This window comes from Fusobacterium ulcerans ATCC 49185 (assembly GCF_900683735.1).
Lineage (GTDB): Bacteria > Fusobacteriota > Fusobacteriia > Fusobacteriales > Fusobacteriaceae > Fusobacterium_A > Fusobacterium_A ulcerans_A.
In genome coordinates this window covers 2,018,506-2,076,176 of the sequence record NZ_LR215979.1, presented here as the reverse complement: position 1 = coordinate 2,076,176, position 57,671 = coordinate 2,018,506, and the positions used below count along the sequence as shown (strand labels likewise).

Here is a 57,671-nt window from a genome sequence, read left to right as displayed (position 1 = left end):
ATTACTCCTGAAATAATTCCAAAAATCATACCAAGAGTTAAATCATTTATGTAAGGTTTAAGTATAAGAAAAGCTAAAGTAGCTCCAATAGGTTCTGCTATTCCTGATAAAAAAGTATATTTGAAAGCTTTCATTTTACTTCCAGTGGCAAAATAAATAGGCATTGCTACAGAGATTCCTTCTGGAATATTGTGCATAGCTATAGCCAATGCAATAGAAATTCCCAAAGTCATATTTTCATAACCAGCCATAAATGTTGCTATCCCTTCTGGAAAGTTATGCAGTCCAATTGCAAGAGTAGAAACAAAACCTACTCTAAAAAGATTTTCATGCTGTTTTCCATCTCCATGAGGTTCATCTTCATGAGGAACAAATTTATCCAAAAGAGCTGCTAATAATACTCCAACAAGAAGAAAAACTACTCCTAATACTACTCCCATTTTTTCTCCAGCATAAGCTGCTAATAAAATATTAGCATTGGGCATAAGATCAGTAAATGATACACTTACCATTACTCCACCAGCAAATCCGAGTGATATAGTCACTAGCTTTTCACTTTTTTTATTAGTTATAAATATTATGAAAGCCCCAAGCAGTGTTGACATCCCAGCTAAGAAAGATAAAATCAATGCTCTTATCGCTGCTACATCTTCAAACATTTATTCACTTCCTTTCTTTAAATTATGAGATTTTATATATATTACAAAAAATATCTCCTAATTCCTTTATAAATTATTTTTCATTTTTTAAAAGTTCATAACTGCTTGAAATAGTTGGCATCTTTAATACATCAAGCATTCTTTCAAGAAGGACTCCTTCCCTATTTGGATATTTAAAGCCATAGCTTGCTAAAATACATTGAGTAATAAATTGCACCCCTCTTTCTATAGCAATAGGAAGACTGTCTCCTTGAAGAAGGCTTCCTATAACAACGCTTGTATAAGCATCTCCAGTACCAGGATAAGAAGCAGGAATGTATTTACAGCTTACTTTCCAAAAAACATTATTTTCTCTGTCATAAGCTACAACATTTGTTTTTCTGTCAGTAGAATGAGAATCTTCGTCTGGAACACTTGTGGCTATTACTATTTTAGGACCCAGTGCTGCAAGTTCTATAAGCCATTCTTTTATTTCAGCCTCACTTATTTCCTTCTTATATTCTTTATCTAAAAGAAAAGTAACTTCTGTAAAATTAGGAGTGATTATATCAGCCTTTCCAATAAGTTTTTTCATTTCTTCTACCATTTCTTTTCCCATTGTTCCATATAGTCTTCCATTATCTCCTAATACAGGGTCTATAACAGTAAGATTATTTTTATGACCAAAGAAATCAACAAAATCAGCAACTATTTTTATTTGCCTGGGTGAACCTAAAAATCCAGAATATATACAATCAAATTCAAGTCCAAGTTTTTTCCAATGTGCTATGTGCTGCTCCATGTAATCTGTAAGATCAAGAAAACTGAAACCTTCAAAGCCTCCAGTATGAGTAGAAAGTACTGCTGTAGGAACAGGGCATACCTGTAACTTCATACTTGAAAGTATAGGGATGATGCTTGTTAATGAAGATCTTCCATAACCAGAAAGGTCATGAATAGCTGCTACTTTTTTTACTATATTATCCATTTTATTCCCCTTTTATTTTAGTCTGTATGTTTTTATTCCTTTATAGTCTATTACATTAATTTTAGAATCATTTTCTAATTTTATAAATATATTTTTAATATTTTCTTCATTTCTTGAACTCATAAAACTTTCAACTTCAAATTGATTCATGGGATGTCTTCTTATTATGCTTAGAATAGCTTCATAATTATCTGCTATTTCACTAAAAAAACTTCCAGAGCTCAACATATCAATAGATATACCTCTAAGTTCATGAACAGCATACTCCATATCTTCCTTACTTACAGTTTTTACATAATCTTCAGCAGGAGGTCTTACAGGAGTATTGAGATATAATCTATCATATTTTATTCTTTTTAGTAATTCCTTAAAAGAAGCAATAGATTTTTTATTACAATTAATTCCATCAATCAGCATTATTTCAAGCCATAATTGTCCCTTGTATTCATGGGAAAATTTAATCAAACCATTTAATTCGTCTTCAAATTGTATATATCCTAAAGGTCTGTCAATTTTTTTTGCAGTTTCCTGATTATAACCATCAAGAGAAGGAAGGACTATGTCAGCTTCATAAAGTTCTTCTCTTACTTTAGAGTCATGTAGAAGAGCACCATTAGTAATAACAGCTACAGGTTTATCAGTAAAACTTTTAATTTTTTTTATAAGATCCCCAAGTCTTGAATAAAGAGTAGGTTCACCTTCACCAACAATAGTAATAACATCAAATTTATCAGAATCTTTCAAATAGATTTTAAACTCTTTTATAATTTCTTCAAGTTTAAAAAATTCCCTTCTATCTCCAATCATTTTGTCAGTTCTTCCAAGTTGACAGTAAATACATGAATAATTACACGTTTTACGAGGGATAGGACTTATTCCTAGAGAATTTCCAAGCCTTCGTGAAGGAACAGGACCAAAAATATATTTCATAGTTTCCATATTCTTTTCCTCCCAAATGATTAAAATTTAAGATTATTATATCTTAAATAAAAAAAATATTTCCATAATTATTATACAATATTTTGCTGAAATAAGCTATAAGAGAGTAAAAAAAGCCATTTATGATATATTTTTATTTATTTTATTTTTATTCCAATAATTAAAGCTATATCCATAGTTTGAGTTATACTAAGCTGCATACCTCGCAATTCACTATAATTATCAGATACTCTTATATTTTCTATTACACAATTGGAAAAGTCAATTCCCTTCAAAGGTGTTTTAAAAAAATCAGCATTAGAAAAATTTACATTGTTTAATTTAATTTTTTTCATTTTCATTTCAGAAAGAAATCCATAATTAAAAAAACTATCTTTAATATTCATATTTTCCCAAAGAGAATTAGAATAATTTCCATAAAAAAAAGAACTTTTATTTATATCAATATTTTTAAATATACTTTGGCTAAAATCACAGCTATCTCCATTGCAGCCACTTATGGTATTGGATTTCCAATAAGAAGAAATAAATTTACATTTTTTAAAACTGCACTTAGTCATTTCTATGTGAGAAAAGGATGAGTTTGTAAAATCACAATTTTCAAATTTACATTCTTGAAAAATGCAATTCTCAAAATCTATTCTTCTTAATTTCATATCAGAAATAGACTCTTGAAAATATTCTCCACAAACTGATGTTTCTTCTTCAATAGCTTTTAATATATCCTGCTCTAGCATAATAACTCCTTTTCTATTAATAGATTTATTCAATTTATTATACCATAAAAAAAGAGACTGACCAGAGGCCAGTCTCAAAAATACTTAGATATTTAAATCTTTATTATTTTTTTTCAGAAGCAAAGTCCATAGAAGCAAGTCTGTTATATTGTCTCCATCTTCTTTGAGCTTCAAATTTATTTAATTCAAATAGTTCTTTAGCGTGAGCTGGGTTAGCTTTAGAAAGAGTAGCATATCTTACTTCTCCTAATAAGTACTCTTCATATTTATCCCAGTTAGGTTCTTTAGAATCTATTTGTAATGGATTTTTACCTTCTGCTTCAAGAGCTGGATTGTATCTGAATATTGGCCAGTATCCACATTCAGTAGCAAGTTTCATCTCATTTTGAACTTTAGACATACCTTTCTTTAATCCATGGTTAATACATGGAGAGTAAGCTATGATTAGAGATGGTCCATTGTATGCTTCAGCTTCTTTAAGAGCTTTTAGGTATTGTTGTTGGTTTGCACCCATACAAACTTGTGCAACATAAATATGTCCATAAGACATAGCTATAGCAGCAAGGTCTTTTTTCTTAACTGATTTACCAGCAGCAGCGAATTTTGCAATTGCTCCTGTAGGTGTTGATTTAGAAGCTTGTCCTCCAGTATTAGAGTAAACTTCTGTATCTAGTACTACTATGTTTATATCTTCTTTAGAAGCTAAAACGTGGTCAACTCCACCATAACCGATGTCATATGCCCAACCGTCTCCTCCGAAGATCCATTGAGATTTTTTGATTAAATATTGTTTTAAACTTAAGATCTCTTTACAGATTTCACAGTCTTTTCCTTCAAGAGCAGCAATTATTTTAGCAGAAACTTCTTGAGTTTTAGCAGCTGATGATCTGTTTGCAATCCATTCTTTGAATAGTTCAGCAACTTCTGCTGGAACTTTATCCATGCTTTCTTCCATTATGTTTTGAAGTCTGTCTCTCATAGTTTCAACAGCTACATGCATTCCCATTCCGAACTCAGCATTATCTTCAAATAGAGAAGAAGCCCATGAAGGTCCATGTCCATTTTTATTAGTTGTATATGGAGTAGCAGGAGCAGATCCACTGTATATTGAAGAACATCCAGTAGCATTAGCTATCATCATTCTATCTCCAAATAATTGAGTAATTGCTTTAAGGTATGGAGTTTCTCCACATCCTGGACAAGCACCATGGAATTCGAATAATGGTTGAGCAAATTGAGATCCTTTTACAGTATCTTTAGACATTAAGTCACTTCTATATTCAACATTATTGAACATATATCCAGCTTTTCTGTCTTCTCCAGCTTCTAGAGAATCAGCAATAGGTTTCATAACTAGAGCTTTTTCTTTAGCAGGACATGTATTAGCACAAGATCCACATCCAGTACAATCTAGAGCAGAAACTTGCATTCTATATTCAAATCCTTCTAATCCTTTTCCAATTGGTTTTATAGTTTTTAATTCAACTGGAGAAGCTGCTTTTTCTTCAGCAGTCATTAAGAATGGTCTTAAAACTGCATGAGGACATACATATGAACATTGGTTACATTGGATACAGTTTTCAGCAATCCATACAGGAACATGAACTGCAATTCCTCTTTTTTCAAAAGCAGAAGTTCCGTTTTCAAAAGTACCATCTTCATATCCATCAAATGCAGATACTGGTAAATCATATCCTTTTATAGCATTAATTGGTTTAGCAATTTTTTCTACAAATTTCTCAGTTTTAGTCATTTCGCTGCTGCAAGTTCCACAACAACAATTTTCATGTTCGTGTCCTGAACAATCACAAGTAACATCAAGATCAGCCCAAGCTGGATCTACTGGAACTTCAACTAATCCTTCTGCTCCTTTATCAATAGCGCTATAGTTCATTTGAACAATATCGTCACCTTTTTTAGCATAAGATTTTTTAGCATAGTCTTTCATATATTGTTGAGCTTCTTCAAATGGAATAATATCAGCTAATTTGAAGAAAGCAGCTTGCATGATTGTATTAGTTCTTTGTCCTAATCCAATTTCTTCAGCTAGAGCAGTAGCATTGATTATGAATAATCTAGCTCCATTTTTAGCTAAATCTCTTTTAACTTTAGCTGGGATTTCTTTTATAGCTTCTTCTGGAGTCCAGATACAGTTGATCAAGAAAGATCCACCTTTTCTGATTCCTGAAGTCATATCATATAGATGTAAGTAAGCTGGTACTGAACAAGCAACAAAACTTGGGTTAGAAATTAGGTAACTTGCTTTTATAGGAGTTTTTCCAAATCTTAAGTGAGATCTAGTAACCCCTCCTGATTTTTTAGAGTCATATGCGAAGTATCCTTGAGCATATAAATCAGTTTTGTCTCCAATGATTTTGATAGAGTTTTTATTAGCTCCAACTGTACCATCAGCTCCAAGTCCAAAGAATAAACATTCTTTAACATCTGGGCTAGTAACAGATATAGGTGCTCCAACTTCTAGTGAAGTGAAAGTAACGTCATCAACGATACCAACAGTAAATTTATTTTTAGGTTGATCTAATTTTAAGTTTTCAAATACTGCAACTACTTGGGCAGGAGTAGTATCTTTAGAAGATAGTCCATATCTTCCTCCAACGATTATTGGAGCATTTTCTTTTCCATAGAAAATAGATTGGATATCTTGTAATAAAGGTTCTCCAACTGATCCAGGTTCTTTAGTTCTATCTAATACAGCTATTTTCTTAACTGTTTTAGGTAATACATCAAAGAAGTATTTTTCAGAGAATGGTCTGAATAAGTGTACAGAAACTAATCCAACTTTTTCTCCTTTAGCATTTAAATAATCAATTGTTTCTTCAGATATAGGGCAGATAGATCCCATAGCAATGATGATTCTTTCTGCATCTGGAGCTCCGTAGTAATTAAAAGGCTTATAATCTCTTCCAGTTACTTTAGAGATTTCAGCCATGTAGTGAGCAACTACATCAGGTACTGCATCATAGAATTTATTTTGAGCTTCTCTAGCTTGGAAATAAATATCATCATTTTCAGCAGTTCCTCTAGTTACTGGATGCTCAGGGTTAAGAGCTCTTTCTCTGAAAGCTTGAACTTCCTTCATATCTATTAAGTTTTTGAAAACTTCATAGTCCATAACTTCTACTTTTTGAATTTCATGAGAAGTTCTGAATCCATCAAAGAAGTGCATGAAAGGAATTCTTGTTTTAATAGCTGCTAAGTGAGCTACTCCTGCAAGGTCCATAACTTCTTGAACTGAGTTAGTTGCTAACATAGCAAATCCAGTTTGTCTAGCAGCATATATATCTTGGTGATCTCCAAAGATAGATAATGCTTGAGCTGATAGTGCTCTTGCTGATACATGGATAACTCCTGGAAGAAGTTCTCCAGCTATTTTATACATGTTAGGTATTTTTAGTAATAATCCTTGAGAAGCAGTATAAGTTGTTGTTAGTGCCCCTGCCTGTAAAGATCCATGTACAGTTCCAGCAGCTCCTGCTTCTGATTGCATTTCTACTACTTTTACTGGTACTCCGAAAATATTTTTCATTCCTTTTGAAGCCCATTCATCTGTGTACTCTGCCATTGGAGATGATGGAGTGATTGGGTAGATTCCTGCTACTTCTGTGAACGCATATGAAGCGTACGCAGCAGCTTGGTTACCGTCCATAGTCTGCATTTTTTTAACCATTACAATATCCTCCTATAATTTTAAAGTATTTTAAAAAAATTACTCTACTATATATTTTAAATCATTATTAAAATTTGTCAATTATAAATTCACTTTTTTTGATATTTTTTAACAAATTATTTTCCAGAAACAATTTTATAAGTATCTCTAGCTATTACAAGCTCTTCATTTGTAGGTATTTTATAAACTAAAACTTTAGAATCTTCAGTAGAAAGTTTTACATTTCCTTTTTTTCTAACTGAGTTAACTTCTTTGTCAATTTTTGCTCCCATGAATTCAAGTCCACTGATAACAGCTTCTCTTATTCCAGCAGCATTTTCTCCAATTCCTCCAGCGAAACAGATTGCGTCTACTCCACCCATAGCAGCAGCATAAGCTCCTACATAAGATTTAATTTTGTAAATAAACATTTCTTCAGCAAGTATAGCTCTTTCATCTCCTTCAGCTACACCATTTTCCATATCTCTGCAGTCAGAAGATTTTCCATAGATTCCCAATATTCCAGATTCTTTGTTTAATCTGTTATCCATTTCTTTATCAGTTAATCCTCTTTTGTTTTTGATAAATAGAACTGCAGCTGGGTCAATATCTCCACATCTAGTTCCCATCATAAGACCTTGCAATGGAGTAAGTCCCATTGAAGTATCAACACATTTTCCATCTACTACAGCTGACATAGATGCTCCGTTTCCTAGGTGGCAAACGATGATTTTTGAGTGTTCAGGATTTCCCATGATTTCTCTCATTGTTTCAGAAACATAAAGATGAGATGTTCCATGGAATCCATATTTTCTAACTTTTAATTCTTTATAATCTTCATATGGCAAAGCATACATATATGCTTTAGCTGGCATTGTTTGGTGGAATGCAGTATCGAAAACTCCTACATTAGGTTTACCAGGCATAAGAGCCATACAAGTTCTTACACCCATTAAGTTAGCTGGGTTGTGTAATGGTGCAAGGTCATTGTTTTCTTCAACAGCTTTCATAACATCTTCATTTAATAATACAGATGAAGCAAATGTTTCCCCACCATGTACCATTCTATGTCCAATAGCTCCAACTTCTTCAACAGAAGCGATAACTCCATGTTCTTTGTCAACTATAGCATCAATTACTAATTCTAATGCTTCTTTATGAGTAGGCATAGGTTTTTTTATTTCAATTTCAAAATCTTTAGCAGGTACTTCATATTCCATTCTAGAACCATCGATTCCGATTCTCTCACAAAGTCCTTTTGCAAATACTTCTTTAGTTTCAGGATTCATTAATTGATATTTTAATGATGAACTTCCACAGTTTATTACTAAAACTTTCATTATACGTTTAACCTCCAAGATTATATTTTTTATTATTATTCAGCTGCTTGAACTGCTGTAATTGCTACTAGGTTTACGATGTCATCTACTGAACATCCTCTTGATAAGTCATTGATAGGAGATGCAAGTCCTTGAATTAATGGACCATAAGCATTAGCACCAGCTAATCTTTGAACTAATTTGTATCCAATGTTTCCAGCTGCAAGGTTAGGGAAAACTAATATGTTAGCACTTCCAGCAACTTTAGACTCTGGACATTTTTTCATTGCCACTGATTTAACGATAGCAGCATCAGCTTGTATCTCAGCTTCATAAGGGAATGTAACTCCTCTTTCTTTTAAGATATTTCCAGCTTCTTTTACTACATCGATATCAGGGTGGTTTGCAGAACCTTTAGTTGAGAAAGTCATCAAAGCAACTTTTCCTTCCATTCCTACTACGTTTTTAGCAGTAATAACTGATGCTTCAGCGATATCTGCTAATTGTTCAGAAGTTGGAACTGGGATAACTGAACAATCTCCAAATAGTAAAACTTCTCCATAAGTTTCTTGTCTTTCTGTAAGTTCCATAACAAACATAGAAGAAACAGTTTTTATTCCAGGTTTAGTTCCTATGATTTGTAATCCAGCTCTTAATACATCAGCTGTAGGGGAATCTGATCCAGATACCATAGCATCAGCATCTTTCATTTTTACCATCATAGCTCCATAGAAGTTAGGATCAGTTGACATGATTTCTTTAGCTTTTTCAAAAGTCATTCCTTTTTTTGCTCTTAATTCAGCAAATTTAGTTGCATATTCGTCTAATTTTGGAGAATTAGCGATTTCGATTATTTCTACACCTTTTAAAGATATTCCTAAGTCATTAGCAACTCTTTCCATATCCTCTCTGATTCCTAAAACTACAGGTTTAGCTACTCCTAATTCAACTATTTTAGCTGCAGCAGTAACTACTCTTTCATCTTTTCCTTCTGGTAATACAACTGTTTTACCAACTGTTCTTGCTTTTTCTCTTATTTTAACTAAAAAACTCAAAACAATCACTTCCTTAATATTATTTATTTTTAGATTTTTATCTTTTCATGTTCACAGGACAAACTTATCCCTCAAGTGTTAAATATATACTAACAAATTTTAACTATAATTACAATTGTTTTCGAAAAACATTTACAAAATAAAAGTATAATATTAGTCAAATATAGCTTGTATATATTCTTTTGCATCAAACTTCCTTAAATCTTCAATCTTTTCGCCTACTCCAATAAACTTAATTGGTTTTTTAATCTCTTCAGATATACTGAACACAATCCCCCCTTTAGCAGTTCCGTCTAATTTAGTTATTATGAAACCAGTTAAATCAGTTACTTCATTGAAAACTTTTGCTTGTGAAAGTCCATTCTGACCAGTGGTACCATCTATTACTAGAATAGATTCATAATGCTGATCACCTAATTTTTTCTTAATGATATTATGAATTTTTTCTAATTCTTTCATTAAGTTGTTTTTATTATGAAGCCTTCCAGCAGTGTCTATAATAGCTATATCTGCTCCTCTTGATTCAGCAGCAGCAAGTGTATCAAAGACAACAGCCCCAGGATCAGAACCTTGTGTACTTTTAACTATTTCAGCACCAGACCTTTTTGCCCATTCTTCAAGCTGTTCAATTGCAGCAGCTCTAAATGTATCTCCAGCACCTAAAATAACTTTTTTGCCATCTTTTATAAATTTAGCAGCCAGTTTACCAATTGTAGTAGTTTTTCCTACTCCATTTACACCAACTACAAGAATGACATTTAATTTACCCTCTTCTATAATAATATCGTTTCCATCTTTAACAAGGAAACCTTCCATAACCTCTTTTAAGATAGGATAAATATCTTTAGGATCTTTTATTCCTCTCTTTTTTACCTCTTTTTCTAAAGCACCAACTATTTTTACTGTCATATCCATACCAATATCTGATTGAATAAGAATATCTTCCAATTCTTCATACATTTCAAAATCTATTACACTTCTTCCTAATATGAAAGACTTTAATTTTCCAAATAATCCTTCTCTAGATTTGAAAAGTTTATCTTTGAGTGAAGTAAAAAAACCTTTGTTCTCCTCTTCTTTCCTTGTTTCTGAAACAGTTTCTTCCAATTCTTCAAGTATAGGCTCAGTTAAATTTTTCTCTTTTTCTTCAGGGGTAGATTCAATTATTTCTTCTTCTATTTCAACTTCTGTTTTTTCTTTATTTTCTTCAAGAATTTCAGAGATTTCAACACCAGCAACAGTGACATTACTCTTTTCTTCCTCATTTTTATCTTTTTTAAAAAGTTTGCTGAAAAAACCCATTTATTATGTCCTCCTAAAAATAACTTCTTTTCATTAATTTTACCATACTTTATACAGTTTTTCAATTTAAAAGAGTGAAAATGAATCCAGATATGAGCATTTTTCTCTCTTTGCACAGTGAAATAAAAAAATAACACTGACTAGAAAATTTTTAATTTCATAGAACAGTGTTATTTTAAATATTATAATTTAGTTAATATATCTCTTACAGCTAATATTCCCATTACAGCAGCTATATTTAATCCACTTCCATAACCAGAACTATCTCCAGCAGCATAAAGTCCTTTTATACTTGTTTCCATATCTTTAGTTATTTCTATTCTTGTACTTCTGAATTTTATTTCAGGGAAATAAAGCAGAAGATCACCTGAGGCAAATCCAGGAGTAATTTTATCAAGAACTTCAATAAATTCCATTATATTATCCAGAAGTCTTTGAGGACATGCTAAAGCTATATCTCCAGCTACATAATCTTCAGTAGTAGGAAGAATATTTAATCTTGAAAGTTTTTCATCAGTAGATCTTCTTCCAGCTTTTAAATCTATATAAGATTGAACTAAAAGTTTACCACCAGTAAGCATAGATGACATTTTAGCTATTGCAGTTGCATATTCAAATGGCTGATTAAATGGTTCTGTAAATTTTTTAGTGCACAGTAAAGCTAGATTTGTATTAGTAGATTTCCTATCTTTATAGGCATGTCCATTGGCAAGAACAAAGTCATCTTCATATTTTTCAGCAGCAATAAATCCACTAGGGTTGCTACAGAAAGTTCTCATTTTATCTCTGTAGTTTCTAGAGTAATAAATCATTTTTGCTTCATAGAAGTTTTCATTGATTTCTTTCATAATAATATCAGGAATTTCAGCTCTTACTCCAATATCAATAGCACCATTTTCATATTTTATATTATGCTCTTTGCATAGGTCCATCATCTTTTGGGCACCACTTCTTCCCATTCCAATGACCACATTATCAGAATAATATTCCTCTTTTTTTCCTTTATGAGTTACAGTTACTCCTTTGATTTTTCCATTCTCAATAATAAGGCTATCTATTTCTCTTTCAGTAGCAAATTCTATACCTTTTTCAATTAAATAATCTATGAGCTGAGTGTATAACTTTCTTGAACCATCAGTTCCAAGATGCATAGTAGGTGTATCAACAAGCTGAATTCCATTTTCAATACATCCTCTTTTTATTTTTTCCATAACTGAATTATAATTCATTCCTGCTGGTTTTTCATTAAATCCAAATTTTCTATATATGTTTACTACATATTGAATAGTATCATTAACTATTTTTTTTCCTGTTACATTATGTACATCTCCTCCAACTCTATAATCCATGTTGAATTTTGAGTCAGAAAAAGCTCCAGCACCACTCACTCCATAAATTATTGAACAAGTAGGGCAATTTACACATTTCCCTAGAGTTTCTTTTGGACATACCCTTTGTTTGAGCATTTTTCCTTTATCAATAATAAGAATCTTAGCTCCCTCTTTTTTTTCAGCAGCTTCATAAGCACCAAATACTCCAGATTGTCCACCACCTAAAAAGATAATGTCATATTTCACTATTTTAACCTCCAGCATAATTCTTTTTTAATGTTCACACCAGTTCATGTTTTGTGAAAAAACATTGAATGGCAAGTTAGCATGGATTTCTCCTGTACGACCAGAATAGTCGTAATTCCATCCACCTATATTTGTTCCATTCCTAAAGTCATTTGTATTGTAAATCTCATTACTGCCATTTACTCTTTCATTTTCAGGAGTTTTAGGAATACTATTTCTCCCATATATTTCTGCAAAAGAAATAATTTCTCCAGTAGGAGCTTTAAAGTCTAAGATTTTAAGATTATCTTTTGCTCCATCTTTAGTAAGATCAGGATAATCTTTAGTTAAAATATAATATTTTTCAAGAGCTACTCTAAGTTCTCTTAAATTTTTTAGAGTAGCTTCTGCTTTCCTTGCTTCCTTCAAATCATTGATATTATAGATACCTATCAGTATTATTACTGCTATTCCTAAAATAACAGTACCAGTTCCTAACATTACTTTCCAATCAATATTTTTTTTCATTGCTGTTCCTTATCTTTTTGGTTTAATAAAAGCATCTCTTACAATTATTCCAGCTTCTTTAGGAAGGGTAACTTCGATTTCTAAAGGACCTCTTTTTACTGATATCCATCCCAATCCTTTAAATACTAACTCTTCTCCAGCCTGCACTTTTATTTTTTTCTTTATCATTTCCAATTTTTTATATTGCTCTCTGCAATTATCACATGGAGGATAAAGAAGATCTTTTCTGTCAGAAGTTAAAAGTTCTTTCAATTTCTCTGTATTTGTTTCGTGGAAAGTTACATCTTTTGCAGCATAAAGAGAGAAGATAGGCATAGTAGCATCTTCATTCAACACTTTAAACCATAGTAATTCTCCAATTAAAAGAGCTCTGCCTTTTTTCACTTTAAATGTTTTTCTAGAAATCTCACCTGAAGGAACCATTTTTAGATTGCATTCTTCACACACTAAATCTGAAATACGTCCCTCTGGAATAAGTCCAGGAGTATCTACTAATATAATATCTGTATGAGGAATTTGATTTTTTACACTTTTAAGTGTAGTTCCTGGATATTTAGAAACAGTTACTTTTTTAGCTCCTAAAAGTTTATTTACAATACTGGATTTTCCTACATTAGTAACTCCAAGAACTATTGCTTCCACTCCATCAGGATAAAAATGCTTTATTTTTTTGAATATACCATTAATTCCATAACCATTTTTACTGCTTACAATTGCAATATCAAGAGGGGCTATTCCTTCTTCTGCCAATCTATTTTTTACCCAGTCAGATACTTCAGAAGGATGTTTATCATCAGGGATAAGGTCCAGTTTATTAATAACTACTATAGAGTCCATCTCTCTTAAAACATCAAGTATTTCATCATCAAAAGAACCTTCGAAATCTATTATATCAAATACAGCTATAGCTAATTTAGAATACTGCATAGCTTCTTGTACTTCTTTTCTGTAATCATCTTTGTTTAATCTTACAGGCATATATTTACCATAATTTTTTATTTTAAAACATCTTTGGCAGTAATGATCGCCATTTTCTTGAAGTTTTCCTTCAGGCAAGTATCCATTTTTATTTACATCTTCACTTTGTAATTCTATTCCACACCCAACACATTTTTTGCCCATACACATCTCTCCTTAACTTAATACATCATAAACTATATTCAAATTTGTATAAATACACATTTCCCCAGCTATTTCCATAGCTTCAACTGCTATTTCTTCAGCAGACATTTCTTTATTGTTTCTTATGAGAGCTCTGGCAGCAGCATAAGCATAGTTTCCACCACTTCCAATAGCAGCTACATCTCCATCAGGCTCTATTACATCACCATTACCTGAAAGAATCAGTATCATATTTTTATCAGCTACAATAAGCATAGCATCTAAAACTCTTAAAGCTTTATCTGTTCTCCAATCCTTTGCAAGTTCAACAGAGGCTTTTTTTAAATTTCCTCCAAACTCATCTAATTTATTTTCAAATTTATCCATTAGTGCAAAAGCATCAGCAGCAGCTCCTGCAAATCCAGCTAAAACTTCATAATCACCTATTTTGCGTATTTTTTTTGCATTGCCTTTGAAAACTACCTCTCCAAAAGTGACTTGTCCATCACCTGCAACAGCAACTTTTCCATCTTTTTTTACTGCTATAATTGTAGTAGCTCTTATCATAATGTTTCACTCCTCTAACTTTGATTTATAAAGTCAAATGGTATTTTGTATAAAATTTCCTGATATATTTTTGTACTCTCTATTGTAACATGTCCCATAAGTTCTTGCAAAAAATTAAGACTCATTCCTTTAGCCAATAACTGTACAGCAAAAGTATGCCTGAAGCTGTAAGGACTGATTTCCCTTGTAATACCAGCCTTTGCAGCATATCTGTCAACAATTCTTCTTAATGATCTGTCACTCAATCTACTGGCAGAACCATTGACGAAGAGAATGCTCGAATTATATTTTTCTCCATATTTTTCTTTCTTTGCTTCAACATATCTTTTAAAGTATTCCCTAGTTCTCTGACTAAAAAATACAGTTCTATTAGCTTTACCATTGGAAACTAAAAGAGTTCTGTTATCAAGATCAAAAACCTGTTCTCCTATTCCAAGCATTTCAGTAGAAGTTATACCACTTGAATAAAGTAACTCAAGTATTAATCTATCTCTCAATCCATTTGTATTATTTATATCTATTACATCTCTAAGTTTATTTATTTCTTCTAAAGTAAGGATATCTGGTTTCTCCGCTTCAAAAGAGGGAGAATTAATTACTTCAATGGGATTATTTTTAATAATATTATTTTTCATTAAATATTTAAAAAACGATCTTAAAGATGAAAGTTTTCTATTAATCGACCTTTTTCCTACTTCATTTTTTTGAAGTTCAATAATAAGTCCTCTAAGCATAACAGGAGTTATTTTAGAGGCTTCTTCAGTTTTTTCTATATTTTTTAGATATTCACTAAGTTGAGAAAGATCTTTTTTTAGAGATTTTATAGTATTAAGGCTTTTATTTTCTCCAAATTCAGCATAGTACAAAAAATCTTTTATATTTTTTTCTAAGTTTTCCATCTTTCCTCCCTGTATATCTGACATCCTCTTATATTATAACTTATATTGAGAAATATTTCTACGCTAGTTCTTTTATTTTACTTTCTAGGTGATCTAAGGCTATTTTAGAAATAGCATTATATCTTTCTTTTTTATCTCTTATTCTTACTCCATCAAGAGATCTTATAATTCCAAAGTTAGGTCCCATAGGCTGAAAATTCTTTTTCTCTTCAGTAACATATTTTATCATTGCACCAATAGCACTTCTATCATCTAAGATAAAAGGATCTTTTCCTAATAATCTATGGGCTATATTGATGGCAGCCATGGCACCAGTAGATATAGAAGAAACATAACCTTCACTTCCTGTTATCTGACCAGCAAAGTAAATATTATCTCTTGTTTTCAGCTTCAATGTTTCATCTAATAACCTTGATGAATCTATAAATGTATTTCTATGCATAACCCCATATCTTATGAAATCAGCATTTTCAAGTCCAGGAATCATAGAGAAAACTCTTTTTTGTTCTCCCCATTTGAGATTTGTTTGGAATCCTACAATGTTATATAGTTTTCCTTCTTTATCATCTTGTCTAAGCTGTACAACAGCATAATCCATTTTATCAGTTTTAGGATTAATAAGACCTTTAGGTTTTAATGGACCAAATACAAGAGTTCTTTCTCCTGTCATTGCTATTCTTTCTACAGGCATACATGCTTCAAAAAGTTTTTCCTCTTCAAAAGTTTTTAGGGGAGCTCTTTCAGCTGTTATTAAAGCATTATAAAAAGCATAGTATTCCTCTTTATTCATAGGGCAGTTGATATATTCTCCTTCTCCTTTTCCATAACGAGATTGACGATAAGCTTTTTCCATATCAATAGATTCCAAAGTAACAATGGGAGCAGCTGCATCATAAAAATAAAGATGATCGCTATGAGTAAGTTCAGCTATTTTTTGAGATAATACTTCAGAAGTAAGAGGTCCAGAAGCAATGAGAACTATCTGGTCTTCAGGTATTTCAGTGAATTCTTCTTCAATTACTTCTATATTTTCCATACTTTTTAAATATTCAGTTATTTCTATTGAAAATCCATCTCTATCTACAGCTAAAGCCTGGCCAGCAGGAACTCTGTTTTTATCAGCTATTTTTATGAGAAGAGAATCAAGTTTTCTCAATTCTTCTTTCATAAGTCCAGAAGCATTGGCAAGATTGTCACCACCTAGAGAATTACTGCAAACAAGTTCAGCAAAATATTTATTTTTATGTGCTTCTGTCATTTTTTTAGATTTCATTTCGTAAAGTTTTACTTTTATTCCTCTTTTAGCCAGCTGATATGCAGCTTCACAGCCAGCTAATCCAGCTCCGACTATGATGACTTCTTTATTATTCATTGTATCTCCTCTAAAATTTATTTCCAAACTCAAAGAGCTCACCCCTAGGGGTGAGTTCTTCTATTTTTTGTTTTCTATTTTTTTTATATTTTTGCATTCAGGGTATCCTGTACAAGCAAGAAATTTTCCCCATCTTCCTCTGTTTATTTTAAATGGTCTTCCACATTTTTCACATTTACCAGCAGCTTTAAGTATTTTTTCTTCTTCATCAGTAATTTTTTTAAGTTCAGCTTTAAGTTGTACTATTCCATCTTTTTCTATTATCTGATTATTGGCCAGCATTTTTCTGATTTCAGTTGGAAGAGGAGTTCTTATATTATCTTCAGCAAATTTTTCACTTTCAAGATAACTTCCAAATCTACCAAATTTTAAAAGATACATAGCTCCACTATCTGTATATACATCTGTAGGTCTTCCTTTTTTAGCTTTTACTATTTCTTCTACTTTTTCTTTAACAAATATTTTACCATTTTTTATATCTTCAGCAGGTATTTCTACTCCTTTGAGAGATATTTTTTCTTTGCAATCTTCAGACTCATTAGGACATGCAAGATATCTTCCAAATCTTCCAGTTTTAAGAATCATATTGCCTTTTCCACACTGACATGGAACATCAGATTCAATTATTCTTGACATCTCTTCTTCAACTGTAATTTTAAATTTATCTATGTAATGTTTAAGCTCTTTGTAGAATACTGAAAGAAGATTTACCCAATCTTTTTCTCCATCAGCAACTTCATCAAGCTGGTTTTCAAGTTCAGCAGTGAATTTAACATTCATTATATTAGGGAAATTTTCATCTAATTTATCTTTTATCTCATATCCTAATGCAGTAGGACTAAAACTTTTACCTTCAACTACAACATATTCTCTTTTCTTTAGAGTTTCAATGATAGTAGCATATGTAGAAGGTCTTCCAATTCCTTCAGCTTCCAGTTTTTTAACCAGAGAAGATTCAGTGAATCTTGAAGGTGGTTTAGTAAAGTCTTCTTTAATAAGAAGTTTTTCTAACTTAAGAATATCTCCTTCTTTTATAGTAGGGAATTCTCCAAGAGGAAGATCTTCCTCTTCTTTAAATATTTTATAATATCCATCAAATATTATTTTATTTATAGTTCCTCTAAAATCGAACTTTTCATAATTGCATATTATTTCAAACTGCTCATATTTCATAGGAGCAAGTTGTGATATAAGGAATCTGTCCCAGATAAGCTTATATAGTTTATGTTGGTCTTTATCTAAAGTACTTTTCAGACTATCAGGAGTAAGAATAATATCTGTAGGTCTGATAGCTTCATGAGCATCTTGTATTTTTTGCTTGCTTTTAACAGTTTTTTGTACTCCAAGATATTCTTTTCCAAAATTTTCAAGTATATAGTTTTTTGCCATCTCTACAGCATCTTCAGATATTCTTGTAGAGTCAGTTCTCATATATGTTATAAGTCCTTTATGATTTCCATCTATATCAATACCCTCATATAAGCCTTGAGCTACTCTCATAGTTTTAGAAGCTGAAAAACCAAGATAAGATGAAGCTAACTGCTGAAGTGTACTTGTTTTTAAAGGCAGAGGAGAATTTTTACTTTTCTTAGAAACCTTAGCTTCAATTACAGTAAAATCTTTTTTCTCCACTTTTTTAATTTCTTTAACAACATTTTCATCAGTAAGTCTTTCAAATTTTTTATTGTCTACTCTATAGAGAGAAAGCTTTAATTTATTTAAAAACTCTCCTTTTACTTCCCAAAATTTAACTGGAATGAATTTTTTAATTTCATCTTCTAAATCACAGATAAGCTTTAAGGCAACTGACTGAACTCTTCCAGCAGAAGTATTTGAAGAAATACTTTTCCATAGGAGTGAGCTTATACCATATCCCACTAATCTATCAAGTATTCTTCTAGCTTGTTGAGCATTTACTTTATCCATATCAATTTTTCTGGCATGAGATATAGAATCTTTAATAGCTGTTTCAGTTATTTCATTAAATTCTATTCTGTTACTGTCTTTTTCATCAAGCTTTAAAGCATGAGCTATGTGCCAGGCGATAGCTTCCCCTTCTCTATCTGGGTCGGAAGCAAGATATATCTTATCAGATTTTTTTGCAAGATCTTTTAAATTTTTTATTACATCTCCTTTTCCTTTTATTGTAGAATAAGAAGGTTGGAAATTATTATCCACATCTACACCAAGTTTACTCTTAGGAAGATCTCTCACATGACCAAAAGAAGCAACTACATGGAACTTTTTTCCTAGGATTTTTTCTATTGTTTTAGCCTTAGCTGGGGATTCAACTATAACTAAATTCTTTTTAACCAAATTCTTCACCCCTATCTAAATTCAAATTTTTGTTTACTATATTTCCGTTTCATTTTACTAAAAAATAATAAAAAAAGCAACAAACAATTATATTTTAGTTTTTTCTCCTGTATTTTCCACCAGGAATACTTACTATGATATGCTTTATTTCAAGGTCCATAAGTATAGATAAAATCTCACTTGCCTTGAATGAGGACTCTAAAATAAGTTCGTCTAAATTTTTTTCTTTTTCAAGTAAAGAAAATATTTTTTCTTCATAAGAAGTAAGATCTAAATTACTATTTTTATTATTTTTTATTTTCCATCCATATTCTACAATTATATCTTTTACATCTGTGGTAAGTTTTGCCTGACTGTTTTTTATTAAATTGTTACATCCTTCAGAGGAAGGAGAGAAAATATCTCCTGGAACAGCAAATACTTCTCTTCCTTCTTCTAAAGCTAATTCAGCTGTAATCAAACTGCCACCTTTTTTCTGACTTTCTATTACAAGAATTCCTTTGGATAATCCTACTATTATTCTATTTCTCATAGGGAAATTGTATCCAATAGGTTCTGTTCCAAGAGGATATTCACTGATTATTAATCCATATTTTTCTATTTGTTCCCATAATATTCTATTTTCTTTTGGATAGATAATATCAAGTCCGCTACCAACTACTGCAATAGTTTTACCAGATTTATCTAAGGTTCTTTTATGACAAATACTGTCTATTCCAAGAGCTAGTCCACTTACAGTGGTAATTCCGTTTTCAATAAGATCTTCAGTCATTTTTTCACATGTTATTCTTCCATAAGTGGTAGCTTTCCTTGTACCTACAACTCCTATTCTTCTATTTTTCAAAAGAGAAATATCTCCTTTATAATAGAGAAAAACAGGAGGCTGACTTATATTTTTTAGTTCTTCTGGATAATTTTGACTTTTTAAACTTAATACTTTTACTTTATTTTTCTTTAAATTTTCTATTTCTTTATCAAGAGATAGAGTTTTAGAGTTAATAATTTTTTTATACTCTCCATCATCAATATTAAAATATTTTTTTAGTTGAAATTCATCTAATTTAAATATATCCAAGTATTCCTTAAAAGCTGACATTAAATTACGGATAACACTGTCCTTGACACCTGCTGCCCTTAATTTATACCATTCCAACAAGATCACCTCTATTTTATTTTTGCGTAAACTTTTACCAGAAGTTCTCTTATTATTTTAGAACCAGGGTATAAACTTCTTCCTTTTTCAAGAATATTTCTTGCATCTGTATATTTTTCAGTTGCCATATAGATATCTCCCATACCAGCATATACATATTCATCTTGTCTATAATTTAAATATTGTCTAAAGTCATTTAAAGCACTATCGTAATTTTGAAGATTCCTATTAGCTATTCCTCTTCCAAGATAAGCTTCATAAAAAGAAGAATCTATATTTAAAGTATCATTATATAATGAGATAGCCTCTTCATTTCTTCCAAGAAATCTTGCAGTAGTAGCTGCTCCAAAGACATTTCTTATATCAGTTTTATCCATAGAAAAGATTTTTCTTGCACGATCATATTGATTCATTCTAAAATATTGATTTGCAAGTTGGAAGATTACTTCTGTATTTCCATTTACAGATTCAATATAATTTTTTAGTTCTTCCTCAAATTGATTATTTAGCCTTTTTAACCTTCCTCTATCTCTTTCAGCCTCCATTTTAGTATCTATATTTCTCAGGGCTTCATTTCTATATTCGTATATAGGTGTGACTTCCTCTGAAAAAGCTAAAGATGCTGATAAGAGAATAAATATACTAATAAGTATCTTTTTCATTTTTTATCTCCTTTACAATTCCTTTTATTAAACCATCAGTCATTTTAATATCAATTTCATCATCTATTAATAAATTACTGACTTTTTTTATTGAAGTTCCATTTTTAGTAACAACACTGTAACCTCTTTTTAAAGTTTCAAGAGGATTTAAATTGACTATCTTGTTTATTCTGTTATTTAAATTATTTTGAAGATTTTGTATATGATATTCAAATGCTTTTTTCAAAAGAGTTTCTTTTTCCATTACTTCCTGATTTTTTTCTTCTATATTTCTTCTAAAATTTTTTATGTAGTAATTATTCTCTCGCTTTTCTAATTCTCTTTTTAAAATTTCTATATAATTTTTCATAAGAGATTTTAAATATCTGTTTCTATCTTCAATAGATTCTAAAGTTTTTTTTCGTTCAGGAACTGAAAGTTCTACAGCTTGAGTGGGAGTAGCAGCTCTGGCATCAGCTGTAAGATCACTGAGGAGATAATCTATTTCATGGCCTACAGCAGAAATAATAGGTTTTTCAGAATTATAAAAAGCAAGAGCTACTTCTTTTTCATTAAAGGACCACAGATCTTCTATGCTTCCTCCACCTCTTCCAGCTATTATTAAATCAATTTCCTCTATTTTGTTTAATGCTTTAATTCCTTTTATGATTTCTTCCTTTGCTCCAATTCCTTGTACTTTGGCAGGATAAACGTAAATATTTATTGTATTATCTCTTTTCTTGATAGTCTTTATTATATCTTGTATAGCTGCTCCAGTATAAGCAGTAACTACCCCAATATTTTTAGGAAATTTTGGGAGAGGTTTTTTATGAGAAAGGTCAAAATAACCTTGATCAGCCATCTCTTTTTTTAGATTTTCAAGCTTGGCAAAAAGTTCACCTAACTCATTTTTTTTCTCAATATGTCTTACAAGTATTTGAAAATCTCCTCTATTTTCATAGAAACCAACATCTCCAAATATTTTTACAGAATCTCCATCTTTTAAATCCTCTGTAATTCTTTTAAATTTATATTTGAAAGCAGCACATTTTACCTGAGCTTCTTTATCTTTTAAATTGAAATACAAATGGCCACTTTTATAATAAGTTACACCTGACATTTCTCCTTCAAGAAAAAATTCTCTTAAGTCACTGTTTTCTTCCAAATAGTTTTTTACTTTTTTATTAAATTCACTTACACTATAGGTTCTTTCTTCAAACATTAAAAACTCCTTGGCTAAAAATCTAATAATAGTTTTTTAAGTTTAGTCATTTCATCTCTTTTTATAATTGCATTTTCAAAATCTAACTCTTTAGAAAGCTTTGCTATTTGTTTTTGAAGTTTTATTATCTCTTTTTCAATGTCTTTTCTAGAGGTAAATATTTTTTTATCCTTGCCTTCAGTTTCATTGATATCCAATCCATAATCAAGATTAATTAAATCTTCGCTGATTTCTTTAACAATAGTCTTAGGGTCTATATTATGAAATACATTATATTCATGCTGTATCTTTCTTCTTCTGTTAGTTTCATCAATAGCTTGTTTCATTGAATCAGTCATTACATCTCCATATAGTATAACACGTCCTTCTATATTTCTGGCTGCTCTACCTATTGTTTGTACCAATGATCTTCTACTTCTCAGAAAACCTTCTTTATCGGCCTCTAGTATTGCCACAAGGGAAACTTCAGGAATATCCAATCCTTCTCTTAATAGATTAATCCCAACTAAAGCATCAAATTCTCCTTTTCTCAGTCCTTTTATTATATCTATTCTTTCTAGCGTGTCTATATCAGAGTGCATATATTTAACTCTTACACCAAATCCAAGATAGTATTCAGTAAGTTCTTCTGCCATTTTTTTAGTAAGAGTAGTAACTAAAACTCTTTCTTTTCTTTCAGCTCTTATTCTTATTTCTTCCAGCAGATCATCTACTTGGTTTTTAGTTGGTCTTACTTCTATTATAGGATCAAGTATTCCAGTAGGTCTTATAAGTTGTTCAGCAATATGTCCATGAGAAGATTCTACTTCAAAATCTCCTGGGGTAGCTGATACAAATACTGACTGATCAGAAATTTTTCTAAACTCTTCAAATTTTAAAGGTCTGTTGTCAAGTGCTGCTTTTAATCTGAAACCATTTTCAACAAGAGCAGTTTTTCTGGCTCTATCTCCATTATACATTCCTCTTATTTGTGGAATAGATATATGAGATTCATCTATAAATATAAGAAAATCTTTTGGAAAATATTCAAGAAGGGTATCAGGAGTTTCTCCCTCTTTCTTGCCAGAAAGATATCTGGAATAATTTTCAATACCTTTACAGTAACCAATTTCTCTTATCATTTCCATATCATATTCAGTTCTCTGTTTTAACCTTTGGGCTTCGAGAAGTTTTCCTCTTTTTTCAAAAGCTTCAACCTCTATTTTCAAATCTTTTTGTATTTCAGTAAGAATTCTTTCATTATCTCCATCAGCTGTAAGATATTGAGTAGCAGGATAAAGAACAATTCTCTCCAGATTTTTTCTTATTTTTTGTCCTGTAAGAGTATTGATTTCAGATATTTCTTCCAGATCTTCTCCCCAATATTCCAGTCTGTATCCAGTTTCCATATATGATGGATAGATATCTATAACATCACCTTTTATTCTAAATTTTCCTCTTTCAAAAGCTATGTCATTTCTTTCATATCTTATGCTTATAAGTCTTTCAATAAGTTCTTTTCTATCTATTCCAGTCTGTCTGTCTATTGGGATAGTCATTTTTCTATATGTTTCAGCAGATCCCAATCCATATATAGCAGAAACAGAAGCTACAATTATTACATCTCTTCTATTCATAAGAGCAGCAGTTGCAGCATGTCTCAATTTTTCTATTTCATCATTGATAGAAGAGTCTTTTTCAATATATGTATCAGTAGTGACGATATAAGCTTCTGGCTGATAATAATCATAATATGAAACGAAATATTCTACAGCATTATCAGGAAAAAAACTTTTATATTCTGAATAAAGCTGAGCAGCCAATGTTTTATTAGGAGCAAGAATCAGTGCAGGTCTTTGAGTCTTTTCTATGATATTAGCCACAGTAAAAGTTTTTCCTGAACCAGTAACCCCAAGAAGTACTTGATCTTTTACTCCATTATTTATATTATCAGTTATTTTTTTTATTGCCTCTGGCTGATCTCCAGTAGGACTATATTTTGAATGTATTTTAAACATAATTATACCTACCTTTATAAATTCCTATTTTTTAATTATACCATAAACTTTTTCTATATCTATCTTTTTTTATTAATATGCCTTTTATTTTTATTTTGTTTTTCAAATAATTTTATTTTAAAATATATTGAAAATATTTTTAAATAATGATATAATCAATTATAAATTTTTAGGAGGTAGAGCATGGAAGTTTTTATACATCATATATATGAATATCAAAAAGGAATCAGAAACCTTATATTACATACTACTGATAAAAGTAATATAGAAATTATAAAAGAAAAATTAAATGCTGAAAACATAGATTATATAATATATCCTTTAGGAAAGCAAAGAATAAATGTATTCTTTGGAGCAAAGGAATGTGTAGCAGTAATAAAAAACATAAATAAACTTTCTTTAACAGCTTATACTCCAGAAGAAGATTTTATACTTGGAATAATGCTTGGATATGATAGAAGAAAACAATGTGAAAGATTTTTAAAGTTTAAAGAAAAAGCTATTAGTGCATAAAAAAGGAAACTACTAAAATAGTTTCCTTTTTTGATTAATATGATTTTCAGTTTTTAAATCTGATATATTTTATTTGTTCTCATTAAAAATATTTTTTCTTTCAAGATATTTTTAACTATTTTAAATATTTTTATTTTTTGCTTCATTATATTATTGATTATTTTGATAGAATAAAATATTTTTGCCAAATTTCAATTTCTTATTTTACAAGCCATACTCAATTAATTGCTAAGATATGTTCAGTTATACAATCGGAAGCTTTGCTTGCTAAAAAGACTTCTCCTAATAAACCAGAAGTTTCTTCCCATCTTTCAGCTGGAATTCTATTTAATATTTCCTTTTTATTTTTTCTTTCTTAAAGCTGAAACCATAGAAAGTGCAGTTAAAATTAAGAAAATTATTGTAATTGGTCTAGTGTATAAGAAACTATATGATCCTTCATACATTAAAACAGCTTTTCTTAAATTAGTTTCAAGCATTGGTCCTAAAATTACAGCTAAAACTATTGGAGAACTAGGCATTTTTATTTTTGACATTATATATCCAATTATACCAAAAACAAAAGTAACTCCTACATCAAATAAGCTATTATTCATAGAATATGATCCAATAGTTGAAAGAATTAATATAGCTGGAATCATTAAAGTTTTAGGAATTTCAACAATTCTGCTATAGAATTTTATACCTGCTAACCCTATAAATAATAAAAGAATATTTCCAATTATCATAGAACTAAATAATCCATAAACAATTTCAGGATTTTGTTCAAAAAGTAGTGGGCCTGGAGTTAATCCTTGAATTATAAGTGCTCCTAAAAGAACAGCAGCAACAGCATCTCCAGGCACTCCAAGAGTAAGCAGTGGAACCAATGCTCCTCCAGTTACTCCATTATTACCAGATTCAGGAGCAGAGATACCAATAAGACTTCCTTCTCCAAATTTCTCATTTTTATTACTTCTTTTAGCTTCATTATAACACACAAAGGCAGCAATATCAGCACCAGCACCAGGAATAGACCCTATAAAAGTTCCAATAGCTCCACATTTAAGTATAGTTGGAAGACAATGTTTTATCTCTTTCCAGTTCATATAGTTTTTATCCATAACTATATCTGTTTTTATTTCTTTTTCTCCAACTAAAGTTTCTATTTGATTAAAAACTTCTGATACAGCAAATAATCCTATAAGAACAGGAATAACTGAAAATCCATTAAGAAGATCAACTACTCCAAAAGTAAATCTCGGATAACTTGTTATAGAATCCATACCAAAACAAGATATCAATAATCCTATCATTCCAGCAATTATTCCTTTTAAGAAATTTTCAGCTGAGATACTTGCAATAATAGTAAGTCCAAATAGAGCTAATGCAAAATATTCAGGAGCAGAGAACCTCAAAGCAAATTTTGCCAATACAGGTGATATAGTAACAAGAGCCAGACAGCTGATAAGTCCTCCCAATGCTGAAGCAATAGTAGAAGCACTAAGAGCCTTTGTAGGATATCCTTTTTTTACTAAAGCATAACCATCAAAACAAGTGGCAGCTGATGCTGGAGTTCCAGGAGTATTCAAAAGAATAGCTGAGATAGATCCCCCATAAATAGCTCCAATATATATTCCAACAAGCATTATAAGACCAGTAACTGCATCCATTCCAAAAGTAAATGGAAGCAGGATAGCAACTCCCATTGTAGCAGTAAGTCCTGGAAGAGCTCCAATGACAATCCCACCAGTTACCCCAAGAACCAGATAAAATAAATTACCCAGCAAAAGAGCAGTAGATAAACCTTGTATTAAGTGACCAAACATTTATATTTTCCCCCTTATTTTAATTATATAAACAGTCCAGTAGGCAAAGATACTTTAAAAGCATAAGTAAACAATAAATATAGAGCTATAGGAAATATTACTGCAAATACTATATTTAATATTTTTGATTTACTTTTCAAAATAGTTATTACAACAAAAGCAAAGATTATAGTGGATATTAAATAACCTACTCTATCTATAAGAAATACATATACTGCAAAAGCAAAAATTACCATGAAAGTATATTTCATATTTGGATTGTAAATACTTTTTTTATCTTTGTTTTTTAAACTTCCAGCAAAAAGCATAGCAGAAAGTATAAATAAAATAACTGCAATAACTTTAGGGAAGAAATCAGGACCTAGTCCAGTATTTCCTATAAATGCCATATTAAACTGAGTAGAAGAATAAAAAATAAATACACTTACTATGCATAGAAATGCAGAAAAAACAGTTTCTAACAAAATTAATCCCCCTTTTATGAAATATGGGTGACTTATAAGTAGAAATTTAATCTAGCTTTTGGTCACCCACTTTCATACATTAATTTAAGAATTCTTTATGATTATTTTAAAGATTTAACTATAGAATCTATTGTAGCAGTATCTTCTATTATAAATGTTTCAAAGTCTTTTCCATTTAGATATTTGATTCCAAATGTAGAGTTATTCATAAAATCTTTAAAGTCATCAGATTCAACAGATTTTTTAATAGCAGCATCAAGAGCAGCAACTATTTCAGGTGATGTTCCTTTAGGTACTGCAATACCTCTCCAAGTACCAGAAACAACATCATGTCCTAATTCTTTTAATGTAGCAACTTCTGGAAGGCTTTCTATTCTTGTATCAGCCATAATTCCTAAAGCTCTTAACTGACCAGCTTTTAATTGTCCAATAGCTTCTCCTGGTCCCATTAAAGAGAAATCAGCATGTTTTCCTAATAATGCTGGGATAACTTCCCCAGCTCCATTATATGGAATATGATTAAATTTTACTCCAGCTTCATTTTCTATGGCTAAAGCATAAAAATTAGGTTTAGCTGTACTTGCAAATTTTATTTTTTCAGGATTTGCTTTCGCATCTGCCAAAAGTTCATCTAAAGTTTGATATTTAGAATCTTTTTCAACTAAAACAACAGCAGGATCCATATTTACTAAAGATACTAATGAAAAATCTTTATAACTGATTGGAGAAAGATTCATTAAAGGTAATGAAACTATTTCTCTAGTTATCATAGTAATTGTATATCCATCTTTCTTTTGAGTAGCTCCAAAAGTCATTCCAACAGCTCCAGCTCCACCAGTTTTATTAACTATAACTACTGAAGTACCAAGCTCTTTTTCCATAAGACTTCCTAATTTTCTAGCAACTGCATCTGTTCCACCACCAGCACTGAATGGTACAATCATATTGATATTTTTACTAGGATAAGCTTTAGCAAAGGCACAAGCAGCCATTAAAGTGAAAATAATCATCATAAGTTTTTTTCTCATAAATCTGTCCTCCTCAGTTTTACTAATATGACAAAATTTTTATTATTCATATTGTGTACATTGTATTGAAATAGAAATTTTTGTTATATTAGATTTCTTTTTATATTATTTTTTATTAAATATCTTATAATCTATTTATAACTTAATATTATTAAAAAGTACAATAAAAAAACAAAGAAAAAATTCCGTATATGAAACAAAAATTAATAAAACTATATGAGACTTTATCAAAATAACAGAATAACTATTAAAAAAGCATAAAAAAGTTAGTTCCATATATGGAAAAATATAGTATAATATGTTATAGATTTTTGAATAAATTACTCATTTTGATGAACTAATTATAGAGAATTATAATATAAACAGGGGGGAGATATGGAAAATGAAAAAAAAGTTCCTGCAATAGAAAAAGCAGATAAGATATTTAACTATCTTTATTATAAAGAATCAGCTACACAAGCAGATATTTCAAAAGATTTAGAAATACCTAAGGCAACAACAAACAGACTTTTATCAGTTCTAACAGAACTTAAATATTTGAATTTAGAAGGAAGAGAATACAAAATAGGAGAAAAATTTTATTTTTTTTCAAATAAGCATGAAAGATATACTCTTATAAAAAATATAGCATATCCATATTTGGAGGAACTATCTTTAAAGTTTAAGGAAACCTTTAAAATAAGTGTTTTGGATGAAGATAAAATAAGAAGTATAGGAAAAGTGGAGAGCAGTGATTTTATCAAAATATCAGTTTCTGAAAATGCAATATTTCCATTACATGCAGGAGCAGCAAGTAAACTTTTAATATGCCAGCTAAGTGAGAGTAGACTAAATAAACTTTTAGAGAGAAATCTTCCTAAATATACTGAAAATACTATAACTGATAGAGAAGAACTAAAAAGAGAACTTCTTAAAATAAACATAAATAAGCTTTCTTTTGATAATATGGAGCATTCAGTGAATATAAGAGCTGTGGCAGTTCCTATACTGGATAGTAAAAACAGAATAGTAGCTGCTGTGAGCTGTCCATGTTTTCCAGATTCTTTGACAGATGAGAGAGCATTGAAGATAGCTGAGTCCATGAGAAAATCATGTGAAGAAATTTCTAAAAGATTAGAGTATTTTAATAAATAAACTGGGGGAGAAATGAAGTTACTAAATACAGAAAAGAATAAAACTGAAAATAACAGACAATATATTTATAGGGTACTTAAAGATAATATAATGAATCTTAATTTAAAACCAGGTGAAACTGTAAGTGAAATAGAATTAAGTGAACTTCTTAATGTGAGTAGAACACCTGTAAGAGAAGCATTTGTTAGATTGTCTGAAGAAAAACTTCTCAATGTATTTCCACAAAAAGGATCTGTAGTTTCTAAAATAGATTTAAATTTAGTAGAGGAAGCAGTTTTTTTGAGAAAACTTTGTGAGAAAGAGATGTTAGAAATAGCTTGTAAAGATATACAATCTAAATCTTTGATAAAAACTTTGGAAAAAAATATAGAGTATCAAAAAATTATAATAAAGTTTAAGGAAGATCTTCATAAATTTTTTGAATTGGATAACCAATTTCATACAATTCTTTTTGAAAATTACAATAAAAAAAATGTATGGAAAACAATAAAAAGATTATCAACTCATTATGATAGATTGAGATTAATAGATGCTTTAGAAAAAACAAATGTTGAAGCTACACTTAAACAGCATATTGACATAGTTAAATTGATAGAAGAGAAAGATATAGAAAAGATAGATTCTCTTATAACAAAGCATTTATTAAATTTTAAAGAAGTTATAAACGAATATATGGAAAAGTACCCAGAATATTTTTCTTAAAATATACAAAAATTCCCCTTACAATAATTGAAAAGTAAAGGGAATTTTTTATTTTTAAATTATTTTATAAGACCACTTAATTTAGGAAGATATAAAGATAAATCTGGAATATATGTTACAAACATTAGAACAATTATTATGACAACATAATATTTAATAAGTTCTCTCATTACATCTTCTATTTTCAAATTTCCAACTTTTACTCCGACAAATAGAGTATTTCCAACTGGAGGAGTGATGTTTCCAATACATAGATTAAATACTATGATAATACCAAATTGGATAGGACTCATTCCAAAAGCTTTAACTATTGGAAGGAAAATAGGTGTAAATATAAGGATTGCTGGAGTAACATCCATAAATGTTCCTATAAATAATAAAAGCAAATTCATAAGAAGAAGTATTATATATTTATTATTAGTTATTCCAAGAATTAAAGTTGAGATTGCTTGAGGTACTCCAGTAAATGCCATTACCCATGACATAATTGTTGAAACACCAATCAGAAAAACAATAACTCCAGTCATTTTAGCACTTTCTTCAAAGATACTGATGAGATTTTTTAAATTGATAGTTCTGTAGAATATCATTGATAACAATAGTGTATATACAACAGCAACTACAGATCCTTCAGTAGGAGTGAAAACCCCTTTGATAATTCCACCAATAACAATAATTATAAGAGCTAATGATGGAAGGGCATCAATGAAAGTAATTAATATAACTTTCAATTGTACACTAGCTTTTCCTTTCATTCCACGGTTTTTAGCAAGAAAGAAAGTAAGAGCCATACATCCAATTCCCCATAAAATGCCAGGAATATATCCAGCCATAAAGAGAGCAGCAACAGAGGTTCCTCCACTCACTAAGGAATAAACAATAAGAGAGTTAGAAGGAGGAATCAATAAACCTGTAGGAGCAGTAGCTATATTGACAGTGGCTCCTAATTTTTTATCATATCCTTCTTCCTCTTCCATAGGAAGAAGGATTCCCCCCATGGCAGCACAAGCAGCAACTGATGAACCAGAAATAGCTCCAAACATCATATTAGCAAGGATATTTGTCTGCATAAGAGAACCAGGAATTCTACCAGTTAAAGATTGAGCAAATGCTACCACTTTTTTAGCTATTCCTCCCTGATTCATAATATTACCAGCTAGAATGAAAAAAGGGATAGCAATTAAGGTAAAATTAGAGATTCCAGAAAATATTCTTTGAGCTCCAGTAACAAGTGTATTATCCAAAGCAAGTGATGGAAGAATAGCAAGAACAGATGATATTCCTATACTTATTGCAATTGGAAATCCAAGAAGCAGGGTTATTATTAAGACAATAAACATAATTAATGCTGTAGTAAGTACCATATTCTTATGCCTCCTTTGATTTTTTCATAAGATCAAATATATTAAGAACACTATATATAGCTGTAATTATTCCACAAACAGGAAGTACCATATAAATATATCCCATAGATATTCCAAGAGCAGGAGTTGTTTGAGTCATACTTAAAACAGCAATATATGCTCCACCAGAGATAAGGACTCCAACAGCAAACAACAGAACAACAATTTCAGTTATTATTCCAACTCTTGCTTGAACATTTTTATTAAATCTTTCTATAAAAAATACCATACGCATATGATCTCTTTTTCCAAAAATATAAGAGGCAGCAAACATTGACATCCATGCAAAAGAATAAGAAATAAGTTCTTCTGATACTGTACTTGGTGATTTAAAGATATATCTCACTAAAATTTGATAAGTTCCTACAGCAGTCATGAACATAAAAAGAATAACACATATACTTAAAATAATTTTATTCAAAAAGTTTCTTATTTCAGTCATTAGTTTTTACCTCCTATAACTTCTTTCCCAATTTCTTGGATTCTGTCATAAATTGGTTTTAATTTAGGATTTGCATCTAATACTTCTTTATGAAGAGGTAAAACTTTCTCTTGGAAAGCAAGTACATCAGGATAAATAAATTCTACATTCATTTTTTTAGCTTCTTCAATAGCTTTTTCTACAGATGATCCCCAAGCTTCTCTTTGCACCTTTGATATAATTTTAAATCCTTCATCAAAAATGGCTCTTTCTTCATGAGAAAGGCTATTGAGAAATCTTATATTTCCAATTACAATATCAGGTACCATTTGGTGCATATTATATGAATAATATTTACAAACTTCACCATGTTTATTACTTGTAAGTGCTAATTCATTATTTTCAGCTCCATCAATGACACTTTGCTGAAGAGCAGTATAAACTTCACCAAATCCCATAGGAGTAGCTGCTCCGCCAAAAAGCTCCATCATTCTGATGTTAGAAGCTGACTGCTGTACTCTAATTTTAAGACCCTTTAGATCATCTGGGGTTCTGATAGGTTTTTTAACTGTATAAAAATTTCTAGTACCAGCATCTAACCATGCAACAGCTTCAAATCCAGATTTCTCAGTAGCAGTAAAGATAGGTTTTATAAGCTCTTTATTATCCATTACAGTATGGTAATGTTCAGGACTATTGAATAGATATGGTAAATTAAATATTTGGTATATATCATCAAAACTTTCAAGAATAGCATTACTTGCTACAGTAAAATTGATAGCTCCTGTTTGTGTAAGTTCAACTGTATTTACCTGAGAACCTAAAAGTTCATTTGGAAATATTTGAACATCATACTTATCTCCAAGTCTACTTTCTATAAATTCTTCAAATGCTAATAACCCAATATTTGTAGGATGATCAGCAGCTTGATTATGAGAAACTCTTATTATAGTTTTTCCATTTCCAACATTACATGAAGTAAGTAAAAGTATACTTCCTAAAATGAAAACAATACTAAGGAAAAATTTAGCAAATTTTTTCATCAAATCCTCCACTCCTTTTATTTATTTGTTGTTAGTCAGTTAAATATTTTTTTAATGTATTGTAAACAGCATTTTTGCCAACAATCATTTGCATAAAATATTCTTCAATAAGATCAGTCAATCCCGCTTCTTCAAGATCTACTCCAAAGATAATTTTGTTTCTAAGAATCTTTCTTAGTTGTCCATTATATGATTTTGAATTTCCAAATTCAATACTTATAAGATTTTCTTTAAGTATCTCAAGCATTGGGTCATTGCTTATAGATCTTGTATTTCCTTGATCATCAATGCCTAAAAGATATCTAAACCATCCAGCATAAACAAGAGGAATATATTTTAAATCACTTACTTTTAAAGTTGAACTATTCATATAAGCCTTTATAGTTTCTCCAAATCTTATTCCCATTTTTTGAGAAGTATCTGTAGCTATTCTTTCTGGCTGATCTGGAATGTATGGATTGAGGAATCTTTCATTTACTACTTCATCTATAAAAGTCTTAGGATCAATGATACTTGGATTTTCAACAACTTTTAAAGCCTCATTATACCCTATTTCTTTTATTAATTTATTTAAAAGAGGATCATTTACAGTGTCATAGATAGTTTTATAATTAAAAATACATCCATATATTGCAAGAGTTGTATGTAATGGATTAAGGCAAGTGGTAACTTTCATTCTTTCAGTTTTTTCCACAGTTTCTCTATCTGTGATATAAACACCAGCTTCAGATAATTCTAACTGAGGTCTTCCATTAGGAAACTTATCTTCAACAATAAAGTATTGAGGAGCTTCTGCATTTACAAATGGAGCTGTATAACTATTTTTAGAAGTGACAATTATATCCATATTTTCAAATCCTAATTTCCCTAAGTGTTTTTCAATAATTTTGGCAGGTCTTGGAGTTATTTTATCTATCATAGTTATGGGAAAAGCAATTTTACTATCATTAGTCAGATATGACATGAATTCTTCTTCAACATAGTTATTTTTTATCCAGTGTTCTGCAATATCAAGAACAGCAGCTTTGATTTTATCTCCATTTCCAGAACAATTATCCATACTTACCATACTAACTGGAAATTTTCCAGCTTTATATCTAGTGTATAAGAGAGAAGTAAGAAGACTCATTGTATGCTTTGCAGAATCAGGTCCAGCTGAGAAGTCATCTTCTATTATTTTCATGTAATCTCCATTGGGAGTTTTTAAATTATAACCTTTTTCTGTAATTGTAAAACTAATCATTTGTAAAGATGGAGCAATAATTATTTTTTTCAATTTTTCTTTTTCTGTATCTGTTTTTATGGTATCAACTATACTTCCAATAATTTCATTTTCAAATACCCCATTTTTATAAAGAGTAACAAGCATTGTAAGATTATTGTAAGGAGTATAAACTTTATCAATAATTTCAGTATCAAAACTTTCAGCAACAATTATTCCAGTGTCTTCTAATCCTTTTTCAATAAGAATTTGGTCTATTTTTCCTATATATGCCCTAAAGATATTTCCAGCACCAAAATGTAGCCACTTTGGCGTTTTTTCTGTATTTTCTTTAATTTTTTTTATATCATATACAGGAGTTTTTACTTTTCCAGCAAGAGAATTTTTTATATTATTTAATTCATCTATACATAATTTCATTTTGAAAGCCCCCCTTTTTTAATTATTTTATTCTTTCAAGAGTTTCCCAGATACCTGTGATATAACTTGCTCCTAAAGCTCTGTCATAAAGTCCATATCCTGGTTTTCCAGTCTCTCCCCAGATCATTCTTCCATGATCAGGTCTTAAATATCCATCAAAATTATTTTTGTGTAAAGCGTTCATGATACCTACAATATCCAGTGAACCACATTTGGAATAATGAGCTGATTCTTCAAAACTCATACCATCATCAAGAAGTTTGACATTTCTAACATGGATAAAATGGATTCTTTTCATAGCACTATATTTATCTACAAGATATACCATGTCATTAAAATTTCCACTTCCAAGAGAGCCTGTGCAAAGAGTAAGACCATTGTATTTATTGTCCACTAATTTAAGGAACCTGTCTAAATTAGTTTCATTAGTAATTATTCTAGGGAGTCCAAAGATTGGCCAAGGTGGATCATCTGGGTGGATAGCCATTTTGATATCACATTCTTCAGCAACTGGAATTATTTCTTTTAAAAAATATTCCAAATTAACCCATAATCCCTCTTCCCCATTTTCTTTATATTGTCTGAATAATTCAGTCATTTCTTCTTTTGTATAACTTGAATCCCATCCAGGGAGAGATAAATTACTATTTAAAGGATCTAACTTATCTACTTGATCTTTGTAGTAAACGAGAGCAGTTGAACCATCATCTAATTTTTTATCAAGTTGTGATCTCGTCCAGTCAAACACTGGCATAAAATTGTAGCAAATAACTTTTACCCCAGCTTTAGAAAGATTTCTGATATTTTTTTTATAATTTTCAATATATAAATCCCTTGTTGGCAATCCTAATTTAATATCTTCATGAACAGGGACACTCTCTATTACATCAAAATGTAAACCAGTATTTTCAATCTTTGTTTTAAGGGCATTGATTTTTTCCATATTCCATTCTTGACCAACAGGAACATCATATACAGCAGTAACAATACTATGCATAGTGGGTATTTGTCTTATATATTCAAGACTGATAGGATCTGAATCTCCATACCATCTAAATGATAATTTCATATTTTTTATTTCCTCCTTGTGTTTATATATCTAAATCAAAATAATTTTTAGCATTATTAAAACAAATTTCTTCAATCATTGATTTTAAAATATCTTTGTCATAAGGAATTTCTCCCTCTTCTACCCAAGTTCCAATCATATTACACATGATTCTTCTGAAATATTCATGTCTTGTATAAGACAGAAAACTTCTTGAATCTGTAAGCATTCCAAGAAATCTTCTCAACAGTCCAAGATTAGCAAGGGCAGTCATTTGTTTGATCATGCCATCTTTTTGATCATTGAACCACCAACCAGCTCCAAATTGAATCTTTCCAGGGATTTTTCCATCTTGGAAATTTCCAATCATAGTTCCAAGCATTTCATTATCATTAGGACTTAAGCAATAAAGTATAGTTTTAGGAAGCTGTTCTATTTTATCTAATTCATTTAATAAATTAGAGATAGATTTGGCATAGCTATAGTCTCCAATTGAGTCAAAACCAACATCTCCTCCAAGTTTGTTATACATTCTTGAATTATTATTTCTTAAGGCTCCAAGATGTATCTGCATTCCTAAATTATGTGAGTTATAGATTTTTCCTAATTCTATAAATAATGAAGTTTTATAGATTTCTATTTCTTCTTTAGTTAGCTTTTTTCCAGAAAGTGTTTTAATAAATATATTTTCTACTTCTTCAGAACTTCCTAATCTAAAAAAAGGTTCTTCAATACTGTGATCGCTAACTACACAACCTTTAGAAACAAAAAATGCAACTCTTTTGGATAAAGCATCTATTAAATTTTTAAAAGTATTTATTTTCATATCAATCACTTTTTCTAAAACAGATAGCCATTCAAGAAAAGTAGATTTTTCTATAAAAAGAGCTTTATCAGGTCTAAATGTAGGGAGAATTTTTACATCAAATTCTTTGTCTTGAGTTACTTTTTCATGATATTCCAATGAATCTATAGGATCATCTGTAGTACAGAGAGCCTTTACATTAGAATTTTTGATAAGAGCTTTAGCTTTAAAATTTTCTGATTGAAGAAGATTATTAGCTTTATCCCAAATAATTTTTGCATTTTTTCTATTTAGGACTTCCTCTATTCCAAAGAACCTTTTCAGTTCAAGATGAGACCAATGAAAAAGAGGATTTCCATAGGCATATTCCATAGTTTCAGCAAAAGCTAAAAACTTTTCATAGTCACTTCCATCTCCTGTGATATATTTTTCATCCACTCCATTAGAACGCATAGCTCTCCATTTATAATGATCTCCATATAACCATATTTGAGTAAGATTGTTATAGCTTTTATTTTCAGCTATTTCTTGAGTACTTAAATGACAATGATAGTCGAAAATAGGCATCTTTGAAGCATACTCATGGTATAGTTCTCTACTGATATTGTTTTTTAATAAAAAATCTTCATTCATAAAATCTTGCATAACTTCCTCCTTGATAGCAATCAATTGATTATAATCTTTAAAATTTAATTTTTTTATTTATACTATACGCCCAAACTTGTATACTAGTATTTTTTAATGATATAATTTTTTTATGTAAAAGTCAATATATTTTTTGCTTTTAGATTTATAATAGATTTATTTTTTCTAAAATAGAACATTTTATAAAAATAAAAAGATGAAAGATTAAAGAGGAATAAAGAAAATAGTATCAAATCTGTGCAAAATATATTTATGATTTTCTAGATGATAGTAAAAAATAAGAGAACAGTCAGAATTTTAGTAGAAAATAATTCAAACATTTTTAATCCCCCCTTTAATATCTTAAATATTTTCATAGTTTTAGTAGGGGAAAGAGATGATTTCAAAAAAATATGTATAAAAAAATTCCATATATGAAACTATAAAACAGAAAATATTTTTTCATTTTTCTTACTTTCAGCATTTTTAATACCTTAAAGTTTTTTATCTTTTCTTTTTAATTTCATATATGGAATTTTTTCAAAGATATTATGATTGAATTTTTAATTTTTTTAAAGTATAAATAAAATATGGACAAAGTATAACAAAACATTTCAATATAAATCAAAATAAAATATTTTAGGAGGAAAGTCATGTTGAAAAAAAGTAAAATTTTAAAAAAAATAACTGATATAGGAATAGTAGCAGTAGTAAGAAGTGAAACTATAGAAGAAGGAATCAGAATTTCTAAAGCATGTGTAGAAGGGGGAATTCCAGCAGTAGAAGTTACATATACTGTACCAGGAGCAACTGAAGTAATAAAAGCTCTTAAAGAACAGTTTACTTCTGATGAATTAGTTATAGGTGCAGGAACTGTACTAGATGCATCTACTGCTAGAATAGCTATTTTAGCTGGATCAGAATTTATAGTTTCTCCTGCATTTGATGAAGAGACTGCAAAATTATGTAACTTGTATCAAGTACCATATATGCCAGGGTGTATGACAATTACTGAAATAACTAAAGCTATGCAATATGGAGCAGATATTGTAAAACTTTTCCCAGGAAGTGCTTTTGGACCTTCATTTGTAAAAGCTGTAAAAGCTCCACTTCCTCAAGCTAATATTATGCCTACTGGAGGAGTAAGTTTAGAAAATATAGATGAATGGTTTAAGAATGGTGTAGTAGCTGTAGGAGTAGGAGGAAAATTAGCTTCTGGATCTAGTGAAGACATCATAGCTACAGCTAAAGCATTTGTAGAAAAAATAAAAGAAATAAGAAATAAATAATATGGCATATTTGGAGGAAAAGACTGTAATGGATAAAATATTTGATTTTAAAAATAAGGAATTTGGATTAATATGCAGTGGAGAGATGATAATGAGACTTTCTCCTCTGAATAATGAAATGCTGATTCAAGGACATTTACTTGAAAAACAAATGGGAGGAGCAGAATTTAATGTTGCCAGTGGAGTATCAATATTGGGAGAAAAGACTGCCATAATAACAAAGCTTCCAGAGAATGAACTAGGAAAATTTGCAAAAAAGATAATAAGTTCTAATGGTGTAAGTAATGAATTTGTGGTATATGATGAATCTAAAAATAAAAGATTAGCTATTTACTATTATGAGTATGGATCATCACCGAGAAAACCAAATGTTACATATGACAGACAAAATTCATCATTTCAGTCTTTTAAGGCAGATGAAGTAAAGAGTTCAGTATATAATAGAGCAGAAATCTTTCATACAAGTGGAATAACTTTAGGATTGTGTGAAACTTCAAATAAATTGACTCATGACCTTATCAGAAATTTTAAAGATAGAGGAGCATTAGTATCTTTTGATGTAAATTTCAGAAGAAATCTTTGGACTGAAGAAGAAGCAAGAATTGAGATTGAAAAATTGCTTCCATTTGTTGATATACTTTTTGCTTCAGAAGAAACTTTTAGAAAAATGTTTCAGAAAACAGGAAACTTAGAAGAGATTATAAGAGCTTTTGCAAAAGAATTTAATATATCATTTATTGCTTCTACTCAAAGAACAGTAAATTCTCCCAAATCTCATAATTTTACTTCATTAATATATAACAGAAAAAATAATACTTTCTATTGTGAATCTCCATATAAAAATATAGAGATAGTAGATAGAATAGGAAGTGGAGATGCTTATGTAGCAGGAGTACTATATGGAATCCTTAAACATAACAATCCAGAAAAAGCAATGAAATATGGAAATGCTAATTCAGTATTGAAAAATACTATAATAGGAGATATATCTTGTGCAGATGTTACCCTTGTAGACAGTATAATAGCTGATCATGAGAATGGAAATACAAGTGAGATGAATAGATAATTAAGCCATCTGACTTTAAGTTAATTTATAAAAAAGAGAGAGATCTGAAATTTATATAATTTTAGATCTCTTTTTCTATTTTATTGATTAAAATTTACAATTAGACAAAATATTTTAAAAAATTAAGCTGTTGAAAAACAGTTTTTTTATTTTCTGAGCCAATATAAACCTTTAAATTTAAACAATTTTGTGATTGTTTTGTGTTTTTTAAGTGAAATTATTGATTGACAAAGAGAAATAATAATACTATAATCAACTCATAGTTTTCTATAAAACTAAAAATAACTATTAATTGTTTGTTTTGTTAAAAAAATAAAAAATAATATATTTTATTTGAAATTAACAAATAATATATTTATTTTAAAATAATAAAAATCTAAAGATTAAATTTTAATTCAAAAATATAAATTAAACGTTTTTTTTTATCTTGGGAGGAATTTTGATTATGAACAATAGAAGATTAGATCATATAGGAGTAATATATGTAATTTTATTATTCATAGTTTATGAAGGAATGTTTAGAATAACAGGATTCAGTATAAATACATCTGTATATGGGTTATTCATAATACTTATTTTTTTCTATTCAATAACTGGAAATCTTAAACTTGATTCTAGTCCATCTAGGTGTAATACAGTTTTAATAAATAGCCTTATTTTTGGAATATTTTTTATGTTTTATAAATCTCTTTCACTTTTTACTATTTTTATAGTATTCTCGCTTTTTCAATTATTCATATATAGAGTGATATTGAAAGTTAAGGAAAATAAAAATAAGGAGGAAGAAAAATTTATTAATGAAAGAAGTCTTATTAAATTCGGAATAGACTCTTTTGGAATACTAGTTGGAATGATTTTATCTTTTATTTTTAAATATGATTTAAATTGGAGAAAAGAATTTAAAAAAGAATATGCATTTACATATTTAGGAATATTTTTAATTGGATATTTTTATACAAGAATGAATGAAAAGAGTTGGACTTATACAAATATATTAGATATTTTAAATTTAATAGTATTAAATGGAGTTTCATCAATTATTTTTTTAGTCATTATTTATAGTAAGGTAATAAGTTATCCTGCATCAATAGTTTTAATCTCATTGATTTTATCTATTTCATTTCAATTGTTTTGTAGGTATTTATTTAGACTAAAGAGATTCTATAAGACAAAGAATAAATGTTATGTTTCTGAAACAAGGGCATTAATATATGGCGCAGGAGAAGCAGGGGCAATATTAGCTAAAGAATCAATGACTAATCCAATATTTCCATATCATATAGTTGGATTTTTAGATGATGATCCAAAGAAAAAAGACACATATATATACAATATAAAGGTTTTAGGAAATAGAAAGAATTTAGAAGAAATAATTAAAAGAGAAAAAGTATCAGAAGTTCTTTTAGCACTGCCTTCTCTTCATAGTTCAGATATGAGAAATATAGTAGATAGAATTAAATCAGTTGGAAATGTAGAGATTAAAACGGTTCCAACTATAGCAGAGATACTTGAGAATAGAGAATTGGCTTCTCAATTAAGAAAAGTAAGAATAGAAGACCTATTAGGAAGAGATGAAATAGTAATTAATGATGGAAATATTAGAAATCTCATTGAAGGAAAAGTTATCTTTGTGACTGGAGGAGCAGGGAGCATAGGATCTGAACTTTCCAAGCAGATAGCTAAATATTCTCCTAAACAGCTCATAAATATAGATATTAATGAGAATACAATATATTTTCTCGAACTTGAAATGAAGAGAAGATATCCAAATCTTAAATTGATATCAGAGATATGCAATGTAAGGGAGAAAGAAAAACTGGAAATACTTTTTGGGAAATACAAACCAGATATAGTATTTCATGCAGCTGCACATAAGCATGTGCCTTTAATGGAACATAATCCAGAGGAAGCGATAAAAAATAATATATTTGGAACTAAAAATGTAGCAGAATGTGCTGATAAATATGGAGCTGAAAAGATGGTCCTTATCTCAACAGACAAAGCAGTAAATCCTACAAATGTTATGGGAGCTACTAAAAGAGCTTGCGAACTGGTAATTCAGCATATGAATAAGATTTCTAAAAACACAAAATATATGGCAGTAAGATTTGGAAATGTATTGGGAAGTAATGGATCAGTTATTCCAATATTTAGAAAACTTTTAGAAGAGGGAAAAAACCTTACTCTTACTCATAAAGATATAACAAGATATTTTATGACTATACCAGAAGCAGCCCAATTAGTAATAGAAGCAGGTTCATTAGGTAATGGAGGAGAGATATTTATTCTTGATATGGGGAAGCCAGTAAAAATATATGATCTTGCTCAGACAATGATAAAACTATCTAACTCAGATGTAGGAATAGATATAGTAGGACTTAGACCAGGAGAAAAACTTTTTGAGGAGCTTCTTTATAATGTGAATTCTGCAATTAAGACAGAAAACAAGAAAATCTTTATAACTAAGATTGAAGATGGGGAAGTGGATATAACGCAATTCTTTGGAAGATTGTGGGAAGCTGGACAGCATGCAAATATAGATGATATTAAAGATATAATGAAGAAATTAGTTGTTTCATATAAAGAAGTAAGTTACTAGTAATGGGGGAAAGCAAAAAATGTTTTTAAAGAGAGTGTTTGATATATTAGCATCATTTTTAGGAATAATATTCTTTTTACCTTTAATGATACTGACAGGACTAATTATAAAATTTACTTCTCCTGGACCAATATTATTTAAGCAGAAAAGACTAACGATAGGTGCAAGAGAATTCGCTATATATAAATTTAGAAGTATGAGGACAGATTTTGATAAAGATGCCAAGGGTATACAAGTAAAAGGAAGCAGCAGCGCAATAACACCAATAGGGAAATTTATTAGAAAGACAAAGATAGATGAACTTCCACAACTTTTTAATATTCTTATTGGGGATATGAGCTTTATAGGACCAAGACCGGAGCTTCCAAGAAGATTAAAATACTATTCTGAAAGAGATAAGGGAATATTTAAAGTAAGGAGTGGAATATCTTCACCAGCAAGTATAGTGTTTTCAGATGAGGAATATTTAATGAATCAGGTTTCATATCCAGAGAAATTCTATATAGAGCAGATAATGCCATATAAGATAGAGCTCAATTTGCACTATGTAGAAAATAGAAATTTTTGGAATGATATTTATCTGATAATAGCTACTTTTTTAAAGATAATAAATAAAGCAAAAATTCAATGGATAGTAAAAGATGAAATGCTTTTAAATAAAAAAGATGAATTAATAGAAAAAATAGGAGTTGAATATTGATGGAAAATAAAAAAAAGACTCTTATGATAACAGGAGCATCAGGATTTATAGGAACAAACTTTATAGAAAAATACAAAGAGAAGTACAACATAATTCCAGTAGACCTATTAAAAATAAAACCTGAAGATCTTGATTTTAAAGATGTAGATACAGTACTTCATTTAGCAGCTCTGGTTCACCAGATGAATGGAGCACCAAGAGAGAAATATTTTGAAGTGAATACAGAACTGACAAAAAAAGTAGTAGAGGCAGCAAAGAAAAACAAAGTTAAACATTTTGTTTTCTATAGTACAGTAGCTGTTTATGGGACTCATGGAAGTCTTAAAGAAAAGTTAGTATTAACTAAAGATTCAAAAGTAAATCCTAAAACACCATATGCAGAAAGTAAATGGAAAGCAGAAGAGATACTGAGAGCATTGGAAAATGAAAATTTTAAAGTATCAATACTAAGACCACCAATGGTATACGGAGAAAATTGTCCTGGAAATATGAAAAAGTTAGAAAAAATAGTAAAAATCTTTCCAATACTTCCATTTGGCAATGATGAAAACAAAAGAACATTAGTACATATAAATAAATTATTAGAAATAACAAAAGAAGTGATAGATAAAGAGATATCAGGGATAACCATTCCTAAAGATGATGAAGATATGTCAATAAAAGAAATAGTGGAAAACATAGCAAAAGAGAAAAATAAAAAGATTTGTTTGATAAAATTATCAAAATTTATTTTAAAAATATTATATATTATGAAATCTAGTACAATAGAAAGTTTATATGGAGAATTAATTTTTAAGTAAATTATTAAACAGATAAGGAGAAATAAAAGAATGATAAAGACAAAATTTCCGCTAGTATCAATAATCACAGTTTGTTTTAATAGTGAAAAAACTATAATAGATACTTTAGAAAGTGTTTTAAATCAATCATATAGAAATATTGAATATATCATTATTGATGGGAACTCTAAAGATAGAACAGTAGACATTATAAAAAGTTATGAAGAAGAATTTAAGAAAAAAAAGATTATATATGAATGGATTAGCGAAAAAGATAATGGAATTTATGAGGCTATGAATAAAGGAATAGATAAAGCCAATGGTGAAATTATTGGAATTATAAATAGTGATGATTGGTATGAAAAAAATGCAATTGAAGATATAGTGAAAAAATATAATCAAGAAAACTTTGATATGATTTATGCTAATTTAAAAGTAATAAAAAATGAAAAAATATACATAAAAAAAGCTAAATTAAGAAAGATTATTTCTACAAGATATTGGAATCATCCAACAACTTTTGTTAAAGCTAGTGTCTATAAAAAAAATAAATATGAAATGAAAACAATATATGATGATTTAGATTTTATGTTAAAAATTAGAAAAAATAAAAAATTTAAAATAATAATATTAGATGAAATAATTGCTAATTTTAGGATAGGAGGAATTAGCACTAAAAAAAGTTTTAAGCAGGTTTTAAAAGATATAAAAATAAGAAATGAAATTTATAAGAAAAATGGATATACTCCTTTGTATTATATAGATAATTTTATTATAGAATTGGTAAAATACATTCTTTGTTAGGGGTTCAAAATGTTTGGAGAAAAAAAATGGATAAACTCAAATTTTATTACTAAAGATGAAAAAAATAAATTAGAAAAATTAACCGAAGAAGAAATAAAAGATAGTTTTTATAAATACCTTGAGTTTGGAACAGGTGGAATGAGAGGAATAATGGGTATGGGAACTAATCGTATGAATATATATATGATTAGAAAAGCTACTCAAGGACTTTCCAACTATTTAATCAATTCAAGTGGTGAATTTGGAAAGAATAAAGGTGTTGTAATTGCATATGACTGTCGTATTAATTCATATGAATTTGCTTTGAACTCAGCCTTGGTTCTATGTGCTAATGGAATAAAAACATATCTGTTTTCTTCTTTAAGAAGTACTCCAGAACTTTCATTTGCTGTAAGAGAACTAGGGTGTCAGGCTGGAATAATGATAACTGCTTCACATAACCCCAAGGAATACAACGGATATAAAGTATATTGGGAAGATGGAGGACAATTAGTAGAACCTCAAGCTTCTGGAATAATAGAAGAAGTAAATAAAACTGATGAATTTGAAGATGTAAAGATTATAAATCAAGAGGAAGCAGAAAAGTTGGGGTTATTAAATATTTTAAATGATGAGTTAGATAGTAAATATTTAGAAAAGGTAAAAAAAGAATCTATTTTAAAAGATTTGTCTAATAAAGAGAGTTTTAAATTAGTGTACTCTCCACTTCATGGAACAGGTGGAAGACCAGTAAAAAGACTGTTAAATGAATTGGGATACAAAAATGTATATATAGTTGGAGCGCAAGAGAAGCCAGATGGAGAATTTCCAACATGTTCATATGCCAATCCAGAAGAAGAAAATGTATTTGATCTTTCAATAAAATTAGCTGATGAAACCGGAGCTAAAGTGTGTTTAACAAATGATCCAGATGCAGATAGAACTGGAATGATGGTAAAAGAAGATAATGAGTGGATATATCTTAATGGAAACCAGATAGGAATGCTTCTTTTAAAATATATTTTAGATAATAAAAAAGATATACCTGAAAATGGAGCAGTAGTTACAACAATAGTTTCTGCTTCAATATTAGATAAGATAGCTGAAGAAAGAAATTTAAAAGTATTTAGAACTCTTACAGGGTTTAAATATATAGGAGAAAAGATAAGAGAATTTGAAGAGGGAAAATATGATAATTCTTTTGTATTTGGAATGGAAGAATCTATTGGATATCTGAAAGGAACTTATGTAAGAGATAAAGATGGAATACTTGGAGTAATGCTTTTAACTGAAATGACAGCATATTTTGAAAGTATAGGAACATCTCCAGTAAAAGAACTAGAAAAACTTTATGATAAATATGGTTGGTATAGTGAAATAACATATCCAGTAAAAAGAGAAGGAATACAAGGAACAGAAGAAATAAAAAAGATGATGGAAGAACTTAGAAAAAGAGATTTAAAAGTTCTTTTAGATAAGAAGATAGAGATAGTAAGAGATTATAAAGTAAAAAAAGAGAAGAATTATTTAAATAATTCAGAATCAGAATTATTTCTTCCAGAGTCAGATGTTATCCAATATATTTTAGAAGATGAAACATATATAACAGTAAGACCATCAGGAACTGAACCAAAGATAAAATATTACATCTATACTAGAGAAAAAAGTAAGGAAGAAGCAGATAAAAAATTAGAAGATATATTAAATAACTTTAAAAAGTATATGGAATCACTTTTAAATTAGGAGGAAAAGAACAATGTTGACAGCAATTATTATGGCAGGAGGAAGTGGAGAGAGATTCTGGCCATTATCAACACCAGAAAGACCAAAGCAGCTTCTAAAAATATTTTCAGATAAAACAATGATAAGAGAAACTGTTGACAGGATACTCCCTATAATAGAAGCAGAAAATATATTTATAGCAACAAATATCATACAAGCAAAAGAGATAGAAAAAGAATTAAGCGATATTCCCAAAGAAAATATAATAATAGAACCAGCTTTTAAAGATACAGCAGCAGCAATAGGATATTCATCTTTAATAATAGAAAACAGATTTAAAAATAGATTAAAAGATGGGGAAAAACTGGAAGTAGTGGTGCTAGCTTCAGATCATTTAATTAAAGAAGAGGATGAATTCAGAAAAGTCATACTAATTGCAGCAAAGGAAGCATCAAAAAATGGAATGATAGTTACTTTAGGAATAAAACCAGATAAACCAGAGACAGGATATGGATATATAGAAGTGAAAGATGATGAAATAGAGCTTAATTCTATATGTAAAGTAAAAAGATTCAGGGAAAAACCAAGTCAGGAATTAGCTGAAAGCTATCTGTTAAGTGGTAAATATCTCTGGAACAGTGGAATGTTTATATTTACAACAGATACAATATTTAAGAATTTTGAAGTATTAATGGAGGAACACTCATCAGTATTTAAAGAAATAGAAAAAGAATTTAAAGAGAATTTGACAGGAGAAGAACTTAGCAGCAAAGTAAAGAATTACTTTGATAAATTTGAAAAAATATCAATAGATTTTGGAATAATGGAATATTCAAAGAATATACGAGTGATACCAGTGGATATTGGGTGGAATGATATTGGAAGCTTTAATGCATTTGATGAAATATTTGAAAAAGATGAAAATGGAAATGTAATAAGAGGAAAAGAGATAAGAGAATTGGATTCAAGAAACAATATAGTGATATCAGATGATTTGAATATATCATTATTGGGGATAGAAAATCTAATAATAGTAAAAAAAGATAAAGAACTTTTAATAACAAAGAAAAGCAAAACTCAGGAAATAAAAAAAATTTTAAATAAATAAATTGAAGGGGATAAAATGAAAAAGATAGCACTAATAACAGGAATAACAGGACAAGATGGCTCATATCTTGCAGAGTTTCTTTTAGATAAAGGATATGAAGTACATGGAATAATAAGAAGAGCTTCAACTTTCAATACAGGAAGAATAGAGCATCTATATATAGATGACTTAATAGAAGATATGCACAAAGAAAGAAAAATATACCTTCATTATGGAGATATGACAGATTCTATGAGTATCACAAGATTAATAAGAGAAATAAAACCAACAGAAATATATAATCTTGCAGCTCAGTCTCATGTACAAGTATCTTTTGAAGTACCAGAGTATACAGCTGATTCAGACGCAATAGGAGTATTGAGAATACTTGAGGCAGTAAGATTTTTAGGAATGGAAAAGACTTGTAGAATATATCAAGCTTCAACTTCGGAACTATTTGGAAGAGTACAAGAAGTACCACAAAAAGAAACAACACCATTTTATCCAACATCACCATATGCAGTAGCAAAACAGTATGGATATTGGATAGTAAAGAACTATAGAGATGCATATGATATGTATGCAGTAAATGGAATACTTTTCAATCATGAATCTGAAAGAAGAGGAGAGACATTTGTAACAAGAAAGATAACATTAGCAGCAGCAAGAATATCAAAAGGATATCAGAAAAAACTATACTTAGGAAATCTTAATGCACTTAGAGACTGGGGATATGCAAAAGACTATATAGAATGTATGTGGTTTATGATGCAACAAGATAAACCAGAAGATTTTGTAATAGCAACAGGAGAACAATATTCAGTAAGAGATTTTTGTAATATAGCATTTAAAGAAGTAGGAATAGAAATAGAATGGTGTGGAGAAGGAGTAAATGAAAAAGGAATAGATAAAGCAACAGGAGAAATTGTGATAGAAGTAGATCCAAAATACTTTAGACCTTCAGAAGTAGAAACATTACTAGGAGATCCAACAAAAGCTAGAACAGTATTAGGGTGGAATCCAAGAAAAACATCATTCAAAGAACTAGTAAAAATAATGATAGAACATGATTTAGAATTTGTAGAAAAAGATCATATTTTAAAAGTAAGAGGTAATTAATATGGAAAAGAATTCTAAAATATATGTAGCAGGTCATAGAGGGTTAGTGGGTTCAGCAATAATAAGGAATTTAAAAGAGAGAGGGTTTACTAATATAATAGAAAGAACTCACAAAGAACTAGATCTCAGAAGACAGGAAGATGTAGAGAAATTTTTTGAAATAGAAAAACCAGAATATGTGTTTTTGGCAGCAGCAAAAGTTGGAGGTATCTATGCCAATAATATGTATCCAGCAGAGTTCATATATGATAATTTAATGATAGAAAGTAATATTATTCATTCATCATATAAAAATAAAGTAAAAAAATTACTTTTTTTAGGAAGTTCATGCATATATCCTAAATTTGCAAAGCAGCCAATAAAAGAAGAATATTTATTAACAGGAGAATTAGAAGAGACAAATGAAGCATATGCAATAGCAAAAATAACTGGGATAGAGTTATGTAAATTTTATAGAAGACAATATGGATGTGACTTTATATCAGCAATGCCAACAAATCTATATGGAATAAATGATAATTTTGATTTAGAAACTTCCCATGTACTTCCAGCACTTATCAGAAAAATACATGAAGCAAAAATTACTAATAAAGAGGAAGTTGTAATATGGGGAACTGGAAAACCATTAAGAGAATTTATGTATGTAGATGATTTAGCAGATGCATTAGTACATTTAATGTTAAATTATTCGGAAGAAATTCATGTAAATATGGGGACAGGAAAAGATATATCAATAGGAGAATTAGCTGAAATAGTAAAAGAAGTTATAGGATATAGTGGGAGAATAGTTAATGATCTTTCAAAACCAGATGGAACACCAAGAAAGTTATTAGATGTATCTAGATTAGAAGCTACAGGCTGGAAATACAAGGTGGAATTAAAAGAAGGAATAGAAAAAACATATAAATGGTATTTGGAGAATAAGTAATGAAAGAATATATGAAAGTATTTGGAAAATGGGTAGTTTTAGTAATAAATGAATTAATAACTTTTATTCTACCAAAATATGAAAAAGAAAATACTTCTATTCTTTTATTGAGATTGGATAATATAGGAGATTTTATACTTTGGTTAGGAAGTGCAGAAAAAATAAAAGAAAATTATAAAGAAGGTAAGATAATTTTAATTTGTAATTCAACTTTCTATGATTTAGCTAAAGAATTAGATTGTTTTGATGAAGTAATTTCTTTAAATATCAAAAAATTTAATTTAAATCTAAAGTATAAATATAATTTTTTAAAAAATCTAAGAAAAGAAAAATTTAAAAAAGTAATTTCTCCTATTTATTCAAGAAATATAGCAACAGAAGGGATAATAAGAAGTGTTTTTTCAAAAGAAATTATAGGGAATTATGGAGATTGTAATAATATAAGCTTTCTTCAAAGAAAAATTTATAATAAGAATTACACAAAATTAATAAATACAAATTCAGAAAATAAAATGGAACTATATAGAAATTTAGATTTTATTAATGAATTATTTAATAAAAGTTATAAATTAAGTCTTCCAATTTTGAAAGTTCAAGGAAAAGCAAGAGTAATAAAAGAAGATTATTGTATTTTTTTTATGGGAGCAAGTAACTTAAAAAGATGTTGGGAGATAGAAAAATATGTAGAAATAGCTAAATCTTTGAATATAAAAATCATTTTATGTGGTGGAAAAACAGAAGAGAAGTTAGGAGAAAAATTCTTAAAATTAATTAATAATAAAGAAAATATTATGAATTTAATTGGAAAAACTTCTTTGATCGATATAGTAAATTTAATAAAAAAATCGAAATTTATATTTTCAAATGAGTCTTTTTCAATACATTTGGCTACATTATTAAGAGTGAAAAGTATATGTATATTAGGTGGAGGACATTTTGGAAGATTTTTACCTTATCCAAAAGAATTAGAAAATAAAAATAATAGATTTTTACCTAAAGCAATTTACAAAAAACTGGAATGTTTTAATTGTAATTGGAAATGTGAATATGATGATACTCCTTGGAGATGTATTAAAAATATTGAAACAAATGATATTCAGCTAGGATCTGTCAATTTAAAATGAAAACTAGCTTTCAGAAGTTGGAAAGGTATAAAAAATACTTTTAGAAAACTTCTATCCTAAAAAAGAATATTATAAAAAATCATAGGTGTCTATGCTTAAAAAATATTTGTTTTAATTTTTAAAATAAAAATAAATTACTTTTTTAAAGATCTGAGTATCTTACATCAGTAATTCTTGCAGATTTAATCCATTATGTGGAATAATGTAATTTTAAAAGAAAAAGAAACCTTGTAAAAGTGCTTGAACTAATATTTCAGACCATGTTTTGGATTTGTGTTTAAATCTTTTGAAGAAGCTTTCTATTAAATTGTTGGTGATATTATCACATCATGACTTTTAATATATTCTACTTTATCAAAAGATAACTTTAGCATGAATTGTATAGCTGGAAAGTCTTTCAGAAACAATTTTTGCATTGATATTTTTGTTTTCCTGTTTTATCTTTTCCATATTTGTATAAATCTTTAGAAAAACAATCAGTAGAGCAAGCATTAAAATTTTTAGACATAGTTAGTAACGACTCCTTTCATATTTAGGGAGGATATGATTATTATACTTTAAAAGTTAGGAGTAGTTCATATAAATTTAAACTAACAGAAACTTCAGATATATGAGGAGAAAAAATGAAAATATTATTTATTTTTTGTGATATGTTAAGAGGAAATACTATTTTAAAAGAAGATGATATATTTTTTAAAAATTATTTGAAAAAATGGCTGGAAAATGATTTTTTTGGAACAATATTTACTAATAGTTATACAGGAACACCAGATACAGCAAGAGGATTAGGAATGATTTTTTCTGGGATGTATCCTAAAAAGAATGGGTGTTCTTATAAAATAAACTATCCTAAGTATTATTTAAAGAAAAATAAATTTACTTTATATAAATTATTGAAAGAGAAAAAATTTAATATTAAATTTTATATTGATGAAAAAACAGATAAGCTAGGAAATTTTCCAAGAGGGTTAGAAATTGATGAAAAAAAAATAATTTCTAATCAAGATGAGATAATTAAAGATTTAAAAATAGAATTGGATAAAAATAAAAATTTTTTTTCTTTTATAAATATAAATGATTATCATACAACTGTAGATGATTATGGAGCCAATAAATTTTCAGATTTTTTAGCCAAAAAAAGAATAACAAATTTTTTTAAATTTTTTTTTAAAAATATAGATAAGGATATTTTTGATTACATTTTTATTTTTTCAGATCATGGAAATAAATATGATAGATTATTTAAAAAAGAAAATAGATTGTTATTTTTAAATGATGATAGAACAAATATAACAATGATCATGAGAAAAAAAAATGATAATGTATTAAAAAAAGACAACAGTCTTAGAACATTAGTAGATATAGTTCCTACGATTTCAGAAATTTTAGAATTGAAAACAAATAAATTAGATGGAATAAGCTTATTAAACAATAATAAAAAAATTATTAATTCTAGAAGAATAATAATAGAAGATTATGATGATTTTTATTCTATATATAATTTTAAAATTTGGGGTTATATTGATTACAAAAATATTTATGTAACTGATTTAAAAAATAATATTTTGATAAATAAAAATAAGAAAGAAGAAGTAAAGGAAAATTTTCTTATTCCAGAATTGATTAAAAAAGAAATTCAAATGGGAAGTATAGAATATAAAAGAAAAGAAAGAATAAATAATTTAGAGAATTACTTTAAAAGAAATGTGTATATTTTAGAATATAGATATATAAGTGGTAAAAAAAGAAAGTTATTTTATAAAATAATAAAAATTTTTTTTAAAAAGGTAATTTTATGGAAATGAAAAATAATAGTAAATTAATTAAAGGAAGTCTTTATTATTTAGTGAGTAATTGTTTTAATAAGGGAATAAATTTTATAATAATAATATATTTAAGTAAAATTCTAATTCCAGAATATTATGGAATAATTTTAATAGCAAATACTTTAAGAAATATTCTATTAATAGTAGGAGGAGTTAGTGTAACTTCTAGTATATTAGTTAGTAGAAATGAATTTGGAAATGAATTTAATGACTATTTGAAAAGTTTATTGATATTTCAAATTTTAATTGGAATTTTAAGTATTTTTTTAGTGCCATATTATAGTGAATTTTTAAAAATACAATTTGGATTAACTGAAGATTTGGTATATGTTATCTTAATAAGCACATATTTAGAATTATTATATGAAATTATTAATCAAAAAAATATAGCATTGAATAATTATAATAATTTTTTTTGCTTAAATATACTAAATGGTGTTTTTAATTTAATTATAATTATAATTTTATATCAAATAATGCCAAATAATTATTATGCAAAAGTATATTCTAATTTAATTTTATATTTAGGATTTGGAGTTTTTTCAAGTTATATAATTTATAAAGAAAGTAAGAAAAGTAAAATTAAAATAAAATATATTAAGTTTGCAGTTTTATACTCAATTCCAATTGTGTTTCACCAATTATCACATTTTATACTTTCAAGTTCTGATAAATTAATGATTGATAAAATTTATACTAAAAAAGAAGTGGGATATTATGGATTAGCCTATAATATAGGAATGATATTTTCAATTATTATAGTTTCTTTTGGAAGAAATTGGTTTAATTGGCTGAATGAACAAATTTATAATGACAATATTGATGAAATAAAGAAAAAAAGCAATGAATTTAGAATAATATTTTTTTTATTAACTTGTATTTTAGTAATAATATTACCTGAAATATTCAAATTAATTGTAGATTCTACTTATTTTGAAGTTCTTAATTTAATACCATTAATAATTTTAAGTTATTATTTGGTTTTTTTATATTCTTTATATGCAGATTTGCAATTAGCAAAGAAAAAACACAAGTTAATGTGGGTAGGAACAATTTTAGCAGGAGGAATAAATATTTTATTAAATTATTTATATCTAGAAAAATATACTTATAAGTTTGCAGCAGTTTCCACAATTATTTCATATCTTTTTCTTTTGTTATTCCATTTTATATTTTGTGAATTTATTTATAAAATAAAAATTTATCGAAGATATTTTTTACTTATAGAAATTTTAGGAATGAGTATTTATATTTATTTTTACTATTTTTATATTAAAGTTTCTTTATGTATTTTAATAATAATATTTTTTTGCTTTTTATTTTTTATTAAGAAGCTCAATAGAAAAAAATAAAAAGTTTATATTTCATTAATAAAATTATATAACCAAATTAAATAGAGAATAAATGAAAGGGGGGTGTAGGAATAAATATTTTAATATATTTATCATACAAGAAAAATGGTAGAATTTATTACTAGTATTTCAATATATTTTTTTTTGAAATTATTTGAAGTAGGTTATTTGAGTAAAAAATACTTTAAAAAAAAATTAAATTATTTTTCAATAAATTTTGCAGTATATTTGGGGTAGATTTAATGACATACATTATTTCACCTATTTTTTAATTGATAAAATTACTCAAAATAACTATTTTATTTTTTCAATAAATATAGTAAATTTAGCTTTATTAATAAGAATATCTCTATTAATATTTATAACAATTATTTTTAAAAATATTAATAAAATTAAATTTAGACAACTTGAAAAAAAAATAACTCGAAATGATTTAAAAAATCTTTCTTTTTTATTTTTAATGTTTTTTTTTATAATGTTTATTATATGTAGCAAAAATTTTGGTGTTATAAATTGGATAATAAATCCAAGAAAAGGTTACCAATATTATAGAAGTGGTTTAGGAAGTTTCTATGCTCTAGGATTAACTTTTTTGTCACTATCATTAACATTTAGAATGATTAGTGTAAAAAAAAAGAAAGAGTATTATTTTTGGTTTTTTATATATTTTGGAATGATTTATATATTTGGTTCAAAAGGGAGAATAATAGATTTTTATATTTTTATTATTTGGATTGGGATATATAAAAATTTTATAAAAGTGAAAGGAGTATTATTTGTTGGAATTATCGTTTTTGCTATTATTATATATAATTTATCTACTTCTTATAGTGAAATTAATATAGGAAAATTTATTAAATATTTTGATTATACTAAAAATAGTACTATGTATTATGAAGCTTATTTTCAAAATAAAATAGAATTATTTTATGGAAAAATATATATATCAAATTTTTGGAAATATGTACCCAGAACTTTATTTCAAAATAAACCTTATGTTTATGGGAAAATTATGATAAATGAGTTTTTTTTTCCTGGGCTTGCAGCTAAAACTCATACACCATCTTTTGGAGGAGAGGAAATTGGATATTTTGCAGATTTTGGAATAATTGGAGTAATATTTTTTTCATTGATAAATTTAAAATTGTATTTATATCCATTAGGATTGAGATATATTTTCTACAATAAGAATATAATAACAAATGAATTTACTAAATTAATGGTATTTGTATTTATTTTTTCTCCAAGATATGGAGATTATTTTCCATTTGGACTTCAATTAATACTAAGTATATTTTTATTTTTGTTTATATATGTGTATTTAAAATTAAAAAGAAAGTGGTGAAAAGTGTAATGCAAAAAGAAAAAATAGTAGAGAAAAATATTACATGGTTGATAAATTTTATATTTCAAATTTTTTTGTTTTTACCTAAAAACAAAAAAATTTGGATATTTGGAGCTTGGGAAGGAGAAAAATATTCAGATAATTCAAGGTATTTTTATGAGTATTTATTTGAAAATAATATTGATAAAAAAATAAAATTAATTTGGATAACTAGTAATAAAAAGCTAATTTCTGAGGTGAAAAATTGTTACTATTCCAACAGTATGAAGGGAATTTTTTATAAATTAAGAGCAGGAGTAGTTTTTTATACTAATGGGATTTATGATTTAGGTAAGTATGATTTATCTAATGGTGCATATAGAGTATCATTATGGCATGGAATGCCATTAAAAAAGATTTATTTTTCTAGCAATGATTTTACACAAAAAGAGGGTTTTAAAGCAATAATGAAAAAAATAAAATGGAAATTATATAATCCAGTAAAGAGAGATCTAACAATTTCTACATCAAAAGAAATGAATGAAAAATTAATAAAATGTTTTAATATAAAAGATGAAAATATAGTAATAACAGGACAACCAAGAAATGATATTTTAATTTCTTATAGAGATTTAGAAATAAAAAAATTAATAAAAAATAAAGATTTATTTTTAAAAATAAAAGATAAAAAAGTAGTAAGTTATATTCCAACTTATCGTGCAAATGAAATTTTGAATAAAAAATTGTATGAAAGAATAAATTCAATTATAAATAATAAAAAGTTAAATAAACTATTAATAGAAAATAATTCCATTTTTTTAATAAAATTACATTATTTGATGGAAATGAATATTCAAGAAAAAAATACAATTAAGATAATCAATGATAGAGATATAGATAGTGTTCAAGGGTTATTAAAAGTAACAGATATTTTAATAACTGATTATTCAAGTGTATTTATTGATTTTGTTTTACAAGAAAATAAAAAATTAATTTTCTATGGTTTTGATTTAAAAGAATATTTAAATAATGATACAGGAATATTTTATAACTATGAAACTATTTTTGAATGTTCTGTAAAAACAGAAGAAAATTTGATAAAAAAAATAGAAGAATTATTAAAAGTAAAGAGTGGAAATGTAAAAGAAATAAATTATTTATTCAATAAAGAAAGTAAAGATTTTAAAAATTTTTCAAAAAAAGTATATGAAGAAATAAAAAAAAGAATAAATTTATAAAAATAAAAAGTTGAATTTGATTAATAAGAGGGAAATTGAAATGAAAAAAGTAATAATATTTGGAATAACAACAGATTCATATAATAAAAATAGAAAGAAATTTAATGTTAATAATTCAATAATTATAAAGAATAGATAAAGAAAATAGAATAAAAAATAAGTAGTAATATTGGAGGAATAATGAAAAAAGTTATAACATATGGAACTTTTGATTTATTACATCAAGGTCATATTAATTTATTAAAAAGAGCAAAAGGATATGGCGATTATTTAATAGTAGGTATAACCACAGATTCTTATGATAAAACTAGAGGAAAATTAAATGTTAATGACTCGATAGTTAAAAGAATAGAGAATGTAAAAAAAACTGGTTATGCTGATGAAATAATAATTGAAGAGTATGAGGGACAGAAAGTTGAAGATATTCAAAAATATAATATAAATACTTTTATTATAGGGTCAGATTGGAAAGGTAAATTTGATTATTTGAAGGAATTTTGTGAAGTAGTTTATTTAGAAAGAACAAAGGGAATATCCAGTACTCAAATTAGAGAAGATAAAAATAAAATTCTAAAAATTGGAATTATAGGAGCTGGAAGAATAGCAAGGAGATTTGTAATAGAATCTAAATATGTTAGTGGAGTTAATGTAGAAGGTGTAATGAGCAGAAATATAGAGAATTCAAAAAAATTTGCAGAAAAATTTGAATTAGAATTTTATACAAATAACTTTGAAGAATTTATAGAAAAAGTAGATGCAGTATATATAGCGACTCCTCATAATACTCATTATTATTACATAAAAAGATCTTTAGAAAATAAAAAGCATGTTCTTTGTGAAAAACCAATCACATTATCATCAAAAGAAACTAATGAATTATATGAGATAACTAAAGAATATAAATTAGTATTATTGGAAGCAATAAAAACAGCATTTTGTCCAGGATTTGAAAAATTGATAAGTATTGCTAAATCAGGAATAATAGGAGAAATTAAGGATGTAGAAGCTTGTTTTACGAAATTAGTAGAAGGGGAGATAAGAGAACTTAGCTGTAAAGAATCTGGAGGAAGTGTGACAGAATTAGCATCCTATCCACTTTTAGCAATAGTAAAACTTTTAGGAAGACCAGAGAATGTAGAATTTTATTCTTATTTTGATAAAGAAAAAAAAATAGATTTATATACTAAAATTTTATTGAAATATCAAAATGGAATAACTCCAATAGCCAAAGTCGGATTAGGTGTCAAATCAGAAGGAGAGTTAATTATTTCAGGAACAAAAGGATATATATATGTTCCTTCTCCTTGGTGGAAAACAGAATATTTTGAATTAAGATTTGAAAATTTTAGTAAGAATAGAAAATATTTTTACCCTTTTCAAGGAGAAGGATTAAGATATGAAATAGCTGAATTTTTAAACATGATAATTCTAAATAAACAGGAAACATATAAATTAAAATCAAATGAATCAAAAATAATAAATGAAATAATAGAAAAATTTTTAGAAAAAGATAAAAGAACAGATAAAATATTTGAGTTACAAAATTTAAAATAAATATTACTTTATTTAGAGAAGGAAAATGAAAAAATTAGTTTTGATTTTAACAAAAGTTGAATTTACTATGACAAGATTATATAAAGATAAAGGTCTATTGCCATACTATATTGGAAAAGCTATAAATTAGAAACGGAATTTTTATGTTCTAATTCTCAAAAAAGTTACCAAGTACATTTAGAACATTGAAAATAATTGAAAAACTAATAAGGCTGTTAACATTAAATAATATAAATGTTTTTATTTTAAATATTTTAGATATTTACTTAAAAATTCTTCTAAATATAGTTTATTTAACTATTTTTCATTTAAGTACATATAAATTACCATATATATTTTTTTATAAAACATTTAATAAAATAGGAAAAGTTTATGTTAAATTAGGTATTGAACCTAAAAAATTAGAGGATATCAAAAAAAGAGAAACATAAGAAAAATAATTTTTGAATATTAAATAAAAAAATTGATTTCTTTTCTTGTGAAACAAAAATGAGCTTCAGAATGATTAAAAATAATGGAGTTTGTAATTATAGAAATTTCAAAATAGAC

Annotated in this window: 47 protein-coding genes (1 of these 47 running past the window's edge); 19 read left to right on the top strand and 28 right to left on the bottom strand. The window is 28.2% G+C overall.

The features are described from left to right. The 19 genes from zupT to uvrB form a co-directional block, all read right to left on the bottom strand. Positions 1 to 659, bottom strand: the 5' portion of a protein-coding gene (gene zupT, locus E0E45_RS09315) for a zinc transporter ZupT (RefSeq protein ID WP_130890907.1). Its footprint begins 118 nt before the window's first position; the window shows 659 of its 777 coding nt (coding positions 1-659); it begins with the start codon at positions 657 to 659; the stop codon falls past the left edge of the window. A gap of 73 nt (positions 660 to 732) precedes the next feature. Next, positions 733 to 1,626 (bottom strand): pyridoxamine kinase, encoded by an 894-nt coding sequence (locus E0E45_RS09310; protein ID WP_130890906.1) that lies wholly within the window; start codon positions 1,624 to 1,626, stop codon positions 733 to 735. Positions 1,627 to 1,638: 12 nt separating this feature from the next. Then, the gene (locus E0E45_RS09305) at positions 1,639 to 2,565 is read right to left on the bottom strand and encodes a radical SAM protein (RefSeq protein ID WP_130890905.1); all 927 of its coding nucleotides are present in this window, start codon (positions 2,563 to 2,565) and stop codon (positions 1,639 to 1,641) included. Positions 2,566 to 2,702: 137 nt separating this feature from the next. Then, entirely contained in the window at positions 2,703 to 3,302 is a 600-nt protein-coding gene (locus E0E45_RS09300; RefSeq protein ID WP_130890904.1) for a pentapeptide repeat-containing protein, read from the bottom strand. A gap of 103 nt (positions 3,303 to 3,405) precedes the next feature. Then, the gene (nifJ, locus tag E0E45_RS09295) at positions 3,406 to 6,990 is read right to left on the bottom strand and encodes a pyruvate:ferredoxin (flavodoxin) oxidoreductase (protein ID WP_130890903.1); all 3,585 of its coding nucleotides are present in this window, start codon (positions 6,988 to 6,990) and stop codon (positions 3,406 to 3,408) included. A 116-nt stretch (positions 6,991 to 7,106) separates the two neighbouring features. Beyond that, complete coding sequence (locus tag E0E45_RS09290; RefSeq protein WP_130890902.1) at positions 7,107 to 8,309, bottom strand: acetate/propionate family kinase; 1,203 nt, start codon at positions 8,307 to 8,309, stop codon at positions 7,107 to 7,109. 35 nt (positions 8,310 to 8,344) lie between these two features. Next, a complete protein-coding gene (gene pta, locus E0E45_RS09285) occupies positions 8,345 to 9,343 on the bottom strand; it encodes a phosphate acetyltransferase (protein WP_130890901.1) in 999 nt (332 codons plus the stop codon). A gap of 153 nt (positions 9,344 to 9,496) precedes the next feature. Next, on the bottom strand, positions 9,497 to 10,645 hold the full coding sequence (ftsY, locus tag E0E45_RS09280) for a signal recognition particle-docking protein FtsY (protein WP_130890900.1): 1,149 nt from the start codon (positions 10,643 to 10,645) through the stop codon (positions 9,497 to 9,499). 182 nt (positions 10,646 to 10,827) lie between these two features. Continuing rightward, entirely contained in the window at positions 10,828 to 12,222 is a 1,395-nt protein-coding gene (locus E0E45_RS09275; RefSeq protein ID WP_130890899.1) for an NAD(P)/FAD-dependent oxidoreductase, read from the bottom strand. Between the two features lie 27 nt (positions 12,223 to 12,249). Then, positions 12,250 to 12,729 (bottom strand): hypothetical protein, encoded by a 480-nt coding sequence (locus E0E45_RS09270; protein ID WP_130890898.1) that lies wholly within the window; start codon positions 12,727 to 12,729, stop codon positions 12,250 to 12,252. 9 nt (positions 12,730 to 12,738) lie between these two features. Then, the gene (yqeH, locus tag E0E45_RS09265) at positions 12,739 to 13,851 is read right to left on the bottom strand and encodes a ribosome biogenesis GTPase YqeH (protein WP_130890897.1); all 1,113 of its coding nucleotides are present in this window, start codon (positions 13,849 to 13,851) and stop codon (positions 12,739 to 12,741) included. 12 nt (positions 13,852 to 13,863) lie between these two features. Continuing rightward, positions 13,864 to 14,397, bottom strand: a complete 534-nt coding sequence (gene hslV, locus E0E45_RS09260; protein ID WP_096402183.1) for an ATP-dependent protease subunit HslV — start codon at positions 14,395 to 14,397, stop codon at positions 13,864 to 13,866. Positions 14,398 to 14,411: 14 nt separating this feature from the next. Then, entirely contained in the window at positions 14,412 to 15,296 is an 885-nt protein-coding gene (locus E0E45_RS09255) for a tyrosine-type recombinase/integrase (protein WP_130890896.1), read from the bottom strand. Between the two features lie 58 nt (positions 15,297 to 15,354). Next, positions 15,355 to 16,668, bottom strand: a complete 1,314-nt coding sequence (gene trmFO, locus E0E45_RS09250; protein WP_130890895.1) for a methylenetetrahydrofolate--tRNA-(uracil(54)-C(5))-methyltransferase (FADH(2)-oxidizing) TrmFO — start codon at positions 16,666 to 16,668, stop codon at positions 15,355 to 15,357. Positions 16,669 to 16,728: 60 nt separating this feature from the next. Next, positions 16,729 to 18,984 (bottom strand): type I DNA topoisomerase, encoded by a 2,256-nt coding sequence (gene topA, locus E0E45_RS09245; RefSeq protein WP_130890894.1) that lies wholly within the window; start codon positions 18,982 to 18,984, stop codon positions 16,729 to 16,731. Between the two features lie 94 nt (positions 18,985 to 19,078). Continuing rightward, positions 19,079 to 20,137, bottom strand: coding sequence for a DNA-processing protein DprA (dprA, locus tag E0E45_RS09240; RefSeq protein ID WP_130892335.1), 1,059 nt, complete (start codon positions 20,135 to 20,137; stop codon positions 19,079 to 19,081). Positions 20,138 to 20,148: 11 nt separating this feature from the next. Further along, positions 20,149 to 20,799, bottom strand: a complete 651-nt coding sequence (locus tag E0E45_RS09235) for a tetratricopeptide repeat protein (protein WP_130890893.1) — start codon at positions 20,797 to 20,799, stop codon at positions 20,149 to 20,151. After that, positions 20,780 to 22,000 (bottom strand): exodeoxyribonuclease VII large subunit, encoded by a 1,221-nt coding sequence (gene xseA / locus E0E45_RS09230; protein WP_130890892.1) that lies wholly within the window; start codon positions 21,998 to 22,000, stop codon positions 20,780 to 20,782. The genes E0E45_RS09235 and xseA overlap by 20 nt, the downstream gene beginning before the upstream one ends. A gap of 14 nt (positions 22,001 to 22,014) precedes the next feature. Beyond that, complete coding sequence (uvrB, locus tag E0E45_RS09225; RefSeq protein ID WP_130890891.1) at positions 22,015 to 23,997, bottom strand: excinuclease ABC subunit UvrB; 1,983 nt, start codon at positions 23,995 to 23,997, stop codon at positions 22,015 to 22,017. Positions 23,998 to 24,180: 183 nt separating this feature from the next. On the opposite strand from uvrB, the gene E0E45_RS09220 reads away from it, so the two are divergent. Next, the gene (locus E0E45_RS09220; RefSeq protein WP_130890890.1) at positions 24,181 to 24,510 is read left to right on the top strand and encodes a DUF2023 family protein; all 330 of its coding nucleotides are present in this window, start codon (positions 24,181 to 24,183) and stop codon (positions 24,508 to 24,510) included. Between the two features lie 341 nt (positions 24,511 to 24,851). Here E0E45_RS09220 and E0E45_RS09210 read toward each other — a convergent pair whose 3' ends face one another. From E0E45_RS09210 to E0E45_RS09200, 3 genes are all read right to left on the bottom strand, one after another. Continuing rightward, positions 24,852 to 26,318 carry a tripartite tricarboxylate transporter permease gene (locus E0E45_RS09210; protein WP_130890889.1) on the bottom strand — a complete coding sequence of 489 codons (1,467 nt, stop codon included), beginning with the start codon at positions 26,316 to 26,318 and terminating at the stop codon, positions 24,852 to 24,854. 23 nt (positions 26,319 to 26,341) lie between these two features. After that, a complete protein-coding gene (locus E0E45_RS09205) occupies positions 26,342 to 26,782 on the bottom strand; it encodes a tripartite tricarboxylate transporter TctB family protein (protein WP_130890888.1) in 441 nt (146 codons plus the stop codon). A 101-nt stretch (positions 26,783 to 26,883) separates the two neighbouring features. Continuing rightward, complete coding sequence (locus E0E45_RS09200) at positions 26,884 to 27,810, bottom strand: tripartite tricarboxylate transporter substrate binding protein (protein WP_130890887.1); 927 nt, start codon at positions 27,808 to 27,810, stop codon at positions 26,884 to 26,886. 375 nt (positions 27,811 to 28,185) lie between these two features. On the opposite strand from E0E45_RS09200, the gene E0E45_RS09195 reads away from it, so the two are divergent. Beyond that, positions 28,186 to 28,944: an IclR family transcriptional regulator gene (locus E0E45_RS09195; protein ID WP_130890886.1), complete on the top strand. Its 759-nt coding sequence runs from the start codon at positions 28,186 to 28,188 to the stop codon at positions 28,942 to 28,944. Between the two features lie 12 nt (positions 28,945 to 28,956). Continuing rightward, positions 28,957 to 29,646 (top strand): GntR family transcriptional regulator, encoded by a 690-nt coding sequence (locus E0E45_RS09190; protein ID WP_130890885.1) that lies wholly within the window; start codon positions 28,957 to 28,959, stop codon positions 29,644 to 29,646. A gap of 59 nt (positions 29,647 to 29,705) precedes the next feature. Here E0E45_RS09190 and E0E45_RS09185 read toward each other — a convergent pair whose 3' ends face one another. Genes E0E45_RS09185 through uxaC form a run of 6 tightly spaced genes read right to left on the bottom strand, consistent with a single transcriptional unit; the run spans position 29,706 to position 36,653 of the window. Beyond that, positions 29,706 to 31,010 (bottom strand): TRAP transporter large permease, encoded by a 1,305-nt coding sequence (locus E0E45_RS09185; RefSeq protein ID WP_130890884.1) that lies wholly within the window; start codon positions 31,008 to 31,010, stop codon positions 29,706 to 29,708. A gap of 4 nt (positions 31,011 to 31,014) precedes the next feature. Then, complete coding sequence (locus E0E45_RS09180; protein WP_130890883.1) at positions 31,015 to 31,491, bottom strand: TRAP transporter small permease; 477 nt, start codon at positions 31,489 to 31,491, stop codon at positions 31,015 to 31,017. Beyond that, positions 31,491 to 32,513: a TRAP transporter substrate-binding protein gene (locus E0E45_RS09175; RefSeq protein WP_130890882.1), complete on the bottom strand. Its 1,023-nt coding sequence runs from the start codon at positions 32,511 to 32,513 to the stop codon at positions 31,491 to 31,493. The genes E0E45_RS09180 and E0E45_RS09175 overlap by 1 nt, the downstream gene beginning before the upstream one ends. A gap of 31 nt (positions 32,514 to 32,544) precedes the next feature. Beyond that, entirely contained in the window at positions 32,545 to 34,155 is a 1,611-nt protein-coding gene (locus tag E0E45_RS09170) for a mannitol dehydrogenase family protein (RefSeq protein WP_130890881.1), read from the bottom strand. Between the two features lie 22 nt (positions 34,156 to 34,177). After that, complete coding sequence (uxuA, locus tag E0E45_RS09165) at positions 34,178 to 35,224, bottom strand: mannonate dehydratase (protein ID WP_130890880.1); 1,047 nt, start codon at positions 35,222 to 35,224, stop codon at positions 34,178 to 34,180. Positions 35,225 to 35,246: 22 nt separating this feature from the next. Further along, on the bottom strand, positions 35,247 to 36,653 hold the full coding sequence (gene uxaC, locus E0E45_RS09160; protein ID WP_130890879.1) for a glucuronate isomerase: 1,407 nt from the start codon (positions 36,651 to 36,653) through the stop codon (positions 35,247 to 35,249). Positions 36,654 to 37,285: 632 nt separating this feature from the next. Between uxaC and E0E45_RS09155 the strand changes: the two genes are divergently transcribed. The 16 genes from E0E45_RS09155 to E0E45_RS09080 all read left to right on the top strand — a co-directional run bounded on the left by E0E45_RS09155 (position 37,286) and on the right by E0E45_RS09080 (position 57,122). Then, positions 37,286 to 37,921, top strand: coding sequence for a bifunctional 2-keto-4-hydroxyglutarate aldolase/2-keto-3-deoxy-6-phosphogluconate aldolase (locus E0E45_RS09155; protein ID WP_130890878.1), 636 nt, complete (start codon positions 37,286 to 37,288; stop codon positions 37,919 to 37,921). Between the two features lie 28 nt (positions 37,922 to 37,949). Further along, positions 37,950 to 38,987 carry a sugar kinase gene (locus E0E45_RS09150; protein WP_130890877.1) on the top strand — a complete coding sequence of 346 codons (1,038 nt, stop codon included), beginning with the start codon at positions 37,950 to 37,952 and terminating at the stop codon, positions 38,985 to 38,987. A gap of 445 nt (positions 38,988 to 39,432) precedes the next feature. Beyond that, the gene (locus E0E45_RS09145) at positions 39,433 to 41,586 is read left to right on the top strand and encodes a polysaccharide biosynthesis protein (protein ID WP_130890876.1); all 2,154 of its coding nucleotides are present in this window, start codon (positions 39,433 to 39,435) and stop codon (positions 41,584 to 41,586) included. Between the two features lie 19 nt (positions 41,587 to 41,605). Next, positions 41,606 to 42,286, top strand: a complete 681-nt coding sequence (locus E0E45_RS09140) for a sugar transferase (protein WP_130890875.1) — start codon at positions 41,606 to 41,608, stop codon at positions 42,284 to 42,286. After that, complete coding sequence (locus E0E45_RS09135; RefSeq protein ID WP_130890874.1) at positions 42,286 to 43,086, top strand: NAD-dependent epimerase/dehydratase family protein; 801 nt, start codon at positions 42,286 to 42,288, stop codon at positions 43,084 to 43,086. The genes E0E45_RS09140 and E0E45_RS09135 overlap by 1 nt, the downstream gene beginning before the upstream one ends. A gap of 30 nt (positions 43,087 to 43,116) precedes the next feature. After that, complete coding sequence (locus E0E45_RS09130; RefSeq protein ID WP_130890873.1) at positions 43,117 to 43,869, top strand: glycosyltransferase family 2 protein; 753 nt, start codon at positions 43,117 to 43,119, stop codon at positions 43,867 to 43,869. Positions 43,870 to 43,878: 9 nt separating this feature from the next. Further along, positions 43,879 to 45,591 (top strand): phospho-sugar mutase, encoded by a 1,713-nt coding sequence (locus E0E45_RS09125; protein ID WP_130890872.1) that lies wholly within the window; start codon positions 43,879 to 43,881, stop codon positions 45,589 to 45,591. Positions 45,592 to 45,604: 13 nt separating this feature from the next. Then, a complete protein-coding gene (locus tag E0E45_RS09120) occupies positions 45,605 to 46,678 on the top strand; it encodes a mannose-1-phosphate guanylyltransferase (protein WP_130890871.1) in 1,074 nt (357 codons plus the stop codon). Between the two features lie 15 nt (positions 46,679 to 46,693). After that, on the top strand, positions 46,694 to 47,776 hold the full coding sequence (gene gmd / locus E0E45_RS09115; RefSeq protein ID WP_130890870.1) for a GDP-mannose 4,6-dehydratase: 1,083 nt from the start codon (positions 46,694 to 46,696) through the stop codon (positions 47,774 to 47,776). Position 47,777: 1 nt separating this feature from the next. After that, on the top strand, positions 47,778 to 48,704 hold the full coding sequence (gene fcl, locus E0E45_RS09110; protein WP_130890869.1) for a GDP-L-fucose synthase: 927 nt from the start codon (positions 47,778 to 47,780) through the stop codon (positions 48,702 to 48,704). After that, positions 48,704 to 49,828: a glycosyltransferase family 9 protein gene (locus E0E45_RS09105; RefSeq protein WP_130890868.1), complete on the top strand. Its 1,125-nt coding sequence runs from the start codon at positions 48,704 to 48,706 to the stop codon at positions 49,826 to 49,828. The genes fcl and E0E45_RS09105 overlap by 1 nt, the downstream gene beginning before the upstream one ends. 623 nt (positions 49,829 to 50,451) lie before the next feature. After that, positions 50,452 to 51,633 carry a sulfatase-like hydrolase/transferase gene (locus tag E0E45_RS09100; RefSeq protein ID WP_130890867.1) on the top strand — a complete coding sequence of 394 codons (1,182 nt, stop codon included), beginning with the start codon at positions 50,452 to 50,454 and terminating at the stop codon, positions 51,631 to 51,633. Further along, complete coding sequence (locus tag E0E45_RS18090) at positions 51,624 to 53,006, top strand: oligosaccharide flippase family protein (RefSeq protein ID WP_130890866.1); 1,383 nt, start codon at positions 51,624 to 51,626, stop codon at positions 53,004 to 53,006. Before E0E45_RS09100 ends, E0E45_RS18090 begins: the two co-directional genes overlap by 10 nt. 760 nt (positions 53,007 to 53,766) lie before the next feature. Next, the gene (locus E0E45_RS17690; RefSeq protein WP_232044087.1) at positions 53,767 to 54,351 is read left to right on the top strand and encodes a hypothetical protein; all 585 of its coding nucleotides are present in this window, start codon (positions 53,767 to 53,769) and stop codon (positions 54,349 to 54,351) included. Between the two features lie 8 nt (positions 54,352 to 54,359). Further along, positions 54,360 to 55,568, top strand: a complete 1,209-nt coding sequence (locus E0E45_RS09085) for a CDP-glycerol glycerophosphotransferase family protein (RefSeq protein WP_130890864.1) — start codon at positions 54,360 to 54,362, stop codon at positions 55,566 to 55,568. 180 nt (positions 55,569 to 55,748) lie between these two features. Further along, positions 55,749 to 57,122 carry a Gfo/Idh/MocA family oxidoreductase gene (locus E0E45_RS09080; protein WP_130890863.1) on the top strand — a complete coding sequence of 458 codons (1,374 nt, stop codon included), beginning with the start codon at positions 55,749 to 55,751 and terminating at the stop codon, positions 57,120 to 57,122. The last annotated feature ends 549 nt before the right edge of the window (positions 57,123 to 57,671 follow it).

Coding starts and splice junctions, on each gene's coding strand:
- E0E45_RS09310 (WP_130890906.1), bottom strand. CDS start 1,626: ATGGATAATATAGTAAAAAAAGTAGCAGCTATTCATGACCTTTCTGGT.
- E0E45_RS09305 (WP_130890905.1), bottom strand. CDS start 2,565: ATGGAAACTATGAAATATATTTTTGGTCCTGTTCCTTCACGAAGGCTT.
- E0E45_RS09300 (WP_130890904.1), bottom strand. CDS start 3,302: ATGCTAGAGCAGGATATATTAAAAGCTATTGAAGAAGAAACATCAGTT.
- nifJ (WP_130890903.1), bottom strand. CDS start 6,990: ATGGTTAAAAAAATGCAGACTATGGACGGTAACCAAGCTGCTGCGTAC.
- E0E45_RS09290 (WP_130890902.1), bottom strand. CDS start 8,309: ATGAAAGTTTTAGTAATAAACTGTGGAAGTTCATCATTAAAATATCAA.
- ftsY (WP_130890900.1), bottom strand. CDS start 10,645: ATGGGTTTTTTCAGCAAACTTTTTAAAAAAGATAAAAATGAGGAAGAA.
- E0E45_RS09270 (WP_130890898.1), bottom strand. CDS start 12,729: ATGAAAAAAAATATTGATTGGAAAGTAATGTTAGGAACTGGTACTGTT.
- yqeH (WP_130890897.1), bottom strand. CDS start 13,851: ATGGGCAAAAAATGTGTTGGGTGTGGAATAGAATTACAAAGTGAAGAT.
- hslV (WP_096402183.1), bottom strand. CDS start 14,397: ATGATAAGAGCTACTACAATTATAGCAGTAAAAAAAGATGGAAAAGTT.
- E0E45_RS09255 (WP_130890896.1), bottom strand. CDS start 15,296: ATGGAAAACTTAGAAAAAAATATAAAAGATTTTTTGTACTATGCTGAA.
- trmFO (WP_130890895.1), bottom strand. CDS start 16,668: ATGAATAATAAAGAAGTCATCATAGTCGGAGCTGGATTAGCTGGCTGT.
- E0E45_RS09235 (WP_130890893.1), bottom strand. CDS start 20,799: ATGAAAAAGATACTTATTAGTATATTTATTCTCTTATCAGCATCTTTA.
- xseA (WP_130890892.1), bottom strand. CDS start 22,000: ATGTTTGAAGAAAGAACCTATAGTGTAAGTGAATTTAATAAAAAAGTA.
- uvrB (WP_130890891.1), bottom strand. CDS start 23,997: ATGTTTAAAATACATTCAAAATATAGTCCTACTGGAGATCAGCCAGAG.
- E0E45_RS09220 (WP_130890890.1), top strand. CDS start 24,181: ATGGAAGTTTTTATACATCATATATATGAATATCAAAAAGGAATCAGA.
- E0E45_RS09210 (WP_130890889.1), bottom strand. CDS start 26,318: ATGTTTGGTCACTTAATACAAGGTTTATCTACTGCTCTTTTGCTGGGT.
- E0E45_RS09200 (WP_130890887.1), bottom strand. CDS start 27,810: ATGAGAAAAAAACTTATGATGATTATTTTCACTTTAATGGCTGCTTGT.
- E0E45_RS09195 (WP_130890886.1), top strand. CDS start 28,186: ATGGAAAATGAAAAAAAAGTTCCTGCAATAGAAAAAGCAGATAAGATA.
- E0E45_RS09190 (WP_130890885.1), top strand. CDS start 28,957: ATGAAGTTACTAAATACAGAAAAGAATAAAACTGAAAATAACAGACAA.
- E0E45_RS09185 (WP_130890884.1), bottom strand. CDS start 31,010: ATGGTACTTACTACAGCATTAATTATGTTTATTGTCTTAATAATAACC.
- E0E45_RS09180 (WP_130890883.1), bottom strand. CDS start 31,491: ATGACTGAAATAAGAAACTTTTTGAATAAAATTATTTTAAGTATATGT.
- E0E45_RS09175 (WP_130890882.1), bottom strand. CDS start 32,513: ATGAAAAAATTTGCTAAATTTTTCCTTAGTATTGTTTTCATTTTAGGA.
- E0E45_RS09170 (WP_130890881.1), bottom strand. CDS start 34,155: ATGAAATTATGTATAGATGAATTAAATAATATAAAAAATTCTCTTGCT.
- uxuA (WP_130890880.1), bottom strand. CDS start 35,224: ATGAAATTATCATTTAGATGGTATGGAGATTCAGATCCTATCAGTCTT.
- uxaC (WP_130890879.1), bottom strand. CDS start 36,653: ATGCAAGATTTTATGAATGAAGATTTTTTATTAAAAAACAATATCAGT.
- E0E45_RS09155 (WP_130890878.1), top strand. CDS start 37,286: ATGTTGAAAAAAAGTAAAATTTTAAAAAAAATAACTGATATAGGAATA.
- E0E45_RS09150 (WP_130890877.1), top strand. CDS start 37,950: ATGGATAAAATATTTGATTTTAAAAATAAGGAATTTGGATTAATATGC.
- E0E45_RS09145 (WP_130890876.1), top strand. CDS start 39,433: ATGAACAATAGAAGATTAGATCATATAGGAGTAATATATGTAATTTTA.
- E0E45_RS09140 (WP_130890875.1), top strand. CDS start 41,606: ATGTTTTTAAAGAGAGTGTTTGATATATTAGCATCATTTTTAGGAATA.
- E0E45_RS09135 (WP_130890874.1), top strand. CDS start 42,286: ATGGAAAATAAAAAAAAGACTCTTATGATAACAGGAGCATCAGGATTT.
- E0E45_RS09130 (WP_130890873.1), top strand. CDS start 43,117: ATGATAAAGACAAAATTTCCGCTAGTATCAATAATCACAGTTTGTTTT.
- E0E45_RS09125 (WP_130890872.1), top strand. CDS start 43,879: ATGTTTGGAGAAAAAAAATGGATAAACTCAAATTTTATTACTAAAGAT.
- E0E45_RS09120 (WP_130890871.1), top strand. CDS start 45,605: ATGTTGACAGCAATTATTATGGCAGGAGGAAGTGGAGAGAGATTCTGG.
- gmd (WP_130890870.1), top strand. CDS start 46,694: ATGAAAAAGATAGCACTAATAACAGGAATAACAGGACAAGATGGCTCA.
- fcl (WP_130890869.1), top strand. CDS start 47,778: ATGGAAAAGAATTCTAAAATATATGTAGCAGGTCATAGAGGGTTAGTG.
- E0E45_RS09105 (WP_130890868.1), top strand. CDS start 48,704: ATGAAAGAATATATGAAAGTATTTGGAAAATGGGTAGTTTTAGTAATA.
- E0E45_RS09100 (WP_130890867.1), top strand. CDS start 50,452: ATGAAAATATTATTTATTTTTTGTGATATGTTAAGAGGAAATACTATT.
- E0E45_RS18090 (WP_130890866.1), top strand. CDS start 51,624: ATGGAAATGAAAAATAATAGTAAATTAATTAAAGGAAGTCTTTATTAT.
- E0E45_RS09085 (WP_130890864.1), top strand. CDS start 54,360: ATGCAAAAAGAAAAAATAGTAGAGAAAAATATTACATGGTTGATAAAT.
- E0E45_RS09080 (WP_130890863.1), top strand. CDS start 55,749: ATGAAAAAAGTTATAACATATGGAACTTTTGATTTATTACATCAAGGT.